Annotated in this window: 56 protein-coding genes (2 of these 56 running past the window's edge); 2 read left to right on the top strand and 54 right to left on the bottom strand. The window is 43.2% G+C overall.

All coding sequences use genetic code 11. The features are described 5' to 3' along the window. The 6 genes from G633_RS0102005 to G633_RS0101980 all read right to left on the bottom strand — a co-directional run. A protein-coding gene (locus tag G633_RS0102005; RefSeq protein ID WP_026518912.1) for a DNA gyrase/topoisomerase IV subunit A crosses the window boundary here: on the bottom strand, positions 1-704 show its 5' end (the start). 1534 nt of this gene lie to the left of the window's left edge; the window shows 704 of its 2238 coding nt (coding positions 1-704); it begins with the start codon at positions 702-704; its stop codon lies beyond the left edge, outside the window. A gap of 12 nt (positions 705-716) precedes the next feature. After that, positions 717-2639, bottom strand: a complete 1923-nt coding sequence (locus G633_RS0102000; protein ID WP_022767186.1) for a DNA gyrase/topoisomerase IV subunit B — start codon at positions 2637-2639, stop codon at positions 717-719. A gap of 35 nt (positions 2640-2674) precedes the next feature. After that, positions 2675-3544, bottom strand: a complete 870-nt coding sequence (locus G633_RS0101995; RefSeq protein ID WP_022767187.1) for a DegV family protein — start codon at positions 3542-3544, stop codon at positions 2675-2677. Between the two features lie 66 nt (positions 3545-3610). Beyond that, positions 3611-5680 (bottom strand): ATP-dependent DNA helicase RecG, encoded by a 2070-nt coding sequence (gene recG / locus G633_RS0101990; protein ID WP_022767188.1) that lies wholly within the window; start codon positions 5678-5680, stop codon positions 3611-3613. 63 nt (positions 5681-5743) lie between these two features. Further along, entirely contained in the window at positions 5744-7522 is a 1779-nt protein-coding gene (locus G633_RS0101985) for a DAK2 domain-containing protein (RefSeq protein WP_022767189.1), read from the bottom strand. Between the two features lie 29 nt (positions 7523-7551). Further along, positions 7552-7914, bottom strand: a complete 363-nt coding sequence (locus tag G633_RS0101980) for an Asp23/Gls24 family envelope stress response protein (protein ID WP_022767190.1) — start codon at positions 7912-7914, stop codon at positions 7552-7554. Positions 7915-8111: 197 nt separating this feature from the next. Here G633_RS0101980 and rpmB point away from each other — a divergent pair, with 197 nt between their 5' ends. Then, a complete protein-coding gene (rpmB, locus tag G633_RS0101975; RefSeq protein WP_022767191.1) occupies positions 8112-8297 on the top strand; it encodes a 50S ribosomal protein L28 in 186 nt (61 codons plus the stop codon). 56 nt (positions 8298-8353) lie between these two features. Here the strand turns inward: rpmB and G633_RS0101970 are convergent, their stop codons facing one another. From G633_RS0101970 to G633_RS0101960, 3 genes are read right to left on the bottom strand one after another with little or no spacing between them, the layout of a single operon-like run. Then, positions 8354-8770, bottom strand: a complete 417-nt coding sequence (locus G633_RS0101970) for a hypothetical protein (protein ID WP_022767192.1) — start codon at positions 8768-8770, stop codon at positions 8354-8356. After that, the gene (locus G633_RS0101965) at positions 8767-9531 is read right to left on the bottom strand and encodes a hypothetical protein (RefSeq protein ID WP_022767193.1); all 765 of its coding nucleotides are present in this window, start codon (positions 9529-9531) and stop codon (positions 8767-8769) included. Before G633_RS0101965 ends, G633_RS0101970 begins: the two co-directional genes overlap by 4 nt. Before the next feature lie 17 nt (positions 9532-9548). Then, a complete protein-coding gene (locus G633_RS0101960) occupies positions 9549-10433 on the bottom strand; it encodes a hypothetical protein (protein WP_022767194.1) in 885 nt (294 codons plus the stop codon). A gap of 146 nt (positions 10434-10579) precedes the next feature. Between G633_RS0101960 and G633_RS0101955 the strand changes: the two genes are divergently transcribed. Beyond that, positions 10580-14833, top strand: coding sequence for a 2-hydroxyacyl-CoA dehydratase (locus G633_RS0101955; RefSeq protein WP_026518910.1), 4254 nt, complete (start codon positions 10580-10582; stop codon positions 14831-14833). A 54-nt stretch (positions 14834-14887) separates the two neighbouring features. Here G633_RS0101955 and G633_RS0101950 read toward each other — a convergent pair whose 3' ends face one another. The 45 genes from G633_RS0101950 to fliY form a co-directional block, all read right to left on the bottom strand. Further along, the gene (locus G633_RS0101950; protein WP_022767196.1) at positions 14888-15370 is read right to left on the bottom strand and encodes a hypothetical protein; all 483 of its coding nucleotides are present in this window, start codon (positions 15368-15370) and stop codon (positions 14888-14890) included. A 64-nt stretch (positions 15371-15434) separates the two neighbouring features. Next, positions 15435-16271, bottom strand: a complete 837-nt coding sequence (locus tag G633_RS0101945) for a polysaccharide deacetylase family protein (protein WP_035770385.1) — start codon at positions 16269-16271, stop codon at positions 15435-15437. Between the two features lie 11 nt (positions 16272-16282). Continuing rightward, positions 16283-17254 (bottom strand): homoserine O-acetyltransferase MetA, encoded by a 972-nt coding sequence (metA, locus tag G633_RS0101940; RefSeq protein WP_022767198.1) that lies wholly within the window; start codon positions 17252-17254, stop codon positions 16283-16285. Between the two features lie 31 nt (positions 17255-17285). Beyond that, positions 17286-19307: an NAD-dependent DNA ligase LigA gene (gene ligA, locus G633_RS0101935; protein WP_026518908.1), complete on the bottom strand. Its 2022-nt coding sequence runs from the start codon at positions 19305-19307 to the stop codon at positions 17286-17288. Then, the gene (locus G633_RS17085) at positions 19276-20022 is read right to left on the bottom strand and encodes a pseudouridine synthase (protein WP_051199852.1); all 747 of its coding nucleotides are present in this window, start codon (positions 20020-20022) and stop codon (positions 19276-19278) included. The genes ligA and G633_RS17085 overlap by 32 nt, the downstream gene beginning before the upstream one ends. A gap of 65 nt (positions 20023-20087) precedes the next feature. After that, positions 20088-20954, bottom strand: a complete 867-nt coding sequence (locus tag G633_RS0101925) for an adaptor protein MecA (RefSeq protein ID WP_026518907.1) — start codon at positions 20952-20954, stop codon at positions 20088-20090. Between the two features lie 72 nt (positions 20955-21026). Beyond that, a complete protein-coding gene (gene hypE / locus G633_RS0101920; protein WP_026518906.1) occupies positions 21027-22037 on the bottom strand; it encodes a hydrogenase expression/formation protein HypE in 1011 nt (336 codons plus the stop codon). A gap of 1 nt (position 22038) precedes the next feature. After that, entirely contained in the window at positions 22039-23073 is a 1035-nt protein-coding gene (hypD, locus tag G633_RS0101915) for a hydrogenase formation protein HypD (protein ID WP_026518905.1), read from the bottom strand. 4 nt (positions 23074-23077) lie between these two features. Continuing rightward, the gene (locus G633_RS0101910; protein ID WP_022767204.1) at positions 23078-23302 is read right to left on the bottom strand and encodes a HypC/HybG/HupF family hydrogenase formation chaperone; all 225 of its coding nucleotides are present in this window, start codon (positions 23300-23302) and stop codon (positions 23078-23080) included. A 9-nt stretch (positions 23303-23311) separates the two neighbouring features. Then, positions 23312-25624 carry a carbamoyltransferase HypF gene (hypF, locus tag G633_RS0101905; RefSeq protein WP_026518904.1) on the bottom strand — a complete coding sequence of 771 codons (2313 nt, stop codon included), beginning with the start codon at positions 25622-25624 and terminating at the stop codon, positions 23312-23314. After that, positions 25621-26121 (bottom strand): 4Fe-4S binding protein, encoded by a 501-nt coding sequence (locus G633_RS17080; protein ID WP_035770383.1) that lies wholly within the window; start codon positions 26119-26121, stop codon positions 25621-25623. Before G633_RS17080 ends, hypF begins: the two co-directional genes overlap by 4 nt. Before the next feature lie 42 nt (positions 26122-26163). Continuing rightward, complete coding sequence (locus tag G633_RS0101895) at positions 26164-27243, bottom strand: hydrogenase large subunit (RefSeq protein WP_022767207.1); 1080 nt, start codon at positions 27241-27243, stop codon at positions 26164-26166. Between the two features lie 14 nt (positions 27244-27257). Continuing rightward, entirely contained in the window at positions 27258-27590 is a 333-nt protein-coding gene (locus G633_RS0101890; protein ID WP_022767208.1) for an NADH-quinone oxidoreductase subunit C, read from the bottom strand. Further along, positions 27587-28282 (bottom strand): NADH-quinone oxidoreductase subunit B family protein, encoded by a 696-nt coding sequence (locus G633_RS20365; RefSeq protein WP_026518903.1) that lies wholly within the window; start codon positions 28280-28282, stop codon positions 27587-27589. The genes G633_RS0101890 and G633_RS20365 overlap by 4 nt, the downstream gene beginning before the upstream one ends. 21 nt (positions 28283-28303) lie before the next feature. Beyond that, positions 28304-29173, bottom strand: a complete 870-nt coding sequence (locus G633_RS0101880; protein WP_022767210.1) for a respiratory chain complex I subunit 1 family protein — start codon at positions 29171-29173, stop codon at positions 28304-28306. Further along, positions 29173-31053, bottom strand: a complete 1881-nt coding sequence (locus G633_RS0101875; protein WP_242838811.1) for an NADH-quinone oxidoreductase subunit 5 family protein — start codon at positions 31051-31053, stop codon at positions 29173-29175. The genes G633_RS0101880 and G633_RS0101875 overlap by 1 nt, the downstream gene beginning before the upstream one ends. 95 nt (positions 31054-31148) lie before the next feature. Then, complete coding sequence (locus G633_RS0101870; RefSeq protein WP_022767212.1) at positions 31149-31469, bottom strand: metal-sensing transcriptional repressor; 321 nt, start codon at positions 31467-31469, stop codon at positions 31149-31151. A 132-nt stretch (positions 31470-31601) separates the two neighbouring features. After that, a complete protein-coding gene (locus G633_RS0101865) occupies positions 31602-32045 on the bottom strand; it encodes a MarR family winged helix-turn-helix transcriptional regulator (protein ID WP_022767213.1) in 444 nt (147 codons plus the stop codon). 55 nt (positions 32046-32100) lie between these two features. Continuing rightward, positions 32101-34521, bottom strand: coding sequence for an HAD-IC family P-type ATPase (locus G633_RS17075; protein WP_242838810.1), 2421 nt, complete (start codon positions 34519-34521; stop codon positions 32101-32103). Positions 34522-34529: 8 nt separating this feature from the next. Then, entirely contained in the window at positions 34530-34808 is a 279-nt protein-coding gene (gene minE, locus G633_RS0101855) for a cell division topological specificity factor MinE (RefSeq protein ID WP_026518901.1), read from the bottom strand. Positions 34809-34822: 14 nt separating this feature from the next. Next, entirely contained in the window at positions 34823-35602 is a 780-nt protein-coding gene (gene minD / locus G633_RS0101850; RefSeq protein ID WP_026518900.1) for a septum site-determining protein MinD, read from the bottom strand. 20 nt (positions 35603-35622) lie between these two features. After that, a complete protein-coding gene (locus G633_RS17070) occupies positions 35623-36363 on the bottom strand; it encodes a septum site-determining protein MinC (protein ID WP_196804211.1) in 741 nt (246 codons plus the stop codon). Between the two features lie 179 nt (positions 36364-36542). Continuing rightward, complete coding sequence (gene tsf, locus G633_RS0101840) at positions 36543-37496, bottom strand: translation elongation factor Ts (RefSeq protein ID WP_026518899.1); 954 nt, start codon at positions 37494-37496, stop codon at positions 36543-36545. 36 nt (positions 37497-37532) lie between these two features. Then, positions 37533-38288 carry a 30S ribosomal protein S2 gene (gene rpsB / locus G633_RS0101835; RefSeq protein ID WP_022767219.1) on the bottom strand — a complete coding sequence of 252 codons (756 nt, stop codon included), beginning with the start codon at positions 38286-38288 and terminating at the stop codon, positions 37533-37535. 256 nt (positions 38289-38544) lie between these two features. After that, positions 38545-39276: a hypothetical protein gene (locus G633_RS19005; RefSeq protein ID WP_026518898.1), complete on the bottom strand. Its 732-nt coding sequence runs from the start codon at positions 39274-39276 to the stop codon at positions 38545-38547. Positions 39277-39291: 15 nt separating this feature from the next. Next, entirely contained in the window at positions 39292-40281 is a 990-nt protein-coding gene (locus G633_RS0101825) for a DUF6115 domain-containing protein (protein ID WP_026518897.1), read from the bottom strand. 71 nt (positions 40282-40352) lie between these two features. Next, positions 40353-40733: a hypothetical protein gene (locus G633_RS0101820; protein ID WP_022767222.1), complete on the bottom strand. Its 381-nt coding sequence runs from the start codon at positions 40731-40733 to the stop codon at positions 40353-40355. 24 nt (positions 40734-40757) lie between these two features. Beyond that, positions 40758-42335: a DUF342 domain-containing protein gene (locus G633_RS17060; protein WP_022767223.1), complete on the bottom strand. Its 1578-nt coding sequence runs from the start codon at positions 42333-42335 to the stop codon at positions 40758-40760. 13 nt (positions 42336-42348) lie between these two features. Then, positions 42349-43122, bottom strand: coding sequence for a FliA/WhiG family RNA polymerase sigma factor (locus G633_RS0101810; RefSeq protein WP_022767224.1), 774 nt, complete (start codon positions 43120-43122; stop codon positions 42349-42351). 19 nt (positions 43123-43141) lie between these two features. Further along, entirely contained in the window at positions 43142-43483 is a 342-nt protein-coding gene (locus G633_RS0101805) for a hypothetical protein (RefSeq protein WP_026518896.1), read from the bottom strand. Beyond that, positions 43480-43965 (bottom strand): chemotaxis protein CheD, encoded by a 486-nt coding sequence (locus G633_RS0101800; RefSeq protein WP_022767226.1) that lies wholly within the window; start codon positions 43963-43965, stop codon positions 43480-43482. The genes G633_RS0101805 and G633_RS0101800 overlap by 4 nt, the downstream gene beginning before the upstream one ends. 15 nt (positions 43966-43980) lie before the next feature. Beyond that, positions 43981-44613, bottom strand: a complete 633-nt coding sequence (locus G633_RS0101795; protein ID WP_022767227.1) for a chemotaxis protein CheC — start codon at positions 44611-44613, stop codon at positions 43981-43983. A 14-nt stretch (positions 44614-44627) separates the two neighbouring features. Continuing rightward, positions 44628-45122 (bottom strand): chemotaxis protein CheW, encoded by a 495-nt coding sequence (locus G633_RS0101790; RefSeq protein ID WP_022767228.1) that lies wholly within the window; start codon positions 45120-45122, stop codon positions 44628-44630. Positions 45123-45172: 50 nt separating this feature from the next. Beyond that, a complete protein-coding gene (locus G633_RS0101785; RefSeq protein ID WP_026518895.1) occupies positions 45173-47299 on the bottom strand; it encodes a chemotaxis protein CheA in 2127 nt (708 codons plus the stop codon). Positions 47300-47438: 139 nt separating this feature from the next. Beyond that, positions 47439-48509, bottom strand: coding sequence for a protein-glutamate methylesterase/protein-glutamine glutaminase (locus tag G633_RS0101780; protein WP_022767230.1), 1071 nt, complete (start codon positions 48507-48509; stop codon positions 47439-47441). A 2-nt stretch (positions 48510-48511) separates the two neighbouring features. Then, complete coding sequence (locus G633_RS0101775; RefSeq protein ID WP_026518894.1) at positions 48512-49231, bottom strand: flagellar brake protein; 720 nt, start codon at positions 49229-49231, stop codon at positions 48512-48514. A 47-nt stretch (positions 49232-49278) separates the two neighbouring features. Further along, positions 49279-50214, bottom strand: coding sequence for a MinD/ParA family protein (locus tag G633_RS0101770; protein ID WP_022767232.1), 936 nt, complete (start codon positions 50212-50214; stop codon positions 49279-49281). 18 nt (positions 50215-50232) lie between these two features. Continuing rightward, positions 50233-51504: a flagellar biosynthesis protein FlhF gene (gene flhF, locus G633_RS0101765; protein WP_026518893.1), complete on the bottom strand. Its 1272-nt coding sequence runs from the start codon at positions 51502-51504 to the stop codon at positions 50233-50235. A 1-nt stretch (position 51505) separates the two neighbouring features. Continuing rightward, the gene (flhA, locus tag G633_RS0101760) at positions 51506-53563 is read right to left on the bottom strand and encodes a flagellar biosynthesis protein FlhA (protein WP_022767234.1); all 2058 of its coding nucleotides are present in this window, start codon (positions 53561-53563) and stop codon (positions 51506-51508) included. 36 nt (positions 53564-53599) lie between these two features. After that, on the bottom strand, positions 53600-54748 hold the full coding sequence (flhB, locus tag G633_RS0101755; RefSeq protein WP_022767235.1) for a flagellar biosynthesis protein FlhB: 1149 nt from the start codon (positions 54746-54748) through the stop codon (positions 53600-53602). Then, complete coding sequence (gene fliR, locus G633_RS0101750) at positions 54723-55508, bottom strand: flagellar biosynthetic protein FliR (RefSeq protein ID WP_022767236.1); 786 nt, start codon at positions 55506-55508, stop codon at positions 54723-54725. Before fliR ends, flhB begins: the two co-directional genes overlap by 26 nt. Before the next feature lie 9 nt (positions 55509-55517). Beyond that, complete coding sequence (fliQ, locus tag G633_RS0101745) at positions 55518-55790, bottom strand: flagellar biosynthesis protein FliQ (protein WP_022767237.1); 273 nt, start codon at positions 55788-55790, stop codon at positions 55518-55520. Between the two features lie 21 nt (positions 55791-55811). After that, positions 55812-56756: a flagellar type III secretion system pore protein FliP gene (fliP, locus tag G633_RS17055; protein WP_242826395.1), complete on the bottom strand. Its 945-nt coding sequence runs from the start codon at positions 56754-56756 to the stop codon at positions 55812-55814. After that, positions 56757-57092 (bottom strand): flagellar biosynthetic protein FliO, encoded by a 336-nt coding sequence (locus G633_RS0101735; protein ID WP_026518892.1) that lies wholly within the window; start codon positions 57090-57092, stop codon positions 56757-56759. It lies immediately after the preceding gene. A gap of 16 nt (positions 57093-57108) precedes the next feature. Continuing rightward, positions 57109-57671, bottom strand: partial view of a flagellar motor switch phosphatase FliY gene (fliY, locus tag G633_RS0101730; RefSeq protein WP_026518891.1) — the 3' portion only. It continues 667 nt past the right edge of the window; 563 of the gene's 1230 nt are visible here — the last part of the coding sequence; the start codon falls outside the window, past its right edge; the stop codon is at positions 57109-57111.

The following is a 57671-nucleotide window of genomic DNA, read 5'->3' as shown; positions in this document are numbered from 1 at the left end:
ATACCAGTCTCATAGATTTCTAAAAGCTCGTCCTTGTTGATAACAACTCCGCCTGTAGGGAAGTCAGGTCCCTTGATGTACTTCATCAGGTCTTTTGTTGTAAGAGAGTCATTCTGAATGTAGGCGATCTGTGCATCAATTACCTCAGCAAGATTGTGAGGAGGTGTACTGGTCGCCATACCTACTGCGATACCTTCGCTTCCGTTTATGAGGAAGTTGGGGATCTTAACAGGGAGCACCGATGGCTCTTTTTCTGTCTCATCAAAGTTAGGCAGGAAATCAACTACGTTTAAGTTTAAATCCTCAAGGAAATTCTCCTGAGTTACCTTTGAAAGACGCGCCTCGGTATAACGCATGGCAGCAGCGCCGTCGCCTTCGATGTTTCCGAAGTTTCCGTGGCCGTCAACAAGAGGAATAGCCTTTTTAAAGTCCTGGGTCATTACAACAAGACAGTCATAGATAGAACTGTCGCCATGAGGGTGATATTTACCCATGGTATCACCGACAATTCTTGCGCTCTTTCTGTAAGGCTTGTCATATCTGATGCCGAGTTCATACATATCATAGAGAGTTCTTCTCTGAACCGGCTTAAGTCCGTCTCTGATATCCGGAAGTGCACGAGCCACGATTACGCTCATGGCGTAGTCGATAAAGGACTTCTGCATGATCTCGGAATATTCAGTTCTGATAATTCTGTCTTCCATTTATAACCATCCTTAAATATCCAACTCAGCATCAGTAGCATGCATGTGAATAAATTCTCTTCTGGGCGGAACATCTACACCCATAAGAAGTTCCGTCATCTGGGACGCCATCTTGGCATCCTCAATTTCTACCAGTTTAAGGAGTCTTCTCTCAGGATCGAGCGTTGTCTCCCAAAGCTGCTCAGGGTCCATCTCACCAAGACCTTTATATCTCTGAAGCGTGAAGCTCTTTCCCTTATGGGCATTTCTGTACTTGGCAAGAGCTACATCATCATAGAGATACTCTTCCTTGCCCTTTGCAGGAAGTGCCTTATAAAGAGGTGGCATTGCAAGATATACATGGCCCTGATAAATAAGCTCCGGCATGAATCTGTAGAAAAGTGTAAGCAAAAGTGTTGAAATATGCTCACCGTCTACGTCGGCATCGGCCATGATGATGATCTTGTCATAGCGAAGCTTGTTGATGTCAAAGTCATTGCCGTAGCCTTCGGAAAATCCGCAGCCAAAGGCGTTGATCATGGTCTTGATCTCTGCGTTTGCAAGAACCTTGTCGATACTGGCTTTCTCAACGTTGAGGATCTTACCTCTTATAGGAAGAATAGCCTGATAGTTTCTGTCTCTTGCCATCTTGGCAGAACCACCGGCGGAATCTCCCTCTACAATGAAGATCTCACACTTTGTTGCATCCTTACTTATGCAGTTAGCAAGCTTACCGTTGGAATCGAAGGAATACTTCTGCTTGGTAAGCATATTGGTCTTAGCTTTTTCCTCAGTCTTCCTGATCTTGGCAGCCTTCTCGGCACAACCTATGATCGACTTAAGGATCTCAATATTTCTGTCAAAGAATCTTGTTACTTCATCGTTTGTAACCTTGGATACAACCTTGGCTGCATCCTGGTTATCAAGCTTGGTCTTGGTCTGTCCTTCAAATCTCGGATCCGGATGCTTGATCGAAACAACAGCTGTCATTCCGTTTCTTACATCGGTTCCGGTGAAGTTTATGTCTTTATCCTTAAGAATGCCAAGTTCTCTCGCATACTGATTGATTATGTTTGTGAACATGGTCTTAAAGCCGGTTAAGTGAGTACCGCCTTCTGCGTTGTAAATGTTGTTACAAAATCCCAGAACTTCCTCGTGGAACTCATTTACATACTGAAAAGCCACCTCAACCTCAACTCCGTCGCTCTCTCCGCTAAAAGAGATAACGTCGCAAACAGCTTCCTTGGACTTATTCATGTCCTGAATAAATCCTGTTATTCCATCGGGCTCGTGGAACTCAATGTACTCTTCCACACCGGGCCTTTTGTCAACGAAAACTATTGTGAGCTCAGGGTTTAGATATGCAGTCTCATGGAGTCTTGACTTGATATCATCCTCTCTGAACCTTGTCTTTTCAAAAATGGTGTCATCCGGAAGAAAGCTGATGGTAGTACCGGTTTCCTTGGTTGTTCCAAGCGGTGTTAAAAGGCCATTGTCCAATTTGACTGTAGGAATACCTCTTTCGTAGGCATCCTCATAGATATAGCCTTCTCTCTTGATCCTTACCTTCAGCCATGTTGAAAGCGCATTAACAACGGAGGAACCTACACCATGTAAGCCTCCGCTGGTCTTATAAGAATTATTATCAAACTTACCTCCCGCGTGGAGCATAGTAAGTACCACACGCTCGGCAGTAAAGCCCTTGGCATGCATACCGACAGGAATTCCTCGACCGTTATCCTCAACAGTCGCACTTCCATCAGCCTCCAAAGTGACTGTTATCCTGGAACAATACCCTGCCAGATGCTCATCGACAGCATTGTCGACGATCTCATATACAAGATGATTAAGTCCCCTGGTTGTAACGCTTCCGATATACATTCCGGGGCGCTTACGCACCGCCTCAAGTCCTTCAAGGACTGTAATACTGGAAGCTCCATAATCTTGCATAGTCATTAAATATAACCCCTTTTATTTCATAAATACTTTTTTCATAAGTGAAGCTTTCTCGATACTGTTACAGCGAGAGCTCCGGGTCCAATATGGCATCCTACCGAAAGCGAAAGCGGATCCATGTGCATCTCATGTCCCGGGAAGGCAGCTTCAACCTCCTTTTTCCATTCCTGTGCAATTTCCAGGTTGTTAGTGTATGCCCCGGCAATAAGGAAATCACCGGCTTCCATTCCACCGAATCTGTTCTCAATATCTGCCTTGATGGCATTTATCATAATGCTCTTGCCCTGAGCTGTGGTCCTTGCCTTGGCAAAAGCATCAAGCTTCTCTCCCTGGATCTGCAGAACCGGCTTAAGACGAAGTAGTGTACCAAGAGCAGCTGCAGCGGGAGTTATTCTTCCGCCCTTTTTAAGATAATGGAGTGTGTCAAGCATTATGTAGATACTTGCATCAAGCGCCATTTCAAGGAGCTTGTCCTTGATCTGTTCAGCTGTATATCCTGCATCTGCCATAGCCTTGGCATCCAGAGCTGACTGTCTCTGTGTAACTGAGATTCTCTGATTGTCGATAACAAATACCTTGCCCTCGTACTCCTCCTGAGCAAGCATATATGCGCTCTGACATGATCCTGACAATCCACTGCTCATTGGGATATAAATGATCTGATCGTAATCTTTAAGCACCTTGTCCCAAAGAGTTAAAAGAGATTCCGGCGTTGGCTGCGAGGTTGACACACTGGCATCTTCAGCAAGTTTCTCGTAGAACTGATCCTGAGTCAGATTAATATCCTCAAAGAAGTCTTCACCGTTTATCATAAATGGCATAGGCACAACAAAAATGCCGAGTTGTTCAGCTTCTTTTTGGGTGATACCACTGTTACTGTCGGTAATGATAGCTATCTTAGACATACAATTGGCTGGCAAATGCCAACACTCCTCCTATTTTCTACCTTATTTACTAAAAATATCTTACTTTTATAAAGTGGTAAAGTCAACAAAATTTGCAGATTTTGTGCTTATAAGCTCCTTAAGTACTGTATGTTGTGGAAGATTCATCTCAGGATCCTCTGACAAAATTCTGTCAGCATCCATGGCAGATTCTTTTACCAGGTCACTGTCATGATAAATGTCTCCGACCTTAAAACAAAGCTCTCCCGACTGTCTTACTCCAAAGAGATCTCCGGGGCCTCTCTGCTTTAGATCCTCCTCAGCAATTACGAAACCGTCATTTGATCTGTTCATGATATCAAGTCTCTTAGCCGCATCCTCATCATCGGATGAATTGATGAATATACAGTAGGACTGTTTATCGCCTCTTCCGACTCTTCCTCTCAGCTGATGAAGCTGTGAAAGGCCGAATCGCTCAGAGTTTTCTATCATCATAACTGTGGCATTGGGAACATTTATGCCAACCTCGATTACAGTTGTGGAAACCAGTACATCTATGTCTTTTCTCGCAAAAGCTTCCATAATGGCATCCTTCTGCGCAGGCTTCATTTTTCCATGAAGCATTTCGACATTCACGGACTCGGGAAGCGTAGCCTTAAGCATCTGGGTGTAGCTTACAACATTTTCAACTCCGTCCAGTTCTCCCTCTTCAATCATCGGGCAGATAACATAGACCTGACTTCCCCCGGCGACCTGATCTGCGATAAACTTGTAGGCTGTAGGTCTGTAATTTGTTCCGACAACACAGTTCTTTATAGGTTTTCTGCCTCCCGGAAGCTCATCCACAATCGATATGGACAGATCTCCGTAGAGAATAATTGCAAGAGTTCTCGGAATAGGTGTCGCACTCATCGCAAGTACATGGGTCTTTTCACCCTTTTCAGCAAAGGTCCCCCTCTGCCTTACACCGAATCTGTGTTGCTCATCGGTTATAACAAGTGCCAGATTCTTATAGGTTACTTTTTCCTGAATAAGCGCATTTGTACCGATTATGCAGTTGACTTCGCCTTCTGCGATCTGCCTCTGTACTTCCTTTTTATCCTTGGCAGATAACGCTCCTGTTAAAAGAGCTATCTTAAGGCTTGTTATGTTGTATTTCCTGATAAGATTTTTAAAACTCTCATAGTGCTGTGCAGCTAAAACCTCAGTAGGTGCCATCAAAGCCCCCTGATAGCCGTTGGCAGCTGTAGTGATAAGCGCAAGAAGAGCCAGGACCGTTTTACCGGAGCCAACATCTCCCTGTATAAGACGGTTCATTACAAAACCGCCGCCGAGATCTCTTTTTATGTCATCCCAGGCACGTAGCTGCGCTCCCGTAAGCTTATAGGGAAGCTGTTCAATCAGCCTTGTCGTATCTGCCACCTCGATCATTGGATAATTGTTTCTTATCTCTTCAGAATTCTGCTTAAGAAGACGAAGTTTTAAGACAAATACAAGAAATTCGTTATAGGCAAGTCGCCTTCTGGCATTTTCCAGATCCTCAGCATTCTTTGGAAAATGTATGGAATGAAGCGCTTCGGAAAATCCAATAAGATCAAGTCTGTCACAGATTTCCTCAGGCATAAACTCCTCAAGCTTTCCAACATTTATAAAAGCCTTTTCAACAGCTTTCATAACGGTATTGTTGGAGAGCCCCTTTGTAAGAGGATATCTGGGCTGAAGACTTCCAATAAGAGGCGCATACTCCTCAACCTTATACATCTTAGGGTGATCCATGGAAAAGAAATTTCCCTTTTTGCGAACCACTCCCCTGAATATATATGTACTTCCGGATTTAATGGAATTAACCAGATAAGGCGCATTAAAGAAAGTCATTTTGACCCTTCCTGTCTCATCAGCAGCTTCAAAAGCGACAATAGACAGATTTCTTACATGGCGCCTTGTTACAGAACCGATAATGGTCAGTTTACAGGCACAGATTATATTTTCCTTAAGGTCGCAAGCTCTTTTGGGCGCATCGAAAAGATCGTACCCCCTCGGAAAGTAATAAAGAAGGTCTCCCAGGGTCACCACGCCTATCTTGTTAAAAAGTTTGCCGGTCTTTTCACCTATTCCCTTAAGCTCGATTATATTTTCCTGTAATTCACTTCTCCCCAAAGCTTTACCCCCATAGTCTAACGGACAAAAAAAGCCGGACTGTTAAGCCCGGCTTTAAAAGCTTTACTCAGCGGAAACAACATAGTAGTAGATCGGCTGACCACCAAACTGAAGCTCCACATCACACTGTGGATACTGAGTCTGGATTCTGTCTCTAAGCGCTTCTGCGTCCTTTTCCTCTACTTCGTCTCCGTAATATACACTGATAAGCTCAAGCTCATCACTCATCATTTTCTCAAGCATTCCGAAGGTTACATCTGCGATATCGGAGCCTACATCAAGGATTCCCTTGTCACCGATTCCCATGTAATCACCCTGCTTAATAGTAACATCATCAATAACTGTATCTCTTACAGCGTAGGTAACCTCTCCCGTCTTAACTGTTGAAAGAGATTCTGTCATAGCTGCAATGTTATCATCGATTGCAACATCAGGCACATAGTTGATGATAGCTGTGATTCCCTGAGGAACTGTCTTACTTGGAACAACAACGATCTTCTTGTTATCGTCTCCGTCCTCTGACATGATAGCTGCCTGATTAGCTGCGAGAATGATGTTCTTATTGTTAGGAAGAACTACAACTGTATCTGCATTGACCTTGGCAACTGCGTCGAGAATATCTGCAGTTGAAGGGTTCATAGTCTGTCCGCCCTCGATTACATAATCAACACCGAGGCCTTTAAAGATCTCTGCAAGTCCTGATCCGGCACAAACAGTTACAAAACCAACATCCTTACGAGGTCCGAGATCCTCTTCCGGCTCAGGTGTCATCTCAACCTTGTCTCCGAGAGGAATATCATCTCCGGCACTGTAGGTAGGTGTTAGCTCTGCAGCTCCGTTTATCTCAGTCTGGATCTCTGACCATGATCCGTCCTGATTCTCATGGAAGAGCTTCTCTCTGTGCTCCATCCACATGTTATCGATCTTCATGTTTGAGAGCTGTCCGTACATAAGAGCTCTCTGGATTGCAAGGCCGGGGTCATTGCTGTGAACGTGGACCTTGCAGATCTCATCATCGGCAACCATAACGATACTGTCACCGATTGACTCAAGGAATCCCTTGAAATCTATTTCCTGCTTAACGTTAAGAGGCTTATTAAGGAGTACGATAAACTCTGTGCAATAGCCAAACTTGATGTCTTCCTTGGTAGTCTCTGATCCGGGAACAGCCTTGGCACCAGGAGTTCCTGCATCCTCGCTGATAGTAAGGTCAATCTCTTTTCCAAGGAAACCGTCACGTGCGCCCTTAAGTACCTGAACAAGTCCCTGTCCGCCTGAATCCACAACGCCTGCCTGTTTAAGAACAGGAAGCATATCGGGAGTCTTTGATAGAACTTCCTCAGCGTATTTGATAACTTCATCGCAGAAGGTCTCTATATCATCACAGCCTTCCATTGCAAGCTCGTGAGCCTTCTCACTTGCTCCCTTGGCAACGGTAAGGATTGTTCCTTCCTTGGGCTTCATAACAGCCTTATATGCTGTCTCAACAGCCTTTTCAAAAGACTCTGAGAGAACATTTACAGTGATCACGTCATGCTGCTTAACAACCTTGGTAAAGCCACGAAGAAGCTGGGATAAGATAACACCTGAGTTACCTCTTGCACCTCTGAGTGACCCTGAAGAAATAGCCTTGCAGATTGCTCCAAGATCTGTTGTATCACCAAGACTCTGAACCTCTTTGGCTGCTGACATAATGGTCATAGTCATGTTTGTTCCTGTATCACCGTCGGGTACAGGGAAAACATTCAGTTCGTTTATCCATTCTTTCTTTGCATCAAGGTTCTTGGCTCCGCTAAGAAACATCTTTGAAAGCATCTTAGCGTCAATAGAATTATTACTCAAAACAAAATCCTCCTGAACTTAAAATCGACTTAATCAATGACACGGACGCCTTCGACATAGATATTTATCTTTTCGATTTCAAGCCCCGTAAATTCTTCTACTTTATATTTAACAGTGTCAATAAGATTTTCTGATACAGCAGAAATACTAACGCCGTATGCTACAATAACATGAAAATCAAGCTTTAGTTTGTTGTTCTGGTCAAGGGTAACGTTGATGCCCCTTGTCATGGAATCAAGCTTTAAAAGACTAACAAGACCGTCCTTGACGTTTACGTTAGCCATTCCAACGATTCCAAAGCACTCCATCGCAACCGCACCAGCATACTGGGCAATAACTTCATTATCAATAGAAATATTTCCCATGTGAGTGTTAACCACTGAAGCCTTCATTATTTATCCTCCTTAATGCGTAACCTTCAAATTCGCATACATGTTTTATTATAACGTACTTTGAAAAAAAATAAACTATAAATTTTTCATATTTTGCTTGCAATCTTTTTGAATGTTTGCTAATATATCAATGTTGCGGAAATTTCCGCAGAAATTTGCTATATGAACTTTTACATGGCTTATAAGGAGGTGTCAAAATGGCTAAATGTGAAATTTGTGGCAAGGGCGTTCATTTCGGAAACAACGTAAGCCATTCTCATAGAAGATCTAACAGAGTTTGGAAGTCAAACGTTCAGCACGTAGCAGTTAAGGTTAACGGAGCTACTAAGAGAATGAATGTATGTTCAAGCTGCCTTAGATCCAACAAAGTTGAAAGAGCTTAATCGCAAAAATAAATCACTCGGATTATTCCGGGTGATTTTTTTATGCTTATTTTTATTCAGACAGAAAAAGCAAAAAGCGCAAGCTTTGAAATGATAAGTTCTCTCACTATCATGCCAAGTCTCTCTTTTTCTTCAGGTTCAATTGAAGATAGCTGTTCGCAGGTATATATCTTTTCCTTAAAGCCCTTCTCCTTTTTGTCAGGATTCTTGTACTGGGATACTCTTATTCTCCCCTTCAGCTGTTTATATATCTTGTAATCAAAGCCCTCTTTAGTCAGATAATACAGATGTGACTCAAGAGTTGTGTCATAATCAACATCATCCTTAAGGTACTTGGTTATGATGGTCTTGAATTTGAAAGGTACCATTTCGTTATCAAGGAGTTCCTGATAATTGTACCTTGCTCCGAAATAGTATCTTTCTATATCCTGCATATAATACTTAAAATCGTCTTCGTTAACTATATTATTCATGCCTTCTCATTCTTGCCTGTATCAATGTCTTCAATATTATCGCCGCTAAACTTAATGGCGTCGCGGATCTTCTCTTCATCCCAACCGGTCTCTTCCATCAGCTCCTCAACGGTGACTTTACGTCTAAGGTCTTCCGAAAGCTCTTTTGCCTTATCATTAACTTCGTTTACCAGGTTAAGGACCTTCTGCATTCCGGTATCTTCTGCCAGGTTCTCTTCTATTATCTTCTCCATGGCATCAAGCATGAGCTTGTATAAAAAGCTCTCGACCTCTGAAGGCTCTCCTACCGCATCAAGCATGGTAACGCCCTTAGTCAGTGCAACATTTCCCTCTCCGATGAGGTCCTCGAGAAATACTCCCTGTTCTGCGTACATTCTTGCAACATCAACAACAAGGGGAAGATAGTTCTCGATAAGCTTGTCCTGAGCATTCTTGTCACCGGCGATGGCAGCCATTGCTGCAACTTCCTTCTCACCATCAGATAATTTCTCAAGACCTTCAAGGCTCTCAAGGTAGTCCTGAAGGTAGTTGTTCTCCTCAGTTGTAAGGTTATCGGAAGTATCTATAGCCTCATCGATACCGATATTGTGCTGATTCAGGTATTCATATACCATCTGAAGCTGCTTCTCATCGAGATCCAGTTCAGAAAAGGCATCATCCACCTGTTCTTTTGAAATGACATTTTTATTTTCCCTGGCAAGTCTTGTTACGTACTTCAGGGTCTCCGCAAATTCTTTTTCCTTATTATCTATGTTTCCCATAATGCTCCTAAAATGTGTTATTTAATATGCTGATGTGTAAAGAGATGATCCTGGCAGTATTCGTAATTGCCGTTGCACTTTGAGCAGAATCTGAACTCAAGGTTCGGGTCGTCCGTTTCGCTTCTACCGCAAACAGCACATTTATGCCTTGTGATTCCCTTTGGCGCCATCTTTACGCTCTGCTGGAACTGAGCCCTTCTGCGATTCTCACTTGGACGCAGGTGATGAGCCCTTCCTGTCGAAATGTAGAACAGTCCAAGATTAATAAACTGGAAAAGGATCGCAATAAGAATCGGGATATCTCCGCCTATAATTCCGCTGAAGATTGCCTCAAATCCCATGTATGCTGCATATAGAATTCCAAGATACTTAACCTTAACGGGGATGATGAACATAAGAAGAAGCTGTATCTCAGGATAGCTGATGGCAAATGATAAAAATACCATTTCCTGAACATAGTAGGTGCTAAACACTCCCGAGTAGTACATCATCATGCTTGCAATTGCCTCTTCTCCTCTGGATCCGAATTTAAAGCAGACCCATGCATAAGAAACAAAAGCAGCCAGTATCATAAGGATCATTCCGCCGAAAATAAAGACATTATATCTAAATGACCCGACTGTTCTCTCCATGGTAGTTCCTATGAAGTAGTACAGGTACAATGTGATGAGAAGCCAGATGCTGAGGGCTGTGGGTGGAAGAAGCACCCAGGATACCAGTCTCCAGACCTGTCCATGCAGGATAAGGTACGGATTAAGTGTTAAATAGCTCTGTATCATAGCTCCGTTTGGTAATAATTTGATGACATAACCTATGACATAAAGGACGATTATATAGAGTGTAAGGTTGTTTATGGCATACCTTCCAAATTTTCTTTCCATCTCACTTAAGAATCTATTCATGTAAAAGACCTCTTTCCTTCTTTATTCGCCTAATCTATATTATCATATTTTGCACAATTTGTTTTCGTTGATTTTTAACCACTAGTGCATTATAATCATAGTGTTTGTCTTCTGCAACATATAATAAGAAGAAAAAGAGGTATACTATGATTTCCAAGGATTACACATTAGGTATTGATATCGGTTCAACTACCGTTAAGATTGCTCTTTTGGACAATACAAACAATATTGTATTCTCCGATTATAAAAGACATTTCGCAAACATACAGGAAACTCTCAGAGACCTTTTGGTAGAGGCCCAGGAAAAGTGCGGTAACATAACGCTACACCCTGTTATCACCGGATCCGGCGGACTTACACTTGCCAAGCACTTGGAAGTTCCCTTTGTACAAGAGGTTGTTGCTGTATCAACTTCCCTTAAGGCCATTGCTCCCAAAACTGATGTAGCAATTGAGCTTGGTGGTGAGGACGCCAAGATCATCTACTTTGAGGACGGCAATGTTGAGCAGAGAATGAACGGTATCTGCGCCGGAGGTACAGGCTCTTTTATCGACCAGATGGCTTCCCTCCTTCAGACAGATGCAACAGGTCTTAACGATTACGCAAGAAACTACAATTCACTATATACAATAGCAGCAAGATGCGGAGTATTTGCCAAGTCTGACATCCAGCCTCTTATCAATGAAGGTGCTACCAAAGAGGATCTTTCAGCATCCATTTTCCAGGCTGTTGTGAACCAGACCATTTCAGGACTTGCCTGTGGTAAGCCAATCCGCGGACATGTTGCATTCTTAGGTGGTCCTCTCCACTTCCTGGACCAGCTCCGTGCGGCATTTATCAGAACTCTTAATCTTGATGATGAGCATGCAATCAACCTTGATAACTCTCATCTCTTCGCTGCCATCGGTTCTGCCATGAACGCTGAGGAAGAGACTCATTACACCATGGATGAGATGGTTGATAAGCTCTCAGGCAAGATCGTTATGGAAGCCGAAGTTTCAAGACTTGATCCCCTCTTTAGAAATGAAGAGGAATACAAGGTATTTAAGGACCGTCAGGACAAATACCGCGTTAAGACCAGAAAGCTCGAGGGCTACAAAGGCAATGCTTTCCTTGGTATCGACGCAGGTTCAACAACCACCAAATGTGCACTTATAAGTGAGGACGGAGATCTTCTTTACTCCTTCTATTCAAGCAATAACGGAAGTCCTCTTAAGACAGCCATTTCCTCAATTCAGGAGATTTACAAGCTTATGCCCGAGGGCGTAAGGATTGCAAGAGCCTGCTCAACAGGTTATGGTGAGGCTCTTCTTAAGTCTGCTCTTCTTCTTGATGACGGAGAGGTTGAGACAATAGCTCACTACAATGCTGCTGCTTTCTTTGACCCCAAGGTTGACTGCATCCTTGATATCGGTGGTCAGGATATGAAGTGCATCCATATCAAGAACAACTCAGTTGATTCCGTTCAGCTCAACGAAGCTTGCTCTTCAGGCTGCGGATCCTTCATCGAGACCTTTGCCAAGTCCCTTGATTACAGTGTTCAGGACTTCGCCAAGGTTGCTCTTTATGCCAAGTACCCTGTAGATCTCGGAACAAGATGTACAGTATTTATGAATTCACGAGTTAAGCAGGCTCAGAAGGAAGGCGCTGATGTAGCTGATATTTCATCAGGTCTTGCATACTCTGTAATCAAGAATGCTCTCTTTAAGGTTATCAAGGTTTCAGATGCCAAGGACCTTGGTGAGCACATCGTTGTACAGGGCGGAACCTTCTACAACGACGCTGTTCTTCGTGCATTTGAGATCATCTCAGGCGCTGAAGCAATAAGACCTGATATTGCCGGAATCATGGGTGCTTTCGGTGCTGCTCTTATAGCAAGAGAAAGATACGGAGAGACTGAGGATTACAAGACAACAATGCTCTCCATCGATCAGATCAACATCCTTCAGTATTCAACCAGCATGACTACCTGCCAGGGTTGCACAAACCACTGCAGACTTACAATCAATAAGTTCACAGGTGGTCGTCAACACATATCAGGTAACAGATGTGAAAGAGGAATCGGTAAGGTCAAGAACGCCGAGGGTATCCCTAACCTCTTTGACTACAAGTATAAGAGACTCTTTGGCTATGAGCCTCTTGAAGCAGATAAGGCAACAAGAGGAACTGTTGGTATTCCAAGAGTACTTAACTTCTATGAAAACTATCCATTCTGGTTCACTTTCTTTACAAAGCTTGGATTCAGAGTTGTTCTCTCACCCAGATCAACTCATCAGATCTATGAGCTTGGTATTGAGTCAATCCCAAGTGAGTCAGAATGCTATCCTGCCAAGATCTCACACGGACATGTGGAATGGCTTATAAGGCAGAATGTTGACTTCATCTTCTACCCAGGTCTTTTCTATGAGCGTGAAGAGGTTGAGGGCGCAACCAACCATTATAACTGCCCTATTGTTACATCGTATTCAGAGAACATTAAGAATAACGTCGAGGCAATTACAGGCGGTAAGATCAAGCTCAGAAACCCATTCATGGCCTTTACAAATATCGAGACTGTAACCGATGCTCTTGTAAAAGAGTTTAAGGAAATCCCCGCCGAGCAGGTAATAAATGCTGCAAAAGACGGATGGGAAGAAATGGCCATCGCAAGAAAAGACATCCAGATCAAGGGTGAAGAGACCCTTAAATGGATGGAAGAAAATAACAGACACGGTATTGTTCTTGCCGGTCGTCCTTATCATATCGATCCCGAGATCAACCATGGTATTCCTGATATGATCTGCTCTTACGGCGTTGCTGTTCTTACTGAGGACAGTGTATCTCACCTTGGCAAGCCCGAGAGACCTCTTATCGTATCAGACCAGTGGATGTACCACTCACGACTCTATGCAGCAGCAAGCTACGTCAGAGAGCGCGACGACCTTGATCTTATACAGCTCAACTCCTTCGGATGCGGACTTGATGCAGTTACAACAGATCAGGTAAACGATATACTTTCAGGTTCAGATAAGATCTACACCTGCCTCAAGATTGATGAGGTAAACAGCCTTGGAAGTGCAAGGATCCGTGTTCGTTCACTACTTGCAGCCATCCGTGTAAGAAAGCAGAAAAACCAGAAGAGAACCATCAGATCAACAGCCAATAACAGAGTGCTCTTCACAGAGGAAATGAGAAAGAATTACACTCTTCTCTGCCCTCAGATGTCACCTATTCACTTTGACATCTTAGAGCCTGCATTTGCAGCCTGCGGTTATAACTTCGTTGTTATGCAAAACGACAACAGGCATGCGATTGATATGGGTCTTAAATATGTTAATAACGATGCCTGCTACCCTTCACTTTGGGTTGTAGGTCAGATCATGGATGAACTTCATTCAGGTAAATACGACCTTAACAGAACTGCTGTCATCATGTCTCAGACAGGTGGCGGATGCAGAGCTACCAACTACGTTGGCTTTATCAGAAGAGCTCTTAAAAAAGCCGGCATGGAGCAGATTCCTGTAGTATCTCTTAACCTCTCCAAGTTAGAGGCTAATCCGGGCTTCCATATCAATGCCGAGATGCTTCAGAGAGCCGCTTACGGCGCTATATTCGGTGATGTGTTCATGAGATGCGTATATCGTATGCGTCCTTACGAGAAGGTCAAGGGATCAGTAAATGCCTGCCATGAGAAGTGGAAAAAGGTTGCGATTGAATTCGTAACTTCCAAGCATATGAGCTATACAAAGTTCCAGAAGATCTGTCGCGAAATCGTAGAAGACTTCGATAAGATCGAGCTTACAGATGAGATTAAGCCAAGAGTTGGTGTAGTCGGCGAGATCCTTGTTAAGTTTGCTCCTGCAGCCAACAACCACCTTGTTGAACTCCTTGAGTCAGAAGGTGCCGAAGCCGTTGTTCCTGACCTTATCGACTTTATGCTCTACTGCTTCTACAATCAGATATATAAGGCAAAAGAGCTTGGAACATCCAAGAAGACTGCTCTTGTTATGCGAGGTGCTATCTGGCTTATTGAAAAGCTCAGAGTCGGTGCTACAAAAGCATTTAAAAAGAGTGTACATTTCGATCCGCCTACAAGTATCTATGAACTTGTTAAGTATGCAGAACCTATCGTATCCATCGGTAACCAGACCGGTGAAGGTTGGTTCCTTACAGGAGAAATGGTAGAGCTTATACATGAAGGAGCAACCAATATCGTCTGCACACAGCCTTTTGGATGCCTTCCAAACCACGTTGTTGGTAAAGGTGTTATCAAGCAGATGCGCCATATGTATCCCGGCTGCAATATTGTTGCCATCGACTACGATCCGGGAGCATCAGAGGTTAACCAGCTTAACAGAATTAAGCTTATGCTCTCAACCGCACAGAAGAAAGTTCAGGAAGAACACAAGAAAGTAGTTTGATATAAAGACATAAAATAATGCCACGGCAAACGCCGTGGCATTTTATTTACGTATTTATTTAAGTTTTGCTTTTAATCTCTCGATTGCATCCTCATGCCTCTGTATTGCATAGGTTGCAGACTTGATCTTCAGCTCTGTAGATATCTTCTTTTCATGAATGTCGTTACATTTCTGATAATAATCAAGAATCGACTCATCCTCAACTTCAAGGAACTTGTTAGCAATACATCCCGGGAGGACGAATTTCTTAACAACGTCTGCAAACTTAACCTCAATATACTTACCATCCTGCTTGGTGATCACACCTTCGCCGAACTTCTTGTGGTTAACCTTCATCTTAAGGGCAGATTTCTCGCCAAGAGCCTGCTCCTCTTTTTCAAGGGCAGCAAGTTCTGAATCAAGTTCTGACTGAGAAGCTGTCAGTTCCTCAATCTGTCTTGTATTCTCCTCAAGCATTTCCTTGGTCTTTTTGGTAGGTTTTTTCTTAAAATCCGTAGAATTTACGTTTGCATCTTCGTTTTCAAGATTTAGAGGCATAAGCATTCTCCTTGAAGAAAAATTATCGACTTAACATATTTATTTTAACTTATTTAAATACAAATTACAACTCCGTGGTCTTTCCTCCCTTAAGCTCAATTGACTTTTTATCAACTTCGATCCAGACACTTTTTGCATTTGGATTATATGCGAAAGTCCCGTCAACAGCGACTTGTACGCGGCTCGCAGCATCGAGGTAATCGACAATCTCTATGTTGGTTGCGTACCATATATCCGATTTGTTTTCTATTTTTTTAGAAAACTTTTCGATAATCTTCCAATTATCATCTCTCTCAAATTCGTAACTGTGTCCCCAGAGATAAAACATATACTGATACTGGGTTTTATGATTTTTGATAAACTCCTTGCAAAGATCTTCCAGTGAACTGTCAGCATGATGACAGGTAGGATTCCATCTTAGGAAATCTTCCGGTATTCCAAAACCATGTGTTGAAGTTACCGTTCTTCCGTATCTTATACCACATGCTTTAAGAGCATATACAACATTATCATCAACAGAGCCGTTTGGATAAGCAAGACCTCTTACCGTGTAGCCCATAATCTTCTCTAAAGCTCTTCTGTCCTCGATTACCTGCAGAACCATCTGCTCTTTTGGTGACCTGGCGATTGTCGGATGCGTCACTGTGTGGCAGGCAACTTCATGTCCTTTGTAGAGCTTTTTGTACTCATCGCAGGGAATTCTCTCATCATAGGCATTCTTGAACTTATTCTTTTCAAGCCCTGAGTTGAGATTAAAAGTGCCTCTTATACCGTGTTCATTTAAGATATCCAAAAGTCTTTTATCCGGGATCTTACCATCATCGTAGGAAAGAGTAAGTACCTTGTGTTTTCCTTCCGGAAACTGTGTATATATGTTTCGGAGCTTTTTTGAAGCAGCCATCGTAGTTCTCCTTATTTGTTTATCTTCTGTGTAAGACCGTGTTTAGCCAGGGATCTCTTTTCCTCATCCAGGATCTGTCCCCATTTGTATGGAGTGTTCTGATATACATAGTAGTTGAGCCAGTTGGTATAAAGGTTATTTGCATGACCTCTCCATACAAGATCAGGCTTATTGTCAGGGTTGTTATCCGGATAATAATTAACAGGAGGCTGGATCGGAAGCCCCTTTGACAAATCTCTCTTGTACTCGGAATCGAGAGTGAGTCTGTCATACTCTGCATGTCCCATAGCAAATATCTGGCTTCCTGCCTTGTTCATGCAAAGGAATACTCCGGCTGCCGGAGACTCAGCAAGGACAACCAGATCGTCACAGGCATGGATCTTATCAGCCGGTGTCTCAGTATGTCTTGAATGAGGCATATAAAAGACATCATCAAAGCCCCTTACAAGAGGTACCTTTCGGTTCATTACTCTGTGCTGGTATACTCCGAATCTCTTTTCAGGCAATGGCTCTTTATCAATTCCGTAGTGATAGTAAATTCCTGCCTGAGCTCCCCAGCAGATGTGGAAGGTGCTGGTTACATTTACCTTGGACCACTCAAAAACTCTGCAGAGCTCGTCCCAGTAATCAACTTCTTCAAACTTCATCTGCTCTACCGGCGCTCCGGTGATAATAAGACCATCGTATGTATTTTCCTTAAGCTCATCAAAGGTATGATAAAACCTGTCCAGATGGTTGGGTGATGTATTTGTGGAGTGATGTGAGCTCATCTGCATGAAGGATACATCAATCTGAAGAGGAGTATTAGACAGGGACCTAAGGAGCTGAAGCTCTGTATCTTCCTTTAGTGGCATCAGATTGAGGATACATATCTGGAGAGATCTGATATCCTGGTGCATAGCCCTGTTCTCATCTACTACGAATATATTCTCCTTTTCAAGTATGTCTCTGACAGGTAGATCATTTTTTACTTTGATTGGCATCTTGCTTATCTCCTTGATGTAATAATAGCTTTTATTTTAGCATATTAAGAAACTCAGCTTCATCTATGACCTTTATTCCAAGTTCATTTGCCTTGGTCAGCTTACTTCCGGCTGCTTCTCCGGCAAGCACCAGAGAAGTTTTCTTTGAAACGCTTCCGGATGCCTTTCCGCCGTTCTTGACTATGAGCTCTTCCGCTTCCTTTCTGCCAAGAGTAGGAAGTGTACCTGTGACAACGATGGTCATTCCTGCAAGCTTGTCGGAAGCATCAGCGTCTTTTATCGCATTCATATTAAGGCCAAGGCTCTTCATTTCCTCAATTATAGCCGTATTCTTCTCATCATGGAAGAATTCATACAGATCCTGGGCTGTTGTCTGTCCAATGTCAGGAAGGCTCATAAAGCCGTCTACAGTAACTCTCTCAAGGTCTGAGAGATCATCAAAGTGCTTCATTATCTCTCTGGCAGTGGATTTACCGACATTTCTGATTGCAAGTCCTGTAAGAAGCCTTACCGGATCATTTTCTTTTGATTTTTCAATCTCTGCAAGAAGCTTATCAGTGTTCTTCTCTTTTCCGATAAGACCCTTTTCTATAAGCTCAGCTCTGTGGTCTTTCAAATGATAAATATCTGCGTAATTCTTAAGATATCCTTCACTTACAAGAGCATCTATAAGAGTATCTCCAAGCCCCATGATGTTCATTGCATCTCTTGACACAAAGTATGCAATGGTCCTTGTTACCTGCGCCGGGCAGTTGGGATTGATGCATCTGATATCTGCTGTATCTTCTTCTCTTACAAGATGGCTTCCGCATACAGGGCAGGTCTTAGGTGCCTCAAATACTACTGGAGGCTCCTTGACACAGCCGTTAAGCTTCGGAATGATTTCTCCGCTCTTAAAGAGCTTGTAATGACCGCCAATACCGATCTTCATATCTGTGATGTAGTCCTGATTATGGAGAGTCGCCCTTGATACACTGGTTCCGCAGAGCCTTGCAGGCTTACCTGTCTCGGCGTCGTGAAAGCTTCCGGTAAATGTGAGCTTACCTGTTCTTCCGACATCAACCAGTATCTCATCCATCTCAATAACTCTCTCTTCAGGAGGATACTTATATGCAATGTGTCCGCTTGAATACTTGGAACCAGCAGGGAAATCATCTCTCCAGGCTGTGTTGTCCACTTTTACAACCGCTCCGTCGAGGTCGAAATCCAGATCATTTCTCATCTCCCCGATTATGTTTATTGCGTCAATTACTTCTTCTGCGCTTTCGCAGGCCTTGTGAAATACGCATCTTACACCGGCCTTTTCAAGGATTTCCATACCTTTTACGTGAGATGCTTTTATCTCATCAGGACCGTCCTGAACGTTAAACACAAACATCTTAAGGCCACGGCTTCTTGTAACTTCCGGGTCGAGCTGACGAAGAGTTCCTGCAGCGAGGTTTCTTGGATTTGCAGCCAGCTTTTTACCTGCTTTTTCCTGCTCCTCATTAAAGGCCTCAAAATCATCATGGGACATATATACTTCTCCCCTGAGTTCCAGATACTCATAGGGAAGGTCCAGTGTCTTTTTCACATCAGGGATTACAAGGGCATTGGCTGTGACATCCTCGCCGATAAGGCCGTCACCTCTGGTCTCAGCCATAGTCAGGTGAAGCTTACCATCACTATCATCCCTGTTATAGCGCAGCGACATACTAAGACCGTCAATCTTCTGCTCAACGGAAAACACAGCTCCGGGGTGCCTTCCATGCACCTTGTTTACAAAAGCAGCAACATCCTCAGTATTAAAAACATCTTCAATTGAAAGCATTGGAACGTTGTGAGTTATCTTGACACCGGCTTCTCTCTTAGCTGTTCCACCGATGATCTGACTGGGAGAATCCTTTGTAACGAGCTCCGGATTCTCTCTTTCTATGGCTTTAAGCCTTTGCATGAGCTGATCGTACTCATAGTCTGAAATCTCAGGTGTATCCTGATTATAGTAGAGGTCCATATGGTGCTTTATGGTTTTTACAAGCTCCTCATACTCCCTTTTCATCTCTTCTGTTGCCATTTTTCTCCCCCAATTTTGTATCTCTGTATAATTTTGCCACTTCTTCATCCGTAAGGCTCTCGTACTCCCCGGCCTTAAGTTTGTGGTTCTTAAGTTCAACGCACATTACGCGAATTCTTTTAAGGCTCACAACTTCAAAGCCCAGTTCGTGACACATTCGCCTTATCTGCCTGTTAAGCCCCTGTGTCAGTATTATGTTAAAAGACCTTGTTCCGGTCCGTTTAACTGTGCATGGCCTTGTGGTCCTGTCCAGGTCTTTCAAATATACTCCAAGAGACATTTTCTTTAAAAAGTCCCCGTTTATATCCTTGTTAACGGTAACCTCATACTCTTTTTCATGCTTGTTGGAACCCTTCATCATAGCCTGGATAAGGTCTCCGTCGTCTGTCATGATAAGAAGTCCTTCGCTTTCCTTATCAAGCCTACCGGCATAAGTTACTCTGTCTGAAAACCCAAGGTCATCAATGACGGTCTTCTCCGCATGGGAATCCCTGGTGGTGCATACAACTCCCACAGGCTTATAGTAGGCAAGGTAACTGTGTTTCTCCTTGACCTCTATTTCTGTCCCATCAAGACAGACTGTATCCGTTTCAGATACATCCTGCCCCGGCGTGGGAAGCTCTCCATTGACCTTGATCCTTCCCTCAGCTATTAACTTGTCAGCTTCTCTTCTGGAGCAAACTCCGCAGGAAGAAATGTACTTGTTAAGTCTCATGGATCATCTGCCCTACAAATAAAAAAGGAACGGCATTTTTCTTTGCCGTTCCTCTATGATCTTCGTCACATATCAAGTGATGCCATTTCACCAATTGCATTACATTTGATGATGCAATCGTAATTCTCTTTTATGTGTGCAATTACATTAAGGTTACTAGCTTGAAAATGTCCAAATTCGTATGCCATTGTAAACAGTGATGCAAATACCTTGGCCTCTTCACCCTGTCTTAAGAGATCAAGATAATATTTGCCGTTTACAGAGTTCTTGTACAAGCTGCTGGAAATTCTCAGCCCCTTTGGTGCCTTCTTGCAGAATTTGATAACGGTGTTAAGATCATCAAATTCAAAGATGTACTCGTGAAATTTGAGCCTCTTTTGATTCTTTTCCTCATCAGAAAGCTCTCTTTTCCTGCCTGCAGGTGTTGAAATCTTGTCAGCCTTTTCCTTGGCGCTCTCTACGGTAGCATTGCCGTTTACGGTAAGTTTCTTATCATCTTTTGCATTGCTATCTTCGCTCATCATATCCTTGACTGAATTGGTGAGCTGCTTAAGACTCTTTAGATACTCATTAAGCCTGTTTATGCGATCCTCAGAAGCACTGTCCCCGATATCCTCAAGGACGTTCTTGGGAATCTGTATTCCGGCCTTCTCGGTGAGGTTCTTAAGTATCTCGCTAAAGGATGCCGAAGCATTTTCTGAAAGTGTAAGGGAAATTGAATGATCCGGAAGAACCGTTATCTGCATCGGCATGAATGCGCCTGTAGGCTTATAATCAACCTCTTCCTCTGCCTTCTTCATGACTTCATGTAAAAAGTCCATGGCCTCTTTCTTCTTCTCGAAGAGATCCTCAAGCTTTATTCCCTGTTCAAACATATCATCTTCAGTGATGATGCATGTTACTGTATCTTTATTAATTCTCTTAAATTCCATATTTTACCCTGATCTTTAATTAGTACAAAACAAAAAACCACTAAAAATCTTATGAATTGTATAATACCACATCTAGCAGATTCTTGGAAGTCCTTCACCATACATAGGCCCAACCACGCGCTTTCCGCCTATTTTTGTCCTGACAAAGACTCCGATGTCGCCACTATTTATATCGGCTTTTTTTACTGATCCGATTACCTTTGCATTTTCACCGTAACGAGACTGCTTTATGAGTAAAAGAGCTTTCTCCGCATCCTCCTCATGGACAGACAATACCATTTTGCCCTCATTGCCCATGTATATAGGATCAAGGCCAAGTATTCCGCAAAAGTCCCTAACTGCCGGTGATACAGGAAGGTCTGTCTCTACAAGCTCTATGCTGCACTCAGAAGCTGAAGCAAACTCATTAAGAACCGTTCCAAGGCCTCCTCTTGTAACATCTCTCATGGCATGAACCCTTACGCCTTCGTTTAAAAGTTTACCAACCATCTCAGTTAGTGGTGCATTATCTGACTCAATGTTAGATTCAATACCCATACGTTTTCCGAGAATAGCCGCGTGATGGTCGCCAAGATTGCCTGAAATTATAATCTTATCACTATCCTGAAGCTTAAAAGGTCCCGGTACATCAAGATCATCAGGTATAAAGCCAACTCCCGAAGTGTTGATGATAAGTCCGCCTTCTCCACCTCTGTTTTCTATTACCTTGGTATCTCCTGTGACAACGACAACGCCAGCCTCCCTGGCAGTTTCAGCCATTGATGCTATAACTCTGTCAAGAAGATCTATATCAAGCCCCTCCTCTAGAATGCATCCACATGTGATATACTTGGGAACTGCTCCGCTCATAAGAAGGTCATTGACTGTTCCGCAAACGCAGAGCCTTCCGATGTCTCCACCCGGAAATTCAAGAGGGGTAACAACGAAAGAGTCTGTTGTTACAGCAAGTTTACCTGCTCCGGGAACTACAGCTGAGTCCTCGAGTTTGGACAGATACTCATTATTAAAATGCTTGGCAAATACTTCTGATATAAGTTTTGAAGTGGACTCTCCACCACTTCCGTGAGCCATTGTTATCTTCAAGTTAACGTCTCCCTGAAATATAGTAGTTATAGCAGCTTCCTTCTGTGGAAACCATGCATGCGCCGTGAGCATTGTCCGGCGTACAGCTCTTTCCGAATAAAGGACACTGATTTGGTGTTATCTTGCCTACAAGAACCTTCTCGCAAGAGCATCCCGGTGGCATGTGGTCTTCATCAAGGCCAAAGCTTCCGGCATCAAAGTTCTTGTACTCCTGCCTCAAAATCATTCCTGAGCCTTCAATTTTGCCCATTCCACGCCAGGATGAATCAGACTTCTCAAAGTACTTATCAACGCAGGATTTGGCCATTTCATTGCCAGTTGGAGTAACAACCTGTTTATAGAGGTTTTTAAATCCGCCCTTCCCCTTCATTTTTACCAGAGCATAAATGGTAAGGAGGAGTTGTTCTCCCTCAAAGCCCGATACAACAAAGGGAATCCCAAGCTCTTTTGCCAGATCCTTAAATATCTCTTCGCCGGTAACAGCTGCCACGTGTCCCGGTGCTATAAAGCCATCGATACCTCCGCCATTTTTTACAACCCATCGGATTACCTGAGGCATTGTCTTAAGTGAAGTTAAGAGCTTTAGATTGGTTACGTGTTCTTCAATAGCCTTCTCAATAACTCTTCCGTAAACAGGTGTCGTTGTCTCAAATCCTATAGCTGCAAAGACATAATTTGTCGAAGGGTTTTCTTTTGCAATTGCAATCGAATCCATAGGCGAATAGAGCATCCTTACGTTTGCCCCCTCTGCCTTGGCATCGGATAGTGACATCTTACTGCCCTTAACCCTGATAAGGTCTCCGAAAGTGAGCACACAGGTATTCTCAGAAAGAGAAAGCTCTACAAGCCTGTCTATCACTGCTGTTACAGTAACACACACAGGACATCCCGGGCCTGATATCAGCTTGATCTTAGGTGATAACATGGAAGGAATACCGTTTTCGGAGATTGCTGCAGTATGTGTTCCGCAGACTTCCATGATTCTCACTTCTTCGCCATCGTAATTCTTTAGCTCTTCAATTACTCTTTGTAACATGTTATCAGCCGCCAACGCCTATATCCTCGATTTCTTTAAACATCTCTTCAAGCTCGTCCGCCATGGAATCGTCCATGGTCTGAATGATACAGCCTGCGTGAACAAGGACTCTGTCACCAACCTTGACATCAACAAGTCCGGCCTCGGCAGTTACGATATTTCCGCTAAAGTCCACAGTGGCTTTAGTGCCGTCCATCTTAATTACTTTTCCGGGTAATGCTACGCACATAAAATACTCCTATTTATCTGTTCCCTTGAGCATTGCGTAATACGCCTGACCAAGGGATATACCTCCGTCGCCCAGAGGCACTTTTTTGTTCCAATACACTTTAAAGCCAAGATCACTTAGAGCCTCTTGTGATTTACCAAGGATTATCCTGTTATTAAAGACTCCGCCCGATAGGCAGACAGTATCGATTCCTGTCTCATCTCTAAGCTCTTCAAAAGCTTCTCTTATCATTTTTACTATTGCCATATGAAAACCGTAAGCTATGGCTTTTGTATCATAAGCTTTAGTATTATAACACATGTATATATCTTTAAATAAGCTTATCTGGTCAAAGACTAACTCGCCTCCTTCGTTTTCCTTCTTAAACTCAAACTCCGGATAAGCTCCATTATCTTCTTCCACAAAGCTATGGGCATATTTCTCAAGATTAACTGCACACTCACCCTCATAGGTATTGTAAGAACATATCTCCAAAAGAGCTGCTACAGCATCAAAAAGCCTTCCCATACTGGAGGATTTAAAACTTCCTGCTCCAATCTTCTGGGCTGCCATCATCATCTTAATTTTGCTGTCCATTAAAACTCTCTTATCATCAAGAAGTCCCAAGCTTATACACTCACCGATATAACAGCTCATGGTCTGAACAGCATCCTTGGAAGCCTTGTCTCCGCCCACTAGGTTTACATAGGACAGATGCCCCACTCTCATAGGATCATCATTTTTAATCCTGATAAATTCACCGCCCCATATCGAACCGTCAAGTCCGTATCCTGTTCCGTCAAAGGCAGCACCAAGTGCTTCATTTATGCCGTTTTCAGCCATTACGGAATATATATGTGCAAAGTGATGTTGAAGCTTAAGCTGTTTAAGCTTCATCTTATCAGCCATATAGGATGATGCATAAAGCGGATGAAGGTCACTTACCACCATTGTCGGCTCAAGCTCAAAGAGCTCTTCGTAGTGTCTTTTTACCCCGTTCCAGAAATCCATGCTATAGGTGTCATTATTAAGATCTGAAATGTAATGCGTTGTAAGGATTCTGTCCTTTTTAGCAAATGATATCGTGTTCTTCAGATCGCCGCCTGTTGCAAGGATACATTCTTTGTTTTGAACAAAAGAGCTGTCTTCTTCTATTACAAAAGGAAGCGGAGCATAGCCTCTTGCCCTTCTTATAAACTGAGCTGATTCTCCGGATCTGCTATCTATCGTAAACACTACAGAATCATCCTGGGCTATGTTTATCTCCCTGTCATGGTAAAGGATTCCGGCGATTTCACCAAGAAAAGTCTTCTCAAAAAGGTCATCTTTAAAAATAATCGGAGAATCAGACTTATTTCCACTGCTCACAATAAGAGGTCCCACTTCGTCACATAAAATCCTGTGTATTCCGGCAGATGGCAGAAACGCTCCTATATATCTGCTTCCCTTATCAACCTCGAAGGGAAAGTCTGTTTTCTTTGTCAAAAGAACTATGGGCCGTTCTGAAGATTCTAACAGTTCCTTCTCAAACGGGCTTATATGAGCTGCCTTAGATGCAGCTTCTTCATCAGAAAACATTACAGCAAAAGGCTTATTCTCCCTGCCCTTAATCTTCCTGAGTTCAAGTGCTGCACTTTCTGTGGGGATGCATACAAGCTGATAGCCGGACACTCCCTTAAGTCCGATTATTCTACTATTTTTAAGCTCCGCAACCGCTCTTTCAATCGCCTCTTCTTTTTGAAGTTCCTGCGTTTTTCCGTTATCATCGGTAAACAAAAACTTCATCTGAGGTCCGCAGTCGTGACAGGATATAGTCTGAGCATAGTGTCTTCTGCCATTTGAGTATTCATCCCGACACTTTGGACACATCTCAAACTTGTCCATCGTAGTTGTTTCCCTATCATAAGGGAGTCTGTTTATTATGCTGAATCTCGGTCCGCAAACAGCACAGCTTATTAGCGGATGAGCATATCTTCTGTTCTTCTTATCAAGAAGTTCATCCATGCAATCCCTGCAGATACCGATATCGGGAAGAAAAACAGGAATCTCCTCTGAAAGATTAAGCTCTTTGCTCTCGATAATTGAAAAGTCATCAGGAACTATCAAAGAAGGATCTGCCTCTTTTTCAGTTACCGAAAGAATGTAAGCGCCAAGTGGCATCTCGTTTTTGAGCAGACAAACAAAAGAGGCAATATCTGCTTCTTTACCGGAAATAAGTATCTCAACAGCTGCCCCTATGTTCTTCACGTTGCCTTTTAAGCCGTATTTAGTTGCCCACTTAGCAATAAAGGGGCGATATCCAACACCCTGAACCGCCCCTTTAACTGTTATTATTTTTGTCATTCTTTGTTTTCTGCAGGTGCTTCCTGCTTAGGTGCTGTAGCCGGTGCTGCCGGAGCAGGTGCGGGAGCATTTCCCTGTGCCTGTGCCTGAGCTGCCTTAGCAGCAGCTGCAGCAGCTGCTCTTTCCTTAGCTGCCTTCATAAGAGCTTCCTGAGCAGCAATAGCTTTCTCAGACTGCTTGAAGGTCTTGGTAACCTTTTCTGATCCGGGTTCCTGGAATCTAAGTCCCATGGAAAGTGATTTCTTAGGACAGTTATCAACACAGCATCTGCACTGGATGCAGCTCATAGGTCTGATGGACCAGGTCTTTTCTGCCTTATCTACAGTGATAGCGTGTGTAGGACATTTAATTGAACATAATCCGCAGAGGATGCAAAGGTCCATATCGTTCTCAACATGTCCTCTTGTTCCTTCCGGGTACTCTTTTTCTACCTTTCTTGTCTTAGGCTTTGAAAAGAGATTATGAAGTACTGTTTTATTGAAACTTACAATTGCCATTTCTATCTCCTTTAAGTGAAAAACATCTCTTTTAACAAATGATTATCTCTCTGTACAGCTGATACATGGATCAATTGTAAGAACCAGAATAGGCACATCAGCAAGGTCGCATCCCTTAAGTGTCTCAACGAGTCCTGAAAGATTTGCAAAAGTGGGGGTGCGGACTCTCATTCTGTCTATGAACTTAGTGCCATTAGCCTTAACGTAGTAGATAGCTTCTCCACGAGGCTGCTCAATTCTCATTACATACTCGCCGTTTGGCATTCCCTTAACAGGAACATCGATATCGCCTGAAGGCATGTGATCGATGAGCTGACGGATAATATCGAATGCCTGGAATATCTCTTTTATACGGCACTCTGTACGAGCATAGGAATCGCCTTCGGTTGAAACGATAGGCTCAAAATCAACATCGCCGTAAGCGCAATAGCCTGTTGTTCTGATATCTCTTGAAATACCGCTGGCTCGAAGGAAAGGTCCTGCACATCCAAGAGCATCAGCCTGCTCAGCAGTAAGAATACCAACGCCGCGAAGCCTTGTCTGTACAGCCATATCATTAAGGAATGGCTTAGAAATAACCTTAAGGTCCTCTTCCATCTTGTTTATTCTCTGATAGAAGTCCTTGAGCATCTCATCTGATACATCTCTTCTGATACCACCGACCTTCATAACTGAGAAGATTACACGGCCGCCGGTAGAAGCCTCGAACATATCAAGAGCTTCTTCTCTAAGTCTCCAGCACTCCATGTAGAGTGACTCAAATCCGAAAGCATCGGCAAGAAGACCGAGCCAGAGAAGATGTGAATGAATTCTTGAAAGCTCAGACCAGATTGTACGCAGGTACTTAGCTCTTGAAGGCACATCGATATCCATGATGTGCTCAACAGCCTCACTGTATCCAAGGCCATGGCCCAGTGAGCAGATACCGCAGATACGCTCAGCAACATAGACCATCTCATTAAAATCTTTTTTATCAACCAGCTTCTCAAGACCTCTGTGGATGAATCCGATTGAAGGGATTGCTTCAACGACCTTCTCATCCTCCATAACAAGGTCAAGATGTATGGGTTCCGGAAGAACCGGATGCTGGGGTCCAAATGGAATTACACTTCTAGTAGACATTTTGGTTCCTCCAATTATTTAAATGGTGTCTCGATCGCTGTGCGATAGAGCTTTCCTTCAAAGTCAATGTTGATCATCTTGATCTGAACTCCGAAGAGATCATGCATCTCATTTTCATAAATGAATGCGCAGGGATAAATACTTGTGATACTTGAGATCTCCTGATCCTCGGGAAGAACCATCTTGAGGTTTTTCATCTCAAGGTCTTTTCCAAAGGTATAAATGAGCTCGTATGCATCGGGAACTCTTGTTGCGCACTGCTGAATAAGATGATATCCGGCAAATTTAAGCTTCTGAGATTCATCAATGATGCTTTCTGGATTAACAGTTATAAATTCTGTATTCACTGTTTATTTTCTCCTTTCTCAGAATTATCTGCCGCTGCAGGAGCTGGTGCAGGTGCTGGTGCAGCTGCCTTAGGTGCTGCCTGTACAGCTGCTGGAGCTGCCGGCTTGGGAGCAGGCTTAGCAGTTGCCTTGATCTTCTCTTCAGCCTGCTGTCTAAGTGCTTCCTCGGTAAGTACTGCGTCATACTGTGTACTTGGATCGTAGTCATCCGCAGTCATATGAATAGCCATCTTTGAATAGTCTACTGTACAGTAGCCCTGCTTCATGGAGGCCTTAAGTTTAGCTCTCTTCTCCTCAAGGATGCCTACTGCCTTAACAACGCCCTCAATAAGAGCCTCGGGTCTTACTGCACATCCGGGAACATATACGTCTACGGGAACAACCTTATCTGCTCCGCCCAGAATGTTGTAGCACTCCTTGAAAATACCGCCATCACATGCGCAGATTCCGCAAGCTACAACAACCTTTGGATCAGGCATCATGTTGTAGAGCTGTCTCACAACAGGAGCTGTCTGTGCATTGATACCTCCTGTAAGAAGCAGCACATCTGCATGCTTGGGGTTTCCTGTATTGATGATACCAAATCTCTCAACATCATAGAGAGGTGTCATGGTAGCAAGAACTTCTATATCACAGCCATTACAGCTGGAACCGTCATAATGTAACACCCATGGTGATTTTGCAATGTTCATTGATTTACTTCCCTTCTATTCTTATTTCAGTACGTTGAGGATCAGCAGATTAGTTCCTGCAAATACAAGGATAACTGCCCATGTTACTTTAAGCATTGTGATGTATTTTACTCGAGGGAACACATTATCAATAAGTGTCTCAAGGAAGAATACAACAATGCAGGCAATTATCGCCCAGATTCTGCTGATAGGGCTCTGCGTAATAAAGAACATTCCAACAATACCCATCATCAGGACTGTGTCATACCACTCAGCAATCTCAACAAGAGCAAGGTTTGAACCGGAAAGGTCTGTTGTAAGTCCCTTAACCATCTCCTGATGCATGTGGTGTGATGTACTCAGATCGAAAGGTGATTTACGAAGCTTGATTATCAGTATGAATACGAAGCCGATAAAGAAGCCGGGAATCTGAATAATAGCAGGTGAACTTGCCTTGACAAGGTCGTTTACCATGAAGCTTCCCTGTGCATAGTAGAATCCGATTGCAACAAGCAGGGTCATAGGCTCATAGCACATCATCTGCAGAAGCTCACGCTGTGCACCCATGATACTGTAAGGACCGTTGGTTGAAAAGGCAGCCATGACCATAAGTACCTCTGACATTGACAGCGCAAAGAATACAAGGAGCATATCTCCGCCTGCAAAGAAAAGACAACCTGTAAATACGGTCATGATAAGATATCCTGTCACAAACAGAACCTGGATACTGTTAACAACGGTGGTCTGTTTGTGAAGGAGCTTGTTTACATCATAGAAGGGCTGAATAATAGGTGGGCCCTGTCTTCCCTGCATACGTGCAGCAAAGAGTCTGTCAGTACCTGACAGAAGTCCTCCGATAAGAGGAGCAAGTATTAAGTATAATACGGCTTTTATAATAAAGTTAATTTCCATCAGATAGCACCTCCAACAACGATGATCAGCATTACTGCCACCAGGACAGCTGCTACCCAGATACAAGGCCAGAGAAGTTTCTTTTCACCAAAGTAATCTTCCATGTACCAGTTAGACATGTAAAGGGCTCTCTCCTTACCGAAGGAGTCAATGTAATGTCTGTCGTCGCCCGCGTTAACACCAGCTACATAAGACATTGTCATCTTGGAATTCTTACCGATAGAAAGGAATCTTGATCCAATAGGAATCATGAATACCATAGCAACCATGATCATCATGATGATGACATCACTTCCGCCGATAACATCAGGGATGTTAGCATGATATGCCTCATCAAGGATTGGCTGGATCATGTGGCCTGACATCCATGGGAATGCAAAGCACATGATGATGATAAGTGAAGTAAGAGGGAAAATTGAAACCAGCTCACTTCTTGGTGTAATATCTTCAAGCTCAAAGGACTGATGGATTACAGTACAGATCTTTCCAAGCCATTTAGCCCAGTAGAAAAGTGTGCTTCCTGAACCGAATACAAGGAAAAGAACCAGCCATACAGATCCTGAATCAACGAAGGACTTAAGAGCTGCCCACTTTGATACAAGCATTCCGAATGGGGCCATGAACATTCCGCAGATACCGATGATCATGATGAAAGCAAGTCTTGGAAGCTTGATAATAAGACCGTGCATATCCTCGATGTCACGGCTGTGCATACAGTTTTCGATATCGCCGACTGTCTGGAACAGAAGTGACTTGGAAACAGCATGGAAAAGAACCAGCATAACAGCTGCCCAAACACCTTCCTGAGTTCCTGTACCTGCGCAGGCAGTAATAAGACCAAGGTTTGAAATTGTTGAATAAGCAAGTACCTTCTTGCCGTCACTTACTGTAATAGCAAGAAGTGATGCAGCAAAGAATGTAAATCCACCGATGACAGTGATCATAACACCTGTCAGGGTTCCCTTCATAAGAGGTGAAAGTCTGATCAGCATATATACACCGATCTTAACCATTGTAGCTGAGTGAAGAAGTGCACTTGAAGGTGTAGGTGCAACCATGGCGCCAAGAAGCCATCTTGAGAATGGGAACTGTGCGCTCTTTGTAAGTGCAGCAAACGCAAACAGTGTAGCGGGTACAATAAGAGCAGCCTCCTTCATACCCATATCTGTAACCTGGCTTAAGTTAGAAATGCCAAATCCCATGTTGCAGATCATAAGTCCTGCTGCGAATCCGCATCCACCGAGAAGATTCATCCAAAGTGCTCTGAATGAATTGTCTACTGCTTCCTGTGTTCTTGTGTATCCGATCATAAGGAATGAGCAAACTGATGTGATCTCCCAGAAGAAATAAATCCAGCTAAGGCTGTCTGATGAGATAAGTCCAAACATTGCTCCAAGGAATACAAACATAAGAGCAAGGAAATAATTGGATCTATCCTGAACATCTGTGTGATGATGATGATAGTCCTTCATATATCCTGATGCGTAAATACAGATAAGGATACCTACGATACCTACAATGAGGTACATTACAGCTGCAAAGGTATCGATTCTGATATGAGTATTACCTTCTACAACTCTTCCTGTCAGGTCCATCCAAAGAACCGGGATAGTTCCTGCCAGTGAGAACAGGATCGCATAATATTTCTTGTACTTGATGCTGAGGAAGCATACAAGGCACATAAGGAATACTTCTCCTGCGATCACGAACTTATCAGGTAAGTGGGTGTTCTCAAGATACATAAACTGAGATGTATCTCCTGATGTGATAACGGTAATTGCCACATAAATAGCAGCTGCCATGATAGTAAACCCACCAATCATAATAACAGCACTTCTAAGACGGCTTGTCTGCTTAAGAAGTCCTATTATTACTGCCATGATAAATGGGAAAAGAATTAGAAAGTTTACTACGTCAATAATTGGAATAGTCAAGGATTTTCGCCCCTTTCACATACGATTCTCCAAGCCAAGGCTTAGGAGTTTTTCATAAATTTGTCGACAGCCTCGTTTAATTCAACGATAGCCTGTTCATCCCCGTCCTGAACTGCGTGAACAATGCAATGACTCATATGTTCCTTCAGTATCTCTTTTCCGCAGTTATTGATCGCGGATCTGACGGCAGCCAGCTGTATGAGTACTTCAGTACAATCTCTGTCATTCTCCACCATGGTCTTAACTGACTCAAGGTGTCCTATTGCCTTTGAAAGCCTGTTGACGATAGCTTTCATATGTTCAGGGTCATGATGATGCTCATGATGATGGTGATCATGATGATCCTGAGAGTGACCTGTCATATAAACCTCCATAAATAATGTGCGTTTATGTTAATTTTTTGACTTTCCTTTGTGAAAAAAATCAAATCCCCAATAAACGCACAACTGACCGAATAACATTATATTTCTGTTGACTAAAAAAATCAATAAAGATTATCTAACATTTCCTATAATCTTGTATAAAAGCTTGTAGAGTACTCCAGCCTCTTCTGCTGTGAGCTGTACACATGAACCCATTGCATCAGGAATAGAGAGTGCCTTTTCTCTTAAAGCCATGCCCTCTTCTGTGATTGAAACAACAAGATTTCTCTCATCCTCTGATGATCTCTCTCTTGTGATATATCCTTTTGATTCAAGTTTTTTAAGAACAGGAGTAAGTGTACCGGAATCAAGATAGAGACACTCACCTAAAGTCTTAACATTGACAGTGCCCTTCTCCCAGAGAACCATCATTGTGATGTACTGAGTATAGGTAAGGTCAATATCATCAAGGTAAGGCTTATATTTCCTGATAATCTCCTTTGAACAAGCATAAAGCGGGAAACAAAGCTGCTTTCCAAGTTTGAGTGATTCATATTTTTCTTCGTTAATACACATAATAATCTCCATCAAATCAAATTTTATACTATTAAATTATACCACAAAACTTGAATTATGTTCTTTTATCTTTTGTAAATGCTAAATTACTTTGAACCTTCTCCTCGACAAAGGTAAAGAACATAGTAAGATAGCGCATGAAAGGCTCTGTTGCAATTGCAAACAAAACAAACAGCATAGCACATTTCATTGATACATGGCTGATAGAGAACAGATCATTAAAGATGATTGCTGCAAGTATCATGCCAAGGATACAGCCTCCGATAACACGAAGTCTGTACTTATTAAGAGGATAACAGATGTTTGCCAGGATAATAAATCCGACTATTGCTAAAAGAAATGTTGAAGCAACCGAAACATCCACCTGATCCACGCCAAAAGTATTTCCAAATACCACCAGTGCTGCTATCGCCAAAAAGTCTGTAAGTGCTGCAGGCATAGCTTTTAAGAGAACCTTAATAAGGAAGTGACCTTCTATTCTCTTATTGTTGGGCTCCATAGCCAGGAAGAAACCGGGTATTCCTATGTTAAACAAGCTCACCATGGTAATCTGTGATGGCTGGAGCGGATATGTAACAACATTTATTATGGAGAATACAGCAAGCAGCAGTGAAAAGATATTCTTCACCAAAAACAGTGTTGCTGTTCTCTCTATGTTATTGATGTTCCGACGTCCCTCTGCCACTATTTTGGGCATGTTGGCAAAGTCATCATCCATGAGAACAACCTGAGCTGCCTGCACAGCTGCATCGGAACCGGCTGCCATTGCAACGCTACAGTCTGCATCCTTCATGGCAAGGATATCGTTTACACCATCACCGGTCATGGCAACGGTATGACCATCTCTTTTAAGGGCTTTTACAATCTTCTGCTTCTGCTCAGGAGATACACGTCCAAATACAGTGTATTCCCTCACAGCTGCTGGGATGTCACCATCATCGAGGGTGCTGGCATCCACATATTTATCACTGTTCTCAATGCCGGCATTGGCCGCCACATTTGATACAGTCATGGGGTTATCACCGGATATAACTTTGACATTTACGCCTTGTTTCTTAAAGTAAGCAAATGTTGCAGGTGCATTTTCTCTTATAGGATTCTGCAGCAGAATGAATACCAGAGGCACTGTCTTAGCCCCTGTAAGTACTCCGTTTGGAAGCTCAACTGACAGATTATCACTGTTTTCATCAATGACACTTGTTCCATCAGCTCCTCCTAAATAGCTTGCAAAGCATAGAACTCTAAGTCCAACGGATGCATAGCTGTTTATCAGGTCCTTGTAATTCTCGTATTCATCCTGAAGCACAAACTCAGGTGCTCCCATCAGATAGGTTCCGTCCTTGAACTGAACTCCGCTGTATTTGAATTTTGATGAGAAAGGATGGAATGATAAACATGTTCTGCTGTTTCTTATGGGGAAATAATCCTCAAGAGCATGCATGGTTATGTTGTCATCCGGAACGCATCCGATATAGTCAGCTATCAGATTAACATAGTAATCTAAAGCCTCAGGTTCCTTTGAACCGTCAGATAAAACAGCATCGGCTACAAGCATGCTGTTATCGGTTATGGTACCGGTCTTATCCACACAAATGGTATCTACTCTGGCCAGAGTCTCAATGCTTCTCATGTCATGAAGCATAACCTTCTGCTTGGCAAGTCTTATGGTACTAAGTCCAAGCGTAATGCTAAGGAGCAGATAGAGTCCTTCAGGGATCATCCCGATAAGAGCTGCCACCATTGATGGAACGCTCTCAGCAAAGGAATTGCCCTGAATAAAAAAGCTCTGAACAAAAAGAAGTATGCCAACAGGAATAATGATAAGTCCTGCAAAAGCAACAATCTTGTTGATGGATTTTACCATCTCGGACTGCTCTGAAGAAGGCATCTTCTTAGCTTTTAGCATAAGCTTTGAAATGTAGGAGTCCTGTCCGACTCTTGTCAGCTCTGCAAGGCACTTACCTGAAACAACAAAGCTTCCGGACATGAGCTCATCTCCGGATTTCTTGTTGATTTCATCCGCTTCACCTGTAAGAAGCGCCTCATTAACGGAAATCTCACCGTCAATAACTACTGCATCTGCGCAGATCTGGCTTCCGGCAGAAAGAACTATCACATCACCAAGAACAAGCTTGTCTACATACACAATCTTCTCTTCACCGTCTCTAATGGCTGTCACCGTGGTCTGGTGAAGGACCTTTAGCCTGTCTAAAATGTTCTTGGCCTTAATTCCCTGGAAAATACCTATAAGGGCATTACAGATAATAACCGGAAGAAAGGTAAGCGAATTCCATGCGCCGGAAATCACCAGCAAAATGGCCATAATAAAGAATATCAGGTTGAAATATGTGAATATATTCTCTCTGATTATTTCTCTATTGGTCTTTCCGATATTTTCAATTTGTGTGTTGCCTTTTCCCTGCTGCAAAAGCTCATTTACTCTTGCAGCTGAAAGGCCTCTGCTGTTACTGTCCATAATTTGGTTTATTTTACACTATGATTAATGTTCTTAATAGGAATATTGGCGTAAAGAGCGGGAACTGTCTTACCGCTGTTATCCTCAGTGTCCATCTGGGTGAAATTGATGTCAATTCCATCCATATCAATCTCAGCGTACTTAGAAAGCACTTCTATGATGTCGCTTCTTATTTTCTGCATTATCTCAGGAGAGCAGCTGGCTCTGTCAGATACAAGAACAAGCTTTAATCTGTCTTTAGCAACATCGCTTGATGATTTCTTTTTAAATATGTCTGTAATCTTCATTGCTCAGCCTCCTATCACTTTTTCTTAAACCAGGAAAAAAGCCCCTTTCTCGCTTCGAGATCAAGGAAAGGAACTGCCTCACCCGTAACTCTTCTGCAGATATTCATGTATGCCTGACCTGCCAGTGAATTGTCACCAACCAAAGGCTCACCGTTATTGGTGGCTACTACAATATTCTCATCATCCGGAACCTGACCGATAAGCTCTACTGCAAGAATATCCACAACATCATCCGCAGACATCATGTCGCCTCTCTTTATCATATCAGGACGAAGTCTGTTTACAACCAGCTGAGGATTCTTGATTTCATTGGCCTCTAAAAGACCTATGATCCTGTCTGCATCTCTTACCGCTGACACCTCAGGTGTAGTAACAACAAGTGCTCTGTCAGCTCCTGCAATAGCATTCTTAAATCCCTGCTCAATTCCTGCCGGGCAGTCAAGAATGATGTAATCAAACTCTTCTTTTAATTCATCTGTGAGCTTTTTCATCTGCTCGGGTGTTACGCTGGTCTTATCCCTTGTCTGAGCTGCAGGTAAGAGGAAGAGGTTCTCGTACTTCTTATCTCTTATAAGAGCCTGCTTCAACTTGCAGTTCTCCTCTACAACATCAACCAAAGTGTAGACAATTCTGTTCTCAAGTCCCATAACGACATCAAGGTTACGCAGTCCTATATCAGTATCAACAAGAACAACCTTCTTGTTAAGCTTGGCAAGACCTGTTCCAAGATTGGCAGTAGTTGTTGTCTTACCAACACCACCTTTTCCTGATGTAATAACTATTACTTCTCCCATGTTTTCCTCCTGAACTTCTTTTAAATCTTATAAAACTCTCTTAAAAATGATGCACCGTAGCCTGTCTTAACTATATGACCGTTCTCGATGTAGGCCACTTCCGGGTCTCCTTCGGTACTGGATAAGAACTTCTTTTTCTTTACCTTAAGCTTTGCTCCTTTTTCAGCATCCGGAGAAATGGCTATGGCATCTGCAATCCTTACCTGGATTGGACGAAGGTCCAGTGCCATGATGATAGCATCCCTGTCACCTCCTGCACCTGCGAAGGCATTGCCTCTTAATTCTCCAAGAATATAGATGCTTCCATAAGAAGTAACATTAGCACCTGGCTTAACATCGCCCATTACTACAATGCTTTTTTCACTGGAAATATCCTGCCCGGAGCGCAGATTGCCCCTGTAGATCAATGCGCTGTCATCAAATGTGTCATCAAGTGGCACGTCGATAGAAACAGGTTCCTGCTCAGGTTCCAAAACACCCATAGCACGCTTAAAGCCTGTTTCAAATACTGATTCATCGTCAATGATACAGGTAATTGTAAGGTCTGAATTTGCCTGAATGATTTCAACAACTCTATCGGTCTCTTCATCAGAGAGCTGCCTTCCTCTGATAAGAAGTCCCATATTGTTCCTGCCGAGAAATGATGACGCCTCTTTAAACTTATCCTTAATGGACAGGCAAAGATCCTCGAAAGATAAAGACGGATTCAAAACCAGAATGATGCCTGACTTTGTTCCCTTGATTGTTACTGCTGCATCCAAAATGAAATCACCCAACCTTCTTCATACAATATGTGCGTATTTCATCCCCAAAACGCACTATGACTAGTATATGACATTTGCCCTTAAAATTCCACATTCAAAGTGCACAAAATAATATTTGGATAACAAAAAGGAGCTTTGGATTAACCAAAGCTCCTGAAATGCTTTTCTTAAAGGAATTAGTTAAGAGTTCCTGCCTGCTTAGCAACTTCCTCAGCAAAGTTCTCGCTCTTCTTCTCGATACCCTCACCGGTCTCGAAACGAACGATCTTCTTGATCTTGAGGTTTGCACTGTTGTTCTTGCCAACCTGTGCAAGGTACTGAGCAACAGTCTGCTTGCCATCCTCAGCCTTAACGTAAACCTGCTCATTGAGGCAGATTTCCTTGAATTCCTTGTTAAGACGTCCGATAAGCATCTTCTCGATGATCTCCTGAGGCTTTCTCTTTCCTTCAGGAAGCTCCTCGTTCTCCTTCATAGCCTGAGCAAGAAGGATCTCCTTCTCGTGGTTTCTGTACTCCTCTGAAATATCCTCAGAAGAAATGAACTTAGGATTAAGAGCTGCAACCTGCATAGCTACGTTCTTAACAGCATCCTTGATGTCATCGTTAACAACATCAGTATCTGCCTCAACAAGAACAGAAATTCTTCCGCCGCCGTGAACATAAGGAACTACAATACCGTTCTCTGCGACAACCTTCTCAAATCTTCTGATGCTGAGCTTCTCAGAAATAACTGCTGTGATCTCGACAAGAGCATCGTTAACAGTCTTGGACTCGTCAAGGTTCCACTTCTCAGCCATGAATGAATCAAGATCCTTGGAATCTGAATTAACAGCCTGCTGTGCTACTGCCTCAACAAATGCCTGGAACTTATCGTTCTGTGCAACGAAGTCAGTCTCTGAGTTAACCTCAACAACTGCTGCTGTCTTGTCATCCTTTGTGGCGATTCTTGTAAGACCTTCAGCTGCGATTCTGCTGGCCTTCTTCTCTGCCTTCATGATACCGTTCTTTCTAAGGTACTCAACGGCTGCATCCATATCTCCGTTAGTCTCTGTAAGAGCCTTTTTGCACTCCATCATTCCGGCGCCTGTAGACTCACGTAACTCTTTAACCATTGCTGCTGTAATAGCCATTTATCTATCCTCCGTAAGGTTTATTTTATTCGATGATTAAGCCTCTACTGTCTCTTCTGCAGCTTCCTCTGCGCCCTCTGCGTCATAGTTAGCAGCTGCATCAGACTCTGCACCCTGATTAGCCTCGATAACAGCGTCTGCCATCTTACCAACGATAAGCTTTACTGCTCTGATAGCGTCATCGTTACCAGGGATGATGAAGTCAAGCTCTTCAGGATCACAGTTTGTATCACCGATACCGATAAGTGTGATTCCAAGAGACTCAGCCTCCTGAATGCAGATTCTCTCCTTCTTAGGATCTACAACAAAGATAGCATCAGGAATTCTCTTCATATCTCTGATTCCGCCAAGGTTTGCCTGAAGCTTGGAAAGCTCCTTCTTAAGCTGAGCAACTTCCTTCTTAGGAAGAACATCGAATGTTCCGTCTTCCTGCATCTTCTCGATAGCCTTCATACGAGCAATTCTTGACTGAATTGTCTTGAAGTTTGTAAGCATTCCACCGAGCCATCTCTCATTTACATAGTACATTCCGCAACGCTCAGCCTCTGTCTTAACTGCATCCTGAGCCTGCTTCTTGGTTCCAACGAAAAGAATTGTTCCACCCTGCTGTGCAATCTCGAATACTGCCTTGTAAGCCTCGTCAACCTTAACAACTGACTTCTGAAGGTCGATGATGTGGATTCCGTTTCTCTCTGTGAAGATGTATGGAGCCATTTTAGGGTTCCATCTTCTTGTCTGGTGTCCGAAATGTACACCTGCCTCAAGTAACTGTTTCATTGATACAACGCTCATTTTAATACCTCCGTTTGGTTTAATCTTCCGCAAATCCCTTACTCGCAAGTCCACAAGGGGCGTTATCCTATATGGTGAGCTCCGGGCTGATCAGCACTACTGACACCGGCCTGGAAGAAGGATATGCGTGTTTAATTGTTACTGCTATGTACCTTCAAATGGGCATAAATAGCCTATATGAGTCCACAGCTCTCTAATATTATCATAAGAGAAGCAATAAATCAACAAAAAAAGAAGCGGAAATTCCACTTCTTTTTTAACCTGTGGTTATTATCTTGGCTATCTGTTCATAAGTTGCATTTTCAGGAAAAGACTTGGTTCCTGATCTAATAATTCTATCAATCCTGTTTTCTACAAGATATTTATTAAAAGCTACTGCATCATCAACGATTCCTTCTCTTGCAAGAAGAGCAGCCACGCCATCACTTCCCATTCCTCCGGGGATTGTGATCTGTTTGGTTCCTGAATTGCTTGCTGCTGTATCTTCTGAAGGCTTTGTGGTTTCTGCAGATGTTGACTCTGTTGACGCCGCCTCACTAACTGAGGTTTCTGCAGCTGAACTTACTTCTTCTGATCCGCTTGTTGCAGCTGTGCTTGTTTCTTCTTCCTGTTTATTATCGGCAGATGCATCAGAGCTGCTGCTACTTTCTGCGATCTTATTTTCTGTTTCTTTCGTCTCTTCAGCCACTTCTGAAACAGGTGGATCTGATAGAGCGACTTCCGTGTTGACTTCTTCAGGTATTTTTTCTCCGATTTGATCCAACGCCTGATTGGATGAAGATGCATCATCGCTTCCTACCTCACTGTCTTCACTTTGTGTCTGGGTCAGAACCTCTGCCGAGCTTTCGATCATTCCAAGAGCCTTAGCTCTTTTTATGACCTCAGCATCGCTCATGGTCGCCTTTCTTCCCCCAAGGGCAAAGCCCATAACTATCGCAGTGAGAATTATTCCGATTCCCATACCGCGAAGATAATACTTAAGTTTCATGTACTGCTCATCCTCTTATCTGACTTTTCTATGCTTGTTTGAAAGATCGATTACAAGCTTAACTTCCCCTATACCAAGGCCAAGTTCTCTTGCAATGACCATATTTGACTTGCCTGCCTTGTGCATTTCAATGATCTGCTTATTCTGAGAAACAGGATCATTGGCTGTAAGTTCTTTCATATTCTTATCAGGGTTCTTGGATCTTCCTTCAACTCTGACAGCTTCGGTTATCTGAACAACCTTGGATGAAGTCTCTTCCTTTTCTTTTCCGCCTATCACATGGAGATTTGAAATCTGCTCTGAAGTAAGAACTTCCGCAGGAATCTCTTCCAAGATATCAAGTTCCTGTAAATTCTTTTCATCTACATATCCGCTCTCAACCGGTAAAGGTTCCGGTTCAGGCTCTATCTGACTGATGGCAGGTTTAACAGGCTCTGCCTTCTCAGGTGTTATTTGCTTTGGCTTAACAGGAATCTTTATTCCGCTTAATGTATCCTCAGTTTCATCTAAAAGAATCGCTCTTACATTATCAGGAGTCTGCGCCTTCAGAGAACTTGTTGCCTCCTGGGCTTCTCTGGCAGTAGCTTCTGCATCTCTTACAACTTGCTTGGCTTCATCGGCCTTTTTTGTTACCTCAGTGACAACATTGGTAAGATTCTTGTGTTTGTCATTGAGCATGTCATACATGAACATTACTTCGTCATGATTTTTGTGGATATCATTGATAACAGTATCAGAATACTCGCCAATTGCCGAAAGCTTCTCATTAGAGATGCGTTCCATGGCTCTTTCTGTTCTGTCCAGAGAATTCTCGACGGTGTCATCCACCATATCTTCGATGGTTTCCTTCTGATCCTCAACCTCACGTCTAACAAGCTCACGAATTTCACGTTCCATGAGCATCTTGTCTTCTTCGTCAAGCTCTTTTCCTGCAGGAAGAAGGTATCCCAATATGATCGCGGCAAATCCCGCGACGATGAGAACAATTTCTGTAATACTTATCATTTCTCCGCCCAATTACCCCACAAAAATTAAACGTACGTAAAAATACGTCTATTTATTATAATATAGATAGCTCAAATCTTCAAATCAAAACCGGATGAGATACGAAAATCAACAGGCTTTCCGTTTCTGTCAAGAATATTGCCTGCCATCTTCTCCATCTGTTCAACGGTGAGCTGTCTTTCAGGTGGGTTATCCCCGTTTTTCCCTCTCCTGTTTTTTCCACCGTCTCCCATGTATTCGTTTGAACCTTTGTCCTGCGCATCAGCGTTCATTCTGCCCTGGTCAATGTCATTTTTGGCATTGACGGAGTGTTCCTTGTTCTGAACCTCTTCTCTGAACTGAGCCTGAAAATTCTGCTGGTCCGCTACGGGCCTTGCCTCCTCGGCAGCCCTTATTGATGTGACATCTGTCGATGTCGCCATCACCCCAAAATCGATGTGATTGATTGACATGGGTCATACACCTCCTCTCTCCTCTTAGATCGGTGCTAGTCTCACATCCCCTTCTTTTATTACAAACCTGCTGTATTGAACAGGTTTTTTAACTATCATGGATAGCTCGCCTATACTTACTGTTGTGCCCGGATAAGCTGTCCCCTCAACAATTACATCAGCTTCCTTGGCCTCTGCAAGTCTTTCCATAAGTTCTGCATATTCAGTTGAATCCTGTTCGACCTGAGCGCTAAGAGTCTTATTGAGTTCAATAAGCTTCTTGGCATTAGCAACCTGATCCGGCGTGAACTTCGCTCCGGCCTTTAACATCTTGGTAAAGCCCTCAATAGTAGGTCTGATGCCTTCCAGGTTCTTATTGGCCGCTGCGATGCTCTTTTGCAGATCTTTCAGTCTTATCTTAACCTGTGGATCGGCGCCTACCTCAATAACTGTATTGGCTCCCATCTCAGATCCAAGGATCTTGGCTTTTATCCTGTCGGATGCGGATACTTTACCTCCGGCAATAAAGCCTCTTCTTCCGGTTACGTTTATCTCTGTTCCGGAAGATACTGTTGAATGGAGAATGCACTCGCTGGTTATTCCACCTCTTGCTGATATATTAGCATTTTCTATAAATTTTGTAACTACATTTCCGCCGGCCTTTATATTTCCACCTGCTTTTACTCCGCATTCAAGGATAACATCGGCGCCTGCATCCAGGTTAGCTCCTTCAACAATACCTCTTACAACAATATTTCCACCTGCTTTTACGCTGAAGTTGCTCGCAACAACGCCCTTTACTTCAACGCTGCCTTCAAAATCTATATTACCTGTGGCAACATCTACATTTTCAAGAACAAGGACGTCGGATACTGTGATCTTTCCGTCTTTTAAAGTAACATGGCCGGACTTTTCGGCAGTCAGTGTCAGTTTATCTTCGGAAAGAACAGTGTTTTTTCCATATTTAATAAAAGCGCTCTTTACAGCGTGAGGTTTAATATTCTCACCATGCACATTTATGCCTGGTTCACCGAGCTCTTCCGGGTGCAACGTAGCAAGGAGCTGTCCTGCCTGAACATTGTTTATGAGATTCAAATGGAAATAGTCCACACTGCCGTCTTCCTTTAGTGTGGGCTTTGCCCTCAGATTTGCATTAAAATGAAGTTCTATTTTGGCATCATGGCCTTCTTTTACCGGCTTACCCTGTGCCACAACAATCTCAGTACAGTATTTTCTGTGCTCAAAGAAATCGTGAATGTTATCAGTCTGTATGCCATAAGTCACCTTCCTGTAAGCAAGGGAATTCATGACTTCTTTCTCTGTCATGAGCTCCGCTCCTTCGCTGGGAGGGTAAAAAAATGCCGTGACAGTCATACGATCCTTTGAAATGTCGAATTTACAGCCTTCTCGCTCAGGAAGAAGCTGGGCATCTGTAAAGATAACAACATTCTCATCCGCCTTTGTCACAGCATCGTTAATAACAACTACATCATATTGAATTTTTCTATCATCCAGATAGTCCCTTACGTCATTGACGTTTAAGGGCTGCCCCCCATCGGTCGGTGCATAGACCCTGATCCCGGTTCCTTTTGGCGTTATAACCAGTTGAAAATACCCATTCATATTCTACCTCACATTATCTGGAACCTGTTACAATTCCAAGATAATCTCCAAGCTTTTCTCTCATCTTCTGGAGTGCTCTTGTATGAAGCTGTGACACTCTCGATTCTGAAACTTCCAGCACTTCTGCAATTTCTTTAAGTGTAAGTTCTTCGTAGTAGTAAAGAAGAATGACTTTCTTTTCTTTATCAGTGAGCTTTTCCAGTGACTCAGCCAGCATTTTCTTTAGCTCTTCTTTTTCCATAGCTTCTTCTGGTTTTACAAATGAAGAGCTTCTGTTGTTGGAATCTTCAGGTATATCCGATCCCTGTTCCATAAATTCATTGAGGGATACAACACCTGTTACCTTCATCTGATTCTGCCAGTTCTGGTACTCATCCTCACTGATCTCCATCTTGGCAGCAATCTCTGCATCCGTGGCAACATGACCTCCATCCCTTTCAATTTCTCGAATGGCGGCCTCGATTTTCTTTTGCCTCTGTCTTATTGTACGTGGAATCCAATCCATCTTTCTGATCTGGTCAAGGATTGCTCCCCTGATACGAAGGCTTGCATAAGTTTCAAACTTAACGTCCTTCATGAGATCAAATTTGTCGATGGCATCGATAAGGCCAAAGATGCCATAACCAACAAGATCGTCATATTCCACGTTAAAGCCAAGGTACATGCTAAGTCTTCCGGCGACCAGTTTTACTAAAGGTGCATACTCCAAAATCAGCTGCTCACGTATATCAGCTGATTTTGTCTTGTGATATTCTGTCCATAATTTATTTCTGCCTGCCTCATCCATGCAACTTTATCCCCAATTTTTAAAATTGTGGTGGCAATTCCTGACCTTCTCCGGTTTCGATTTCTTCGCCACCTTCCGCCTCCATTGCGGCTCTTGCCTCTTCCTCAAGGCGTTCTGCTTCGAGTCTCTCTGCCAGGGCCTTCTCATAGTTGATCTCAAGAAATCTGTTGAGCATCTTCTCAATGATGAGGCCAATGACAAGAAAGATCACTACCGAAGCAAATACGATAATGAAAAAATCTCCTGCCGGATAGTGCTTAAAGTACGTAAAGATCGCAATGATCGCAGTACAGCTAAGCACTATCAGCGGTGTGACAACCTTTGTATTGACTTTTTTAATTTGATCAATATCGGTATTCATATAATTTTCTCAGGCTTTCCAACTGCCCTAATTACAAAGTTTCCATTTTCCGGATAAAAAATGACCGTTCTACCATAGGAATCACCGGTGTCCTGAGCAAGTACGGGAATATTCATATCCTTGAGCTTTTTGAGTGTAGCCTGTACGTTTCGATCACCAACGCGCATTGTCTGGTTACTGCTCTGGAATGCAAACATCTGGGCGCCTCCGGCAATCTTGGCCACAAGCCTTTGCCTGCTGGCTCCCTTTGCCACAATCTGTTTTATCAGCTCCTCAATTCCCGTGTCAGCAAATTTCGGTATATTCGAATTGTTCTTGATCTCAGTTGAGTCCGGTAACATTATGTGTGCCAAGCCACCAATCTTGGTGACCGGATCCCTTACTGCAATTCCTACGCAGGATCCAAGTCCCAAAGTTGTTATTCCGTCAGGGCTGACACAAATATTCAGATCGGCCATACCAACCTTAATTATTTGACTCATATGTCGCCCTTTCGTTTAAAGCTGCACATCTCCCATACCAAGTGAAGAAAGAATCTTACTGTATCCATCCATATCGGGAAGGAGAATAAAATATCCACTAAGCTTCATTTCATCAAAGAACTGTGTTTCAATCAGCAGGATTTTGTCTCCCATCATACCAAACTGGATAGCAGGTACACTAAGAATCGCTGCAGCCATATCAATGGCAACGTAAGGAATCGACGGAACCATCTTTAAGTTAGTCATCATAGAAAGTGAATTCAAATAGGAACCTGTAATGATATTTCCTACTTCCTTAAGAGCTGACATCTCAACCTCGTCAAACTCTTCATCCTCAGACTTTGGTCCTGTCCCCATCAGCTTATCAACCAGGTGCCTTGCTGCCACTTTGTTGAGAAGGAACATGATACTTCCATCGATGTCACCCTCTACAGCAAGATAAATACCTGCCATGATCTGCTCTGCGCCGCCCATCATATCACCGACATCCTTAAAATCAAGGAGTCTTACCTGTGGTACAGCCATATCTACCTTTGTGCCGATCATCTGCGCAAGTGCTGTGGTTGCATTTCCGGCACCAATATTTCCCAGTTCCTTCAAAATGTCAAAGTATTGACTGGAAAGATTGTCAAGACTCATCTCACCCATATTTTATCCTCCGATCAGCCGGCGTTTTGTGCTTTCTCTTTTGCATCCTTCTCAGAAACAACTGCATCAAGATCAAGAATGGATACAAGACCACCATCGTAGTGTCCAACTCCGTTTACAAATGATGCCTCTGTCTTTCCCTTCTTGTCATCATAGCGAACCTTCTCTACATTGTTTGAATCAAGTGTGAGAACCTGATTAACCTGGTCAACTATGATACCAACAAGATCGCCTTCTCCGGTCTTAAGGATAATGATCCTTGTCTTTCCTGTAATCTCATCCTCGGCAAGTCCCATTTTCTTTCTTACACTCATAACGGGAACAATCTCGCCTCGAATATTGATAACACCCTTAAGATAATCATCAACCTTGGGAACTCTGGTTATCTGCTGCATCCTAACGATATTGTCAATGTATTTGATGTTAATTCCATATTGCTCGTCGTCAATTTTTATAATAATGTACTGAATAAGCTCGCCAGCTTCGGCTTTATCTCTAAGTTCATTCATATCGATATTCTTCCTTTCTTTTCACATAGAAGTAACACGCGGCCAAACTCTTAAATTACAGAGTTAGTATCAAGGATAAGTGCTATCTCACCATCACCAAGGATAGTAGCACCGCTTATGAGTTTACACTTAGATGTATACTTGCCAAGAGGCTTAATAACGATTTCCTGCTGGCCCATGAGTTCATCGATTACAAGTCCGTAGGACTGGTCTCCCTTTCTTGTAATAACAACTACCATGTCTTCGTCAGGAGACTTGGTGGACTCTGTATCAAGAACCTCATTAAGTCTTATGATAGGAGTTACGCTTCCACGAAGATTGATAACTTCCTTATTCTCAACGAGCTTTAAATCTGAAGGAGATACATCCTCAATACTCTGAATGGAATCAAGAGGAATAGCATACTTCTCATCGCCGATGATAACCATCAGAGCCTGAATAATAGCAAGTGTAAGAGGAAGTCTGATTACCCATGTTGATCCTTCGCCGAGCTTTGTTCTAACGGTTACTTCACCGGAAAGGGATTCAACCTTTGACTTAACAACGTCAAGTCCTACACCTCTACCTGAAATTTCAGATACCTGCTTAGCAGTTGAGAATCCGGGATGGAACAGGAGCTCTACGCACTGTTTTTCTGTTAAAAGAGCTGCCTGATCAGCGGTAACTACACCCTTCTCGATAGCTTTATTCTTAACAGCCTCAGCATCGATACCGTTGCCGTCATCACCTACCTCGATAACAACGCTGTTACCATCCTGGAAGGCGTGAAGGAAGATCTGACCAACTTCAGGTTTTCCGCGCTGTGCACGAAGCTCTGCCGACTCGATACCATGGTCTGCACTGTTTCTGATAAGGTGCATAAGAGGGTCACCGATCTCATCAACCACGGTACGATCCATTTCTGTATCTTCACCGGTCATGGTCAGTTCCATCTTCTTGTTAAGAGTCTTATTAAGATCACGGATCATACGAGGGAATTTCTGAAGTACGCTCTCGATAGGAACCATTCGAACTTTCATGACAGACTCATGGAGGTTGGTGGTTACACTCTCAAGGTACTCGATCTGCTCGTTAACATTTCCGTTTGTAACACCTGATGTATTTGCTGCTGAAATAAGTGAGTTCTTAGCGATGATAAGCTCACTTACCAGATTCATGAGTACATCAAGTTTTTCAATATCAACACGGACTGTTCTGTTTACAACAGGCTTTCCGACAGGCTTCTTTCCGCCTGCTCCGCCGGCTGCAGGTGCAGCTGCAGGAGTCTGTTTAGCAGGCTCTGCTGTGGGCTTTGGAGCCTCAGCTGCAGGAGCTGCTGCAGGAGCGGGAGCTTCTTCTTTATCTTCGGAGCTCTTTGCACCGTTTAGATCAAATTCTCCGCACTCACAGCCTTCAACCTCAGAAACAGCCTTTACTATTTCCTCAACCTTTTCCTTTGATTCATCTGTGATAACTATTAAACTGAAGCTGAAATCAAACTTCTCATCTTCGATATCCTGTGTTGAAGGATCGGAAACGGCAATCTCACCGATTTCTTCAAGGCCCTTGAAAACAAGGAAGCCTCTGGCTGCCTTCAAAATACAGGATTCCTGAATATGAACTGTAACACCGTAAATCTTCTTACCCTGTGATACAGCTTCTTCCAATGTAGATTTAACAGACGGATCGAGCTTAATTGCTCTGTAATCCGAAGAACCGTCAGCTCCGGCCGCAGGCGCATCACCACCAGACGGTGCTGCTTCAGCTGCAGGTGCAGCATCTGCTGCAGGCGCTGCATCTGCTCCGCCACCGCTTGTGCCATTACGTATATCTGCCAGAGCTTTAATTATATTCTGGTGCTCCTCAGTACCCTCGTCCTGATTTTCTGTGATATTGTCTACGTACTCCTGAATTGCATCAAGGCACTGCAACAAAACATCAATATCAGCAGATTTGATCTTGATCTTGCCGCCACGAACGTCTGAGAAGACATCCTCCATGTCGTGAGTAAGATTCTGCATTCTGGTATAGCCCATAGTTCCGGCCATACCTTTCATAGAATGCGCCGATCTGAAGATCTCATTGATACAATCTTCATTCTCAGGATCCTGCTCGAGAACCATGATGTTGTCATTAAGAGACTGAAGGTGCTCCTTTGCTTCATCGAGAAAGACACTTAGATACTGGGAAACATCCATAACCTATTTACCTCCATGAGAAAGATTTAGTTCAACGTGTATACATATTATCGCATACTTTTGAACATTATATCGGCTTTCTGAATGGAGGAATTTAAGAATTTTAGATTAAAGAATTATTAAAAAGTAATGAAACCCCTCAATTCACACCGACATGCATTATTATTTCCTGGGCAATGTTATCAAGTTTAACAACCTGATCCACAAGCCCAGCCGTTGCTACAGCTTTGGGCATTCCGTAAACGGTACAGGTGCTTTCATCCTGTCCGATCACATGTACTTTTTTCTTTGTCTTTAGATTCTTGATTCCTTCTGTACCATCAGCTCCCATTCCGGTCATTACAACACAGCAGATCTCGTCGTAATCTGAATCCATCAGGGACTCGTACATAAAGTTTGCGCAGGGCCTTACACCCTCTCTGGTAGGTCCATCCACATAATGGATAGTGCTCTTACCACCACTCTTTACCACATGCATATGCTTTCCGCCGCGGGAGATATAAACTGTTCCGCTCTGGAGCTGATCGCCTTCGGCAGCTTCTTTTACCTTAATCTCTGAGAGTGAATCAAGTCTCTCTGCAAGAGAAGCTGTAAAGCCTTCCGGCATATGCTGAACCAGTACAACAGGTGTTTTGAGATTCTTGGGCAGTTTGGGTATTACAGCCTGAAGTGCTCTTGGTCCTCCGGTTGAACTTGCTATTGCAACAATTCTGTTGCCGGTAATCTTGCTGGCAGATTTTGTTACAAGCTCTACAACCTTTCTGGATTCCTTAGCTTCTTCAAAGGAGAATGCCTTTGTTGCTACCGGAAGTCTACTGTTTGCCACGGCTGCAAGAGTGTTGATGAAATGCTTACCGAATTCTTCTCCTCTACACTCAGAAGCCCTGTCAGGCTTATGTACGAAATCCAGAGCACCCAGATCAAGACAGTCCATGGTAACCTTTGCACCTTCTTTGGTATCGGTGCTGGCCATCATTATCCTGGCTTTGATCTTATTCTTCTGAAGTTCCTTCAGCATCGTAATACCGTCCATACGAGGCATATTGATGTCAAGAACTACAGCGTCATAAGTATTCTTTTTCAGAAGTTCAAGGCCTTCTAAACCGTCCTTAGCCTTGTCAACCACCTGGAATCTTGAATCTGCATTAATAATATCACTGAGTACGGTTCTCATGAGTGCAGAGTCATCAATAAGTAGAATTTTTTTCATAATTAAGTCTGCTTCTTTCTGATTTTTCGTTCTTCCTCAAAGATAAAATGTATGATATCTTCTCTGGAAGTCTCGTCAATGTAAATGTACTGGATACGGTGTTCAAACAGTCCCGGTCTGGCTTCAAGCTCCTGGACCTTAAGGACATTGCAGATCATTTCATACTCTTTGTTCAGATTTCCCGGAAGTGAATATGCACAGTATATTGTGCTTCCCTCCTCATATCGGAAATTCGATACAAATCTAAGTCCGCCTCCGCTAATGTCTACAACAACGCTCTTTTGAAGGTTATCTCCCGGATCAACGAGGTATTTTCTGTTCATCTCAAAAGCCTCCTGTTCCTCCTTGGAACAGAGCCTTGACTTAAGCTCCAGAGCACAGCTGAATCTGTAGTATTCTCTTCTCTGAAGTTTAGAAAGCTCGCTGGTCAGATCCAGTACAAGAATGTACATGTTGTCGCTTCTGTATCTGTCAACGATCTTGGCAAAGCATTGAAACAGGCCCTTGGTTGAATAAAAGCACAGGCTGTATTCTCCATCTACCGGTAAAAGAACTATCTTCCCCCTCTCAAAGGGCATCAGCACTTCAATTCTGTCGTCTGATGTTACGTCCATTATCTTACTCATGTAGATGTGTTTGGTACGAGAATCATCGTCCATCCATATCTTGCCTGTGGCCTTTAGCTCCACCCTGTTGCCCGGTGAAATGTAGTCAGTGAGCATTCATTTATCTCCATTATTTTGATAATAATATTATAACACGGTAATTGTTAATTTGGTGAAACAGGTGCATTTGCCGAAGCAGATGCAGGGATCTGTGTGCTTGAAAGCTTTCTGCCTGTGATGATATGGGAAAAGAATGCAGCCATACCCCTCTGCTTAACTTCCATGGTCTCACCCGGATTCATAAGCATTCCTGCGATATTTTCAAAAGCCTTAACGGATTTGGCATTTGGGTACTGCAAAGAAACAGGTGACTGCTGCATTACGCTCCTTGCAAGCATCTGATCCTGAGGAATAGCCCCGAGATATGTCAGCGGAAGCTTCAAATATCTTGCAACAACTGCATTTAGCTTGTTAAAGAGCTGCTGACCCTCATCATCTGATGACACCCTGTTGGATACAACCTTCACCTTGGTATTCTCTCTTGAAAATCTCGGCGACTGATTGAGCGCCTTTAACAAAGAATAGGAATCGGTAATAGATGTCGGCTCCGGTGTCGTAACCAGAATGATCTCTCCGCTTGCAACCAAAAACTCCATAACTGCGCTGGAAATTCCGGCTCCGGTGTCGATTATGATGATATCCGCAATAGCATCAAGCTGTGCCAGATTAACAATGATGTACACAAGATAATCACGGCTTAAGTTGTACATTCCGGAAATACCTGAACCTCCGGAGATAAAGCCTACCCCCTCAGGTCCCCAGGTAATGATATCTTTTATGTTTTTCCCCTGATAAATAAGGTCGCTGAGATTATGTTTTGGAATTGTACCAAACATGATCTCAATATTGGCAAGCCCAAAGTCGGCATCAAGGATTATTACTCTTTTTCCCATCTTCCGAAACTGAACGGCGAGGTTGATGGCAACGTTACTCTTGCCGACTCCTCCTTTTCCGCTGGTGACGGTAATGATCCTGGCCAGGGGCCTTTGAGGCTTACTCTGATTCTTTATTATATTTCTTAACTGTTGCGCCTGATCCATATACTAACACCCAACAAATTAACTCTTTCCACCCAATAGATTTTTAACGATTCTCTGAGCATCAAAAACAGCGATGTCATCCGGTACGTTCTGACCGTTAGTGATATAAGCAATAGGTGATCCGGTATGCATTCTGATATTGTAGAGATTCCCCTTTGCCCCGGTTTCATCCATCTTGGTAAAGATCAGCTTATATGCAACCATCTCTGAGTAAACATCGGCAATCTCAATGAGATCGCGGTACTTAGTGGTTGCTGAAAGAACGAGATAGTTCTCACAATCCATCTCTTCTTCCAGAACTCTGATAAAGCTCTCAACACTCTGCTTGAGCTCATCATTATGAAGCGAATGACCGGCTGTATCAACCATCAGATAGTCATAGTCTCTGAAGTCTTCAGCTGCCTGCTTCATCTCCTCAACTGAGTAGATTACCCTGAATGGAATCTCGAGGATTGATGCATATGTTCTTAGCTGTTCAGCAGCTGCAATCCTATAGGTATCAACCGTAAGAAGAGCCACCTTCTTGTGCTGCGTTACGCAAAGATCTGAAGCGAGCTTGGCAATTGTTGTGGTCTTGCCTACTCCGGTCGGTCCTATAAATATCTCAGCCATAGGTCCGTCATGATCCATCTTTATCGGTTCTGACTTACCAAACTTAAGCACCATCTTCTGATAAACATTAGAGAGTGCATAGTCAAAAGGCATGCCCGGCTTAGAAAGCTTCTCAACTTCGTCAGTGAGCTGATTTACATATATCTCATCAACTTCATTCTCAATAAGCGTGTTATACAGGAGCTTGATAAAAGACATTGTCTCATCCGAAATGTCTTCGTTCTTAGTGCTCTTTACCGGAGCCTCGTCCTTCTCCTTGTCCGCAGCCTTTGACTCTGCTTCTGTCCTTTCGGATTTGAGGAAGTTCTTTTCAAGAAGGTTACTCAAATTATCCAGCTTCTCTTCAATAGCGCTGTTCTCATCCCTTATATCGGGAGTCTTGGCAGCTGTCATATTTGAAGAGGCAAGAATTGTATCCCTCTGTGCAGGGTCTTCTGCTGCAGCCACTTTTCTGGCAACCGGTCTTTGCTCCTTTTGAGGTGAAAAAGTTCTCTGTGGTCTCTCCGTCTCCTCCTCAAGTCCCACAGTCACCTCGATTTTCTGAGGCTGAAAAAGTGAAAAGAAACCTGTTTTCTTAACCGGCTTAACCGTCATGACAACGATGTTCGGTCCCAGTTCTCTCTTAGCTTCTTCCGTCGCCTCGCTTTCAGTTTTTCCAACATACTTTTTAATAATCATCTTATGCCGTTACCATCCCCACAGATTGTAGTTCGATTGTCGGTTCAACCTCGTTGTAAGAAATTACAATTAGATCCTTATAATAGTCCTGAGTCATCTTCTTAAAGTACATTCTGACTATCGGTGATGCCATGATTATCGCCATCTTACCGGCATCCTCAAGTCTTTTTATATTCTCCCCAACTGCAGTAAGAATAGACTTCGTACGGGCGGGATCAAGAGTAAGGAACGCGCCTGTCTCAGTCTGCTTGACGCTGCTCATTATCTCCTGTTCGATCTTAGGATCAAGAGTGAGGACACTTGTTGTCTCTCCCGCTGCAAAATATTTACTGGATATTGCTCTCTTAAGGCTCTGTCTTACATATTCAGTGAGAATGTCTGGATCGTGCGTTGAAGGAGCAAAATCAGCCAATGTTTCAAATATGGTTACAAGATCACGTATGGAGATGCCTTCGCTTAAGAGGTTCTGAAGAACCTTCTCAATTTCACCAAGGCTCATGAGCTTAGGCACAAGCTCGTCAACAAGAGCAGGATTGTTCTCCCTTAAGTTATCAACAAGGTTCTGTACATCCTGCCTTGTCATAAGCTCTGCGATGTGTTCTCTTATGATCTCTGTAAGGTGTGTAGCAATGATAGAAGGCGGATCAACAACCGTGTAGCCAAAGCTCTCAGCTCTTTCTCTCTGACCTTCCGTGATCCAGGTAGCAGGAAGATGGAAGGAAGGCTCAACAGTTGGAATACCTGTGATCTCCTCCTCGACATGACCGGGATTCATAGCCATATAATGGTCGAAAAGAATCTCTCCGTCGCTTACCTGTATACCTTTAATTTTAATTATATATTGATTGGGATTCAACTGAATATTATCCCTCAAACGGATAATGGGCACTACAGTACCAAGCTCTAAAGCGATCTGTCTTCTGATCATTACAACTCGGTCAAGAAGGTCTCCGCCCTGGTTAACATCCGCAAGTGGAATAATACCGTATCCAAATTCAAGCTCGATAGGATCAACCTGCAACAGGCTCGTGACATTCTCGGGCTGTCTGATCTCCTCAGCCTTCTGCTCCTCTTCAGTAGCAACTTCACCCTCTACGGCAACTTCCTCCATGGTCTGGCTAGCCACTCTTCCAAGAAGAATGAATGCAGCACCGAAGGTTACGTATAGCACTGTAGGAAGCGGTGATAAAATACCGAGTCCTGCTACAACGCCACCAACAAGGTATAGTATCTTGGAGGTTCCAAAGAGCTGGCCGATAAGAAGGTGTCCGAAATCCGCTTCCTTGGATCCCTTGGTTACCAGGATACCGGTTGACATAGAAATCATCAGTGAAGGGATTGATGATACAAGGCCGTCACCCATGGTAAGGATTGAGTAGGTATTAACAGCTGTGCCTACATCCATGCCCATTCTGATAACGCCCATGGCAATACCACCGATAAGGTTGGTTGCTGTGATGATAAGACCGGCTGTCGCATCTCCTTTTACGTACTTGGTAGCACCGTCCATAGCTCCGAAGAAGCTGGCCTCTTCCTGGATCTTGTCACGTCTTTGCTTGGCTTCTGCATCGGTTATTGCACCGGTGTTAAGGTCGGCGTCGATAGCCATCTGTTTACCGGGCATAGCGTCCAATGTGAAACGAGCTGATACTTCAGCTACACGCTCAGAACCTTTGTTGATTACCATGAGCTGAACAATGATCAAAATGATATAGATGATGGCACCTACAATAAGATCGCCGCCACCAACGAAAGATCCAAATACTTCAATAACTTCACCGGCACTGCCCTGTGTAAGAATAAGTCTCGTGGATGATACGTTAAGGGCAATTCTGAAGATTGTGGTGAACAAAAGGATTGTCGGGAAGAATGACATCTCCAAAACATCTTTTGCGAACATGGCCGTGAACATGATTACAAAGGAAAGCGACATATCGAAGGCCAAAAGAATGTCCAAAAGCCAGTCCGGAAGCGGAATAATGAGCATAACAATAGCGGCAACGATATAAAGTGCCAGACCATAGTCCATTACACGATTTTTAATCTTGGTAAGATCCATCATTATCCTCCTTCCGTCAGATTAGTCGTTTCCAGATCACACCTTGCCCTGTAAGTGATAAACGTAAGCCAGAACTTCAGCTACAGCCTTATAGAGCTCAGGCGGAACCATTTCACCAACCTCAACGTTTGCATAAAGCATTCGCGCAAGAGGCTTGTTCTCTACAATTTCAACTTTGTTATCCCTGGCAATCTCTTTTATCTTCTGAGCCAGATAATCAGCACCCTTAGCTACAACAACAGGTGCATCCGACTCCTCTGCATCGTATTTGATAGCAACAGCATAGTGAGTAGGGTTCGTGATGACAACGTCCGCCTGAGGGAGCTGTTGCATCATTCTTCTCCTTGATGCTTCCATCATTCGACGCTTCTGAGCGCCCTTAACCTGAGGATCTCCTTCAGAGTTCTTGTACTCATCCTTGACCTCTTTCTTGGTCATCATCATATCCTTATTGAACTTTCTCCTCTGATAGATGAGATCAATAAAGGCTATGACCATGTACGCCGCTGCTATTCTAAACCCAAGGTCAATGATCAGATTTCCCATAAGGCCTATTGCCTGCCCAAGGGGCATATCATATAAGAGGAAAAGAGATTCCGTCCTGCCTGTAAAAAACGAATATATAACCGCCGCCATTACCACAAGCTTAAGCAGTGACTTTCCAAGGTCAAAGAGCTTTCTTGCGGAAAAGATCTTTTTCATACCGCTGATTGGATTGAGCTTTGAAAGCTTTGGCTGGAGCGGCTTGGATGTAGGTTTAAATCCAACCTGAACAAGGTCGGACAAAAAAGCAATTATAAATGCGACTATAAAAAACGGTGCGCTTATAAGAAACATCGTCAGTATCGCATTGGTCAGAATGCTTCTGATGTAGGCAATAGGAAGCATTCCGTCGTAGGTTCTTGCCACATTGGGGATATTGTTATAAACCCTCTCAAACAACGTCTGAAAGTTAGTCCCCATAAATGGATAAATTACCCTGATAATGACAAATAGCGCAAGTAAAGTAAACGCAGTGGCTATTTCCTGACTCTTGGCCACCTGCCCTTCTTTTCTTGCGTCGTCGAGCTTTTTAGCAGTGGGCTGCTCGGTTTTTTCAGCACCGTTTGCATCCTCAGCAAAAAACTGCAGATTATATTTAATTAGTAAAGCTGAATCATCAGCCGCTCTGCATGCTGTAAACAAACTGCTGGATCATCTCCTTCATGTTGATAAAGATAAAATTCGAAGCATCAGAAAGCATTGTTACAGTAATAAACATGATCACTAGGCCAACAACTATCTTTATCTGTATACCCACAGAGAACATGTTCATCTGCGGTGAAACCTTCGCCAAAACTCCCAGGACCACATTGGTTATGAAAGTGATGATGAAGATTGGAAGGCAAATTCGAAAGCCGATCACAATATAGTTCTTCATAAATGCCAGCATTGTATTGAGCATTCTGTCTGAGTGGATCACTGCCCCGTTAATAGGAATCAGGGTAAAAGAGTCCACCAGCGCCTTTAAAATATACTGGTACATTCCCGTTATTATCAGTGCCAGTGTGAGGTACTGAGAATAAAGAGATCCTGTGATCGTGACCTGCTGGTTGGTCGCCGGGTCCATCATGGAAACCATGGAAAGACCTATCTGCATATCAACTACACTTCCGGCAAAGGCTGTGATCTGTTGACACATGGTAACGGCAAATCCAATAAGGAGCCCCACCATAGCCTCTTTTAACACGATCACTGTATAGCCTGCCACGGTATTGTAATCCGGAGGATAAAAAGGTACAGCCCCATACAAAAGTATCGAAAGCAAAAGCCCGTAGCCAACTTTAACGATATTTGGGGTCTGCCTTCCTCCAAAAAACGGACAAACAAAGATGAAGCTCATTATCCTTACGACGATCAAAAGATAAACTTCAAGATCGCCATAACTAAAGGTATGGTTAATCATCTATTGCTCCTAGCGTACATATTTCGAAAAGTCTGACCATAGATTTGTAATATAGCCTGATAGTTCAGTCAGCATCCAGTTTCCCATAAGCATTATCATAACAAATACTCCGATAACCTTGGGAACGAAGGTAAGTGTCTGTTCCTGGATGGATGTAACGGTCTGAAAAATGGATACTACAAGACCGATTATCATTGAAGTCAGAAGTACGGGAAGTGACATTCTTATTATCAGCATCAGGGCTTCTGAAACTATTTGGTTTATATCTGCCAGTGTGATCATGCCAATCTCCCTTCTTCTTTTTTAGTAGAACGATTTAACAAGGTTACCGATAATAAGACTCCATCCATCTGCCAATACGAATAGCAGTATCTTAAAGGGCAGCGATATTGTGGTCGGTGGCAGCATCATCATACCCATACTCATAAGTACCGATGCCACGACCATGTCGATTACGATAAACGGTATATATATCAGAAAGCCGATGATAAAGGCTGTTCTAAGCTCACTTACAATGAAGCTGGGAACAAGTACTACATTGGGAATGCTCTCCAGCTCTCCATCCCACTCTATGCCATCTATCTGCATAAAGAGTCTTACATCCTTTATCTGAGTCTGACCATACATGAACTGCCTGAAGGGCTTCATTACCTCAGTAAAGAACTCCTGCTGCTCCATTTCTCCGTTTTCAAAAGGAATAACAGCAGTGTTATAAGCCTCAGTTAAAGTGGGCTGCATAATAAACAGTGTCATAAATAAAGCTATACCGATCAGTACAATGTTCGGCGGCGAAGTCTGGGTACCTATGGCAGTCCTGGTGAAATGCAGTGCAACAATGATCCTGGTGAAGGATGTCATCATTACAACCAGAGTTGGCGCCAGTGAAATCAGCGTAAGTGTAATGAGGATCCTAAGTGATCCGTTGAGCATTCCGTTTCCGTTGTCATAGGTTACAGTAACGGTATTGGCGATATTTAATTTCTTCAGATCATCCGGAGTCTCTGCAGAACCCGGATCAGTGATATTGGTTCTCTCATCCTGCGTACCGGTAAGGTTTGTGTCGGTATCTACCGTAGGATCAGTGGGCGTAGTATCACTTATTATGTTTTCTGTAGCGTGAGAAGTCAGTGGAATCGAAAATGCCAAAAAGGAAAACATGGCAAGACAGGCAAGGGCTGATATCAGCCCTCTCCGTAAAAGAGATAATATTTGTTTGTCAAAAATCCCAGCTCCCCTGTTCTTACCCATTTACTTCTTTTTCTCACCCTTAATCTTTTCAAGTATCTCCTTGAAACTCAAATTATCTTCAGGATTATCTTCCTTGATGATCAGGTCCTCCTTGGATATTTCTCCCAAATTTGTGATCTCGTCTTTCCCTACACCGATAGCTACGTATTTCCCTCCGATGCGTACTATCTGAATATACTTCGTCGCAGATATTCTGGCAGTCTCAATGACTTCTATATTACCTGTAGATGTCTTATCCTTCTGATAGCTTGCCATCCACTTGGTAAAAAAGTATGTGACAACCAAAACAGCCACGAAGATTATAAGCATAGATATAAGCTGTAAATATGAGTCCATAGTCTATGCTCCTATCTTATTGAACAATCTCAGTTACACGGACACCAAAGCTTTCTTCGATTACTACAACTTCGCCCTTGGCTACGAACTTTCCGTTTACAAGAACGTCAACGGGTTCACCGGCAACCTTATCAAGCTCTATGATGGTTCCCGGAGCAAAGTCAAGGATATCGGCGATAGGCTTAGCTGTTCTTCCGAGCTCAACTGTAACCTCCAAAGGCACATCCTTGATGATGCCGATATTCTCTCCGCCTGCCATAATAGTGGTTCCGCCTGCAAAGGTCTGGAACTGAGCGGGCTGAATATTCATGTTCATCATCTGAGGCGGCATCTGCATCTGAGGCATAGCCATCTGTGGCATTGCCATCTGAGGCATCGGTCCAGCAGCCATCATGGAAGGATCCATTGCAGGCATAGGCTGAGGTGCAGCCTGTGGCATCGGCTCGGGTGCAGGCGCAGGTGCTGGAGCAGGTGCAGGCTCCGGCTCTGACGGCGTTGCATCTCCGGTAATAACGGTATCCTTAAGAGCTTTTGCAAAGTCGATAGGATACAACTGCATAAGAGTTGAATCAACCAGAT

The sequence above is a fragment of the Butyrivibrio sp. FCS006 genome, from assembly GCF_000424525.1.
Taxonomy (GTDB): Bacteria; Bacillota; Clostridia; order Lachnospirales; family Lachnospiraceae; genus Butyrivibrio.
The sequence above is the reverse complement of the archived record's forward strand: the minus strand, read 5'-3'. Positions and strand labels throughout refer to the sequence as shown.

Excerpts from the sequence above, each read along its gene's own strand:
- G633_RS0102000 (WP_022767186.1), bottom strand. The coding sequence starts at position 2,639 with ATGACTATGCAAGATTATGGAGCTTCCAGTATTACAGTCCTTGAAGGA.
- G633_RS0101995 (WP_022767187.1), bottom strand. The coding sequence starts at position 3,544 with ATGTCTAAGATAGCTATCATTACCGACAGTAACAGTGGTATCACCCAA.
- G633_RS0101980 (WP_022767190.1), bottom strand. The coding sequence starts at position 7,914 with ATGAAGGCTTCAGTGGTTAACACTCACATGGGAAATATTTCTATTGAT.
- rpmB (WP_022767191.1), top strand. The coding sequence starts at position 8,112 with ATGGCTAAATGTGAAATTTGTGGCAAGGGCGTTCATTTCGGAAACAAC.
- G633_RS0101970 (WP_022767192.1), bottom strand. The coding sequence starts at position 8,770 with ATGAATAATATAGTTAACGAAGACGATTTTAAGTATTATATGCAGGAT.
- G633_RS0101965 (WP_022767193.1), bottom strand. The coding sequence starts at position 9,531 with ATGGGAAACATAGATAATAAGGAAAAAGAATTTGCGGAGACCCTGAAG.
- G633_RS0101960 (WP_022767194.1), bottom strand. The coding sequence starts at position 10,433 with ATGAATAGATTCTTAAGTGAGATGGAAAGAAAATTTGGAAGGTATGCC.
- G633_RS0101955 (WP_026518910.1), top strand. The coding sequence starts at position 10,580 with ATGATTTCCAAGGATTACACATTAGGTATTGATATCGGTTCAACTACC.
- G633_RS0101950 (WP_022767196.1), bottom strand. The coding sequence starts at position 15,370 with ATGCCTCTAAATCTTGAAAACGAAGATGCAAACGTAAATTCTACGGAT.
- G633_RS0101945 (WP_035770385.1), bottom strand. The coding sequence starts at position 16,271 with ATGGCTGCTTCAAAAAAGCTCCGAAACATATATACACAGTTTCCGGAA.
- metA (WP_022767198.1), bottom strand. The coding sequence starts at position 17,254 with ATGCCAATCAAAGTAAAAAATGATCTACCTGTCAGAGACATACTTGAA.
- ligA (WP_026518908.1), bottom strand. The coding sequence starts at position 19,307 with ATGGCAACAGAAGAGATGAAAAGGGAGTATGAGGAGCTTGTAAAAACC.
- G633_RS17085 (WP_051199852.1), bottom strand. The coding sequence starts at position 20,022 with ATGAGACTTAACAAGTACATTTCTTCCTGCGGAGTTTGCTCCAGAAGA.
- G633_RS0101925 (WP_026518907.1), bottom strand. The coding sequence starts at position 20,954 with ATGGAATTTAAGAGAATTAATAAAGATACAGTAACATGCATCATCACT.
- hypD (WP_026518905.1), bottom strand. The coding sequence starts at position 23,073 with ATGTTACAAAGAGTAATTGAAGAGCTAAAGAATTACGATGGCGAAGAA.
- G633_RS0101910 (WP_022767204.1), bottom strand. The coding sequence starts at position 23,302 with ATGTGCGTAGCATTACCCGGAAAAGTAATTAAGATGGACGGCACTAAA.
- hypF (WP_026518904.1), bottom strand. The coding sequence starts at position 25,624 with ATGACAAAAATAATAACAGTTAAAGGGGCGGTTCAGGGTGTTGGATAT.
- G633_RS17080 (WP_035770383.1), bottom strand. The coding sequence starts at position 26,121 with ATGGCAATTGTAAGTTTCAATAAAACAGTACTTCATAATCTCTTTTCA.
- G633_RS0101895 (WP_022767207.1), bottom strand. The coding sequence starts at position 27,243 with ATGTCTACTAGAAGTGTAATTCCATTTGGACCCCAGCATCCGGTTCTT.
- G633_RS20365 (WP_026518903.1), bottom strand. The coding sequence starts at position 28,282 with ATGAACATTGCAAAATCACCATGGGTGTTACATTATGACGGTTCCAGC.
- G633_RS0101880 (WP_022767210.1), bottom strand. The coding sequence starts at position 29,173 with ATGGAAATTAACTTTATTATAAAAGCCGTATTATACTTAATACTTGCT.
- G633_RS0101875 (WP_242838811.1), bottom strand. The coding sequence starts at position 31,053 with ATGGCAGTAATAATAGGACTTCTTAAGCAGACAAGCCGTCTTAGAAGT.
- G633_RS0101870 (WP_022767212.1), bottom strand. The coding sequence starts at position 31,469 with ATGACAGGTCACTCTCAGGATCATCATGATCACCATCATCATGAGCAT.
- G633_RS0101865 (WP_022767213.1), bottom strand. The coding sequence starts at position 32,045 with ATGTGTATTAACGAAGAAAAATATGAATCACTCAAACTTGGAAAGCAG.
- G633_RS17075 (WP_242838810.1), bottom strand. The coding sequence starts at position 34,521 with ATGGACAGTAACAGCAGAGGCCTTTCAGCTGCAAGAGTAAATGAGCTT.
- minE (WP_026518901.1), bottom strand. The coding sequence starts at position 34,808 with ATGAAGATTACAGACATATTTAAAAAGAAATCATCAAGCGATGTTGCT.
- minD (WP_026518900.1), bottom strand. The coding sequence starts at position 35,602 with ATGGGAGAAGTAATAGTTATTACATCAGGAAAAGGTGGTGTTGGTAAG.
- tsf (WP_026518899.1), bottom strand. The coding sequence starts at position 37,496 with ATGGCTATTACAGCAGCAATGGTTAAAGAGTTACGTGAGTCTACAGGC.
- rpsB (WP_022767219.1), bottom strand. The coding sequence starts at position 38,288 with ATGAGCGTTGTATCAATGAAACAGTTACTTGAGGCAGGTGTACATTTC.
- G633_RS19005 (WP_026518898.1), bottom strand. The coding sequence starts at position 39,276 with ATGAAACTTAAGTATTATCTTCGCGGTATGGGAATCGGAATAATTCTC.
- G633_RS0101825 (WP_026518897.1), bottom strand. The coding sequence starts at position 40,281 with ATGATAAGTATTACAGAAATTGTTCTCATCGTCGCGGGATTTGCCGCG.
- G633_RS0101820 (WP_022767222.1), bottom strand. The coding sequence starts at position 40,733 with ATGTCAATCAATCACATCGATTTTGGGGTGATGGCGACATCGACAGAT.
- G633_RS17060 (WP_022767223.1), bottom strand. The coding sequence starts at position 42,335 with ATGAATGGGTATTTTCAACTGGTTATAACGCCAAAAGGAACCGGGATC.
- G633_RS0101810 (WP_022767224.1), bottom strand. The coding sequence starts at position 43,122 with ATGGATGAGGCAGGCAGAAATAAATTATGGACAGAATATCACAAGACA.
- G633_RS0101805 (WP_026518896.1), bottom strand. The coding sequence starts at position 43,483 with ATGAATACCGATATTGATCAAATTAAAAAAGTCAATACAAAGGTTGTC.
- G633_RS0101800 (WP_022767226.1), bottom strand. The coding sequence starts at position 43,965 with ATGAGTCAAATAATTAAGGTTGGTATGGCCGATCTGAATATTTGTGTC.
- G633_RS0101795 (WP_022767227.1), bottom strand. The coding sequence starts at position 44,613 with ATGGGTGAGATGAGTCTTGACAATCTTTCCAGTCAATACTTTGACATT.
- G633_RS0101790 (WP_022767228.1), bottom strand. The coding sequence starts at position 45,122 with ATGAATGAACTTAGAGATAAAGCCGAAGCTGGCGAGCTTATTCAGTAC.
- G633_RS0101785 (WP_026518895.1), bottom strand. The coding sequence starts at position 47,299 with ATGGATGTTTCCCAGTATCTAAGTGTCTTTCTCGATGAAGCAAAGGAG.
- G633_RS0101780 (WP_022767230.1), bottom strand. The coding sequence starts at position 48,509 with ATGAAAAAAATTCTACTTATTGATGACTCTGCACTCATGAGAACCGTA.
- G633_RS0101775 (WP_026518894.1), bottom strand. The coding sequence starts at position 49,231 with ATGCTCACTGACTACATTTCACCGGGCAACAGGGTGGAGCTAAAGGCC.
- G633_RS0101770 (WP_022767232.1), bottom strand. The coding sequence starts at position 50,214 with ATGGATCAGGCGCAACAGTTAAGAAATATAATAAAGAATCAGAGTAAG.
- flhF (WP_026518893.1), bottom strand. The coding sequence starts at position 51,504 with ATGATTATTAAAAAGTATGTTGGAAAAACTGAAAGCGAGGCGACGGAA.
- flhA (WP_022767234.1), bottom strand. The coding sequence starts at position 53,563 with ATGGATCTTACCAAGATTAAAAATCGTGTAATGGACTATGGTCTGGCA.
- fliR (WP_022767236.1), bottom strand. The coding sequence starts at position 55,508 with ATGATTAACCATACCTTTAGTTATGGCGATCTTGAAGTTTATCTTTTG.
- fliQ (WP_022767237.1), bottom strand. The coding sequence starts at position 55,790 with ATGATCACACTGGCAGATATAAACCAAATAGTTTCAGAAGCCCTGATG.
- fliP (WP_242826395.1), bottom strand. The coding sequence starts at position 56,756 with ATGGGTAAGAACAGGGGAGCTGGGATTTTTGACAAACAAATATTATCT.
- G633_RS0101735 (WP_026518892.1), bottom strand. The coding sequence starts at position 57,092 with ATGGACTCATATTTACAGCTTATATCTATGCTTATAATCTTCGTGGCT.